Annotated in this window: 63 protein-coding genes and 1 tRNA gene (1 of these 64 running past the window's edge); 28 read left to right on the forward strand and 36 right to left on the reverse strand. The window is 36.7% G+C overall.

Features of this window, described 5'->3' with window-relative positions:
• Positions 1-81 precede the first annotated feature (81 nt).
• Both PHY84_RS00005 and PHY84_RS00010 read right to left on the reverse strand, forming a co-directional pair.
• Positions 82-1836 carry an AAA domain-containing protein gene (locus tag PHY84_RS00005; protein ID WP_299856392.1) on the reverse strand — a complete coding sequence of 585 codons (1755 nt, stop codon included), beginning with the start codon at positions 1834-1836 and terminating at the stop codon, positions 82-84.
• A 31-nt stretch (positions 1837-1867) separates the two neighbouring features.
• Entirely contained in the window at positions 1868-2293 is a 426-nt protein-coding gene (locus PHY84_RS00010; protein ID WP_299856394.1) for a helix-turn-helix transcriptional regulator, read from the reverse strand.
• Positions 2294-2610: 317 nt separating this feature from the next.
• Between PHY84_RS00010 and PHY84_RS00015 the strand changes: the two genes are divergently transcribed.
• The 3 genes from PHY84_RS00015 to PHY84_RS00025 all read left to right on the forward strand — a co-directional run bounded on the left by PHY84_RS00015 (position 2611) and on the right by PHY84_RS00025 (position 3812).
• Positions 2611-2787, forward strand: a complete 177-nt coding sequence (locus PHY84_RS00015; RefSeq protein WP_299856396.1) for a hypothetical protein — start codon at positions 2611-2613, stop codon at positions 2785-2787.
• A 168-nt stretch (positions 2788-2955) separates the two neighbouring features.
• A complete protein-coding gene (locus PHY84_RS00020) occupies positions 2956-3261 on the forward strand; it encodes a hypothetical protein (protein ID WP_299856398.1) in 306 nt (101 codons plus the stop codon).
• Positions 3258-3812, forward strand: coding sequence for a hypothetical protein (locus PHY84_RS00025; protein WP_299856400.1), 555 nt, complete (start codon positions 3258-3260; stop codon positions 3810-3812). Before PHY84_RS00020 ends, PHY84_RS00025 begins: the two co-directional genes overlap by 4 nt.
• Before the next feature lie 100 nt (positions 3813-3912).
• Here PHY84_RS00025 and PHY84_RS00030 read toward each other — a convergent pair whose 3' ends face one another.
• Entirely contained in the window at positions 3913-4155 is a 243-nt protein-coding gene (locus PHY84_RS00030; RefSeq protein WP_299856402.1) for a hypothetical protein, read from the reverse strand.
• Positions 4156-4178: 23 nt separating this feature from the next.
• Here PHY84_RS00030 and PHY84_RS00035 point away from each other — a divergent pair, with 23 nt between their 5' ends.
• From PHY84_RS00035 to PHY84_RS00045, 3 genes are read left to right on the forward strand one after another with little or no spacing between them, the layout of a single operon-like run.
• The gene (locus PHY84_RS00035) at positions 4179-5948 is read left to right on the forward strand and encodes a DnaB-like helicase N-terminal domain-containing protein (protein WP_299856404.1); all 1770 of its coding nucleotides are present in this window, start codon (positions 4179-4181) and stop codon (positions 5946-5948) included.
• A gap of 29 nt (positions 5949-5977) precedes the next feature.
• Complete coding sequence (locus tag PHY84_RS00040; RefSeq protein WP_299856406.1) at positions 5978-6205, forward strand: hypothetical protein; 228 nt, start codon at positions 5978-5980, stop codon at positions 6203-6205.
• Between the two features lie 9 nt (positions 6206-6214).
• Positions 6215-7369, forward strand: a complete 1155-nt coding sequence (locus PHY84_RS00045) for a site-specific integrase (protein WP_299856408.1) — start codon at positions 6215-6217, stop codon at positions 7367-7369.
• Positions 7370-7393: 24 nt separating this feature from the next.
• Here PHY84_RS00045 and PHY84_RS00050 read toward each other — a convergent pair.
• Positions 7394-7483 (reverse strand) — tRNA-Ser (locus tag PHY84_RS00050).
• Positions 7484-7689: 206 nt separating this feature from the next.
• Between PHY84_RS00050 and PHY84_RS00055 the strand changes: the two genes are divergently transcribed.
• Positions 7690-8253 (forward strand): transglutaminase-like cysteine peptidase, encoded by a 564-nt coding sequence (locus tag PHY84_RS00055; protein WP_299856410.1) that lies wholly within the window; start codon positions 7690-7692, stop codon positions 8251-8253.
• Here PHY84_RS00055 and pyrF read toward each other — a convergent pair.
• From pyrF to PHY84_RS00085, 6 genes are all read right to left on the reverse strand, one after another.
• Positions 8250-8933 (reverse strand): orotidine-5'-phosphate decarboxylase, encoded by a 684-nt coding sequence (gene pyrF, locus PHY84_RS00060; RefSeq protein WP_299856412.1) that lies wholly within the window; start codon positions 8931-8933, stop codon positions 8250-8252. The two genes, PHY84_RS00055 and pyrF, sit on opposite strands and share 4 nt — an antisense overlap.
• A gap of 52 nt (positions 8934-8985) precedes the next feature.
• On the reverse strand, positions 8986-9429 hold the full coding sequence (locus PHY84_RS00065) for a glycine zipper 2TM domain-containing protein (RefSeq protein ID WP_299856414.1): 444 nt from the start codon (positions 9427-9429) through the stop codon (positions 8986-8988).
• Between the two features lie 79 nt (positions 9430-9508).
• Entirely contained in the window at positions 9509-10519 is a 1011-nt protein-coding gene (locus PHY84_RS00070) for an endonuclease/exonuclease/phosphatase family protein (protein WP_299856416.1), read from the reverse strand.
• Positions 10516-12459: a M3 family metallopeptidase gene (locus PHY84_RS00075; protein WP_299856418.1), complete on the reverse strand. Its 1944-nt coding sequence runs from the start codon at positions 12457-12459 to the stop codon at positions 10516-10518. The genes PHY84_RS00070 and PHY84_RS00075 overlap by 4 nt, the downstream gene beginning before the upstream one ends.
• Entirely contained in the window at positions 12459-13550 is a 1092-nt protein-coding gene (locus tag PHY84_RS00080) for a trypsin-like peptidase domain-containing protein (protein ID WP_299856421.1), read from the reverse strand. Before PHY84_RS00080 ends, PHY84_RS00075 begins: the two co-directional genes overlap by 1 nt.
• Before the next feature lie 2 nt (positions 13551-13552).
• Positions 13553-14866, reverse strand: a complete 1314-nt coding sequence (locus PHY84_RS00085) for a hypothetical protein (RefSeq protein ID WP_299856423.1) — start codon at positions 14864-14866, stop codon at positions 13553-13555.
• A gap of 173 nt (positions 14867-15039) precedes the next feature.
• Here PHY84_RS00085 and PHY84_RS00090 point away from each other — a divergent pair, with 173 nt between their 5' ends.
• The 3 genes from PHY84_RS00090 to PHY84_RS00100 all read left to right on the forward strand — a co-directional run bounded on the left by PHY84_RS00090 (position 15040) and on the right by PHY84_RS00100 (position 19282).
• The gene (locus tag PHY84_RS00090) at positions 15040-16581 is read left to right on the forward strand and encodes a GGDEF domain-containing protein (protein ID WP_299856425.1); all 1542 of its coding nucleotides are present in this window, start codon (positions 15040-15042) and stop codon (positions 16579-16581) included.
• A gap of 159 nt (positions 16582-16740) precedes the next feature.
• Positions 16741-17553, forward strand: a complete 813-nt coding sequence (locus tag PHY84_RS00095) for a formate/nitrite transporter family protein (RefSeq protein WP_299856427.1) — start codon at positions 16741-16743, stop codon at positions 17551-17553.
• 7 nt (positions 17554-17560) lie between these two features.
• Positions 17561-19282 carry a bifunctional protein-serine/threonine kinase/phosphatase gene (locus PHY84_RS00100; RefSeq protein ID WP_299856429.1) on the forward strand — a complete coding sequence of 574 codons (1722 nt, stop codon included), beginning with the start codon at positions 17561-17563 and terminating at the stop codon, positions 19280-19282.
• Positions 19283-19333: 51 nt separating this feature from the next.
• On the opposite strand, the gene PHY84_RS00105 is transcribed toward PHY84_RS00100, so the two are convergent.
• Entirely contained in the window at positions 19334-19915 is a 582-nt protein-coding gene (locus PHY84_RS00105; protein ID WP_299856431.1) for a GGDEF domain-containing protein, read from the reverse strand.
• A gap of 233 nt (positions 19916-20148) precedes the next feature.
• On the opposite strand from PHY84_RS00105, the gene PHY84_RS00110 reads away from it, so the two are divergent.
• From PHY84_RS00110 to PHY84_RS00130, 5 genes are all read left to right on the forward strand, one after another.
• Positions 20149-20610 carry a helix-turn-helix domain-containing protein gene (locus PHY84_RS00110; RefSeq protein WP_299856433.1) on the forward strand — a complete coding sequence of 154 codons (462 nt, stop codon included), beginning with the start codon at positions 20149-20151 and terminating at the stop codon, positions 20608-20610.
• A 180-nt stretch (positions 20611-20790) separates the two neighbouring features.
• Entirely contained in the window at positions 20791-20988 is a 198-nt protein-coding gene (locus PHY84_RS00115; RefSeq protein WP_299856435.1) for a hypothetical protein, read from the forward strand.
• The gene (locus PHY84_RS00120; RefSeq protein WP_299856437.1) at positions 20985-21518 is read left to right on the forward strand and encodes a hypothetical protein; all 534 of its coding nucleotides are present in this window, start codon (positions 20985-20987) and stop codon (positions 21516-21518) included. Before PHY84_RS00115 ends, PHY84_RS00120 begins: the two co-directional genes overlap by 4 nt.
• Positions 21519-21663: 145 nt before the next feature.
• On the forward strand, positions 21664-22860 hold the full coding sequence (locus tag PHY84_RS00125) for an AAA family ATPase (RefSeq protein ID WP_299856439.1): 1197 nt from the start codon (positions 21664-21666) through the stop codon (positions 22858-22860).
• A 23-nt stretch (positions 22861-22883) separates the two neighbouring features.
• Positions 22884-23678 (forward strand): hypothetical protein, encoded by a 795-nt coding sequence (locus PHY84_RS00130; protein ID WP_299856441.1) that lies wholly within the window; start codon positions 22884-22886, stop codon positions 23676-23678.
• Positions 23679-23784: 106 nt separating this feature from the next.
• On the opposite strand, the gene PHY84_RS00135 is transcribed toward PHY84_RS00130, so the two are convergent.
• Positions 23785-24099 carry a hypothetical protein gene (locus PHY84_RS00135; protein WP_299856443.1) on the reverse strand — a complete coding sequence of 105 codons (315 nt, stop codon included), beginning with the start codon at positions 24097-24099 and terminating at the stop codon, positions 23785-23787.
• Complete coding sequence (locus tag PHY84_RS00140; RefSeq protein WP_299856445.1) at positions 24099-24305, reverse strand: hypothetical protein; 207 nt, start codon at positions 24303-24305, stop codon at positions 24099-24101. The genes PHY84_RS00135 and PHY84_RS00140 overlap by 1 nt, the downstream gene beginning before the upstream one ends.
• Before the next feature lie 256 nt (positions 24306-24561).
• On the opposite strand from PHY84_RS00140, the gene PHY84_RS00145 reads away from it, so the two are divergent.
• The 6 genes from PHY84_RS00145 to PHY84_RS00170 all read left to right on the forward strand — a co-directional run bounded on the left by PHY84_RS00145 (position 24562) and on the right by PHY84_RS00170 (position 30027).
• Positions 24562-24735: a hypothetical protein gene (locus PHY84_RS00145; RefSeq protein WP_299856447.1), complete on the forward strand. Its 174-nt coding sequence runs from the start codon at positions 24562-24564 to the stop codon at positions 24733-24735.
• Between the two features lie 9 nt (positions 24736-24744).
• On the forward strand, positions 24745-25011 hold the full coding sequence (locus PHY84_RS00150) for a hypothetical protein (protein WP_299856449.1): 267 nt from the start codon (positions 24745-24747) through the stop codon (positions 25009-25011).
• A 12-nt stretch (positions 25012-25023) separates the two neighbouring features.
• Entirely contained in the window at positions 25024-27174 is a 2151-nt protein-coding gene (locus PHY84_RS00155; protein ID WP_299856451.1) for a hypothetical protein, read from the forward strand.
• Positions 27175-27360: 186 nt separating this feature from the next.
• Positions 27361-27915 (forward strand): HD domain-containing protein, encoded by a 555-nt coding sequence (locus PHY84_RS00160; RefSeq protein WP_299856453.1) that lies wholly within the window; start codon positions 27361-27363, stop codon positions 27913-27915.
• A gap of 8 nt (positions 27916-27923) precedes the next feature.
• Positions 27924-28517: a hypothetical protein gene (locus tag PHY84_RS00165; RefSeq protein ID WP_299856455.1), complete on the forward strand. Its 594-nt coding sequence runs from the start codon at positions 27924-27926 to the stop codon at positions 28515-28517.
• The gene (locus PHY84_RS00170) at positions 28510-30027 is read left to right on the forward strand and encodes a WG repeat-containing protein (protein WP_299856457.1); all 1518 of its coding nucleotides are present in this window, start codon (positions 28510-28512) and stop codon (positions 30025-30027) included. Before PHY84_RS00165 ends, PHY84_RS00170 begins: the two co-directional genes overlap by 8 nt.
• A 319-nt stretch (positions 30028-30346) precedes the next feature.
• On the opposite strand, the gene PHY84_RS00175 is transcribed toward PHY84_RS00170, so the two are convergent.
• The 3 genes from PHY84_RS00175 to PHY84_RS00185 are packed head-to-tail and all read right to left on the reverse strand — an operon-like array spanning position 30347 to position 33183.
• A complete protein-coding gene (locus PHY84_RS00175) occupies positions 30347-30943 on the reverse strand; it encodes a hypothetical protein (protein ID WP_299856459.1) in 597 nt (198 codons plus the stop codon).
• Positions 30944-30955: 12 nt separating this feature from the next.
• Positions 30956-32593 carry a cbb3-type cytochrome c oxidase subunit I gene (locus tag PHY84_RS00180; RefSeq protein WP_299856461.1) on the reverse strand — a complete coding sequence of 546 codons (1638 nt, stop codon included), beginning with the start codon at positions 32591-32593 and terminating at the stop codon, positions 30956-30958.
• Positions 32590-33183, reverse strand: coding sequence for a cytochrome C oxidase subunit II (locus tag PHY84_RS00185; protein WP_299856463.1), 594 nt, complete (start codon positions 33181-33183; stop codon positions 32590-32592). The genes PHY84_RS00180 and PHY84_RS00185 overlap by 4 nt, the downstream gene beginning before the upstream one ends.
• 249 nt (positions 33184-33432) lie before the next feature.
• Between PHY84_RS00185 and PHY84_RS00190 the strand changes: the two genes are divergently transcribed.
• Positions 33433-33657 (forward strand): CopG family transcriptional regulator, encoded by a 225-nt coding sequence (locus PHY84_RS00190; protein ID WP_299856465.1) that lies wholly within the window; start codon positions 33433-33435, stop codon positions 33655-33657.
• A gap of 119 nt (positions 33658-33776) precedes the next feature.
• Here PHY84_RS00190 and PHY84_RS00195 read toward each other — a convergent pair whose 3' ends face one another.
• Positions 33777-34880 (reverse strand): DUF262 domain-containing protein, encoded by a 1104-nt coding sequence (locus PHY84_RS00195; RefSeq protein ID WP_299856467.1) that lies wholly within the window; start codon positions 34878-34880, stop codon positions 33777-33779.
• A complete protein-coding gene (locus PHY84_RS00200) occupies positions 34877-35899 on the reverse strand; it encodes an adenine-specific methyltransferase EcoRI family protein (protein ID WP_299856469.1) in 1023 nt (340 codons plus the stop codon). Before PHY84_RS00200 ends, PHY84_RS00195 begins: the two co-directional genes overlap by 4 nt.
• 158 nt (positions 35900-36057) lie before the next feature.
• Between PHY84_RS00200 and PHY84_RS00205 the strand changes: the two genes are divergently transcribed.
• The 6 genes from PHY84_RS00205 (at position 36058) to PHY84_RS00230 (ending at position 42750) form a co-directional block, all read left to right on the forward strand.
• The gene (locus tag PHY84_RS00205; RefSeq protein ID WP_299856470.1) at positions 36058-36255 is read left to right on the forward strand and encodes a hypothetical protein; all 198 of its coding nucleotides are present in this window, start codon (positions 36058-36060) and stop codon (positions 36253-36255) included.
• A gap of 191 nt (positions 36256-36446) precedes the next feature.
• Positions 36447-37652, forward strand: coding sequence for a TolC family protein (locus tag PHY84_RS00210; RefSeq protein ID WP_299856472.1), 1206 nt, complete (start codon positions 36447-36449; stop codon positions 37650-37652).
• Between the two features lie 3 nt (positions 37653-37655).
• Positions 37656-38834: an efflux RND transporter periplasmic adaptor subunit gene (locus PHY84_RS00215; protein WP_299856474.1), complete on the forward strand. Its 1179-nt coding sequence runs from the start codon at positions 37656-37658 to the stop codon at positions 38832-38834.
• A complete protein-coding gene (locus PHY84_RS00220; protein WP_299856477.1) occupies positions 38831-39532 on the forward strand; it encodes an ABC transporter ATP-binding protein in 702 nt (233 codons plus the stop codon). Before PHY84_RS00215 ends, PHY84_RS00220 begins: the two co-directional genes overlap by 4 nt.
• Positions 39529-40740, forward strand: a complete 1212-nt coding sequence (locus tag PHY84_RS00225) for an ABC transporter permease (protein WP_299856478.1) — start codon at positions 39529-39531, stop codon at positions 40738-40740. Before PHY84_RS00220 ends, PHY84_RS00225 begins: the two co-directional genes overlap by 4 nt.
• Before the next feature lie 102 nt (positions 40741-40842).
• Positions 40843-42750, forward strand: a complete 1908-nt coding sequence (locus PHY84_RS00230; RefSeq protein WP_299856481.1) for a ferredoxin--nitrite reductase — start codon at positions 40843-40845, stop codon at positions 42748-42750.
• 81 nt (positions 42751-42831) lie between these two features.
• Here PHY84_RS00230 and PHY84_RS00235 read toward each other — a convergent pair whose 3' ends face one another.
• From PHY84_RS00235 to modD, 18 genes are all read right to left on the reverse strand, one after another.
• Positions 42832-45894, reverse strand: a complete 3063-nt coding sequence (locus tag PHY84_RS00235) for a CusA/CzcA family heavy metal efflux RND transporter (protein WP_299856483.1) — start codon at positions 45892-45894, stop codon at positions 42832-42834.
• Entirely contained in the window at positions 45887-46963 is a 1077-nt protein-coding gene (locus PHY84_RS00240; RefSeq protein WP_299856485.1) for an efflux RND transporter periplasmic adaptor subunit, read from the reverse strand. The genes PHY84_RS00235 and PHY84_RS00240 overlap by 8 nt, the downstream gene beginning before the upstream one ends.
• A gap of 2 nt (positions 46964-46965) precedes the next feature.
• Positions 46966-48156, reverse strand: coding sequence for a TolC family protein (locus PHY84_RS00245; protein ID WP_299856487.1), 1191 nt, complete (start codon positions 48154-48156; stop codon positions 46966-46968).
• The gene (locus tag PHY84_RS00250) at positions 48153-48470 is read right to left on the reverse strand and encodes a hypothetical protein (protein ID WP_299856489.1); all 318 of its coding nucleotides are present in this window, start codon (positions 48468-48470) and stop codon (positions 48153-48155) included. The genes PHY84_RS00245 and PHY84_RS00250 overlap by 4 nt, the downstream gene beginning before the upstream one ends.
• Before the next feature lie 775 nt (positions 48471-49245).
• Positions 49246-49638: a TOBE domain-containing protein gene (locus tag PHY84_RS00255; RefSeq protein ID WP_299856491.1), complete on the reverse strand. Its 393-nt coding sequence runs from the start codon at positions 49636-49638 to the stop codon at positions 49246-49248.
• A 15-nt stretch (positions 49639-49653) separates the two neighbouring features.
• Positions 49654-50526, reverse strand: a complete 873-nt coding sequence (locus tag PHY84_RS00260; RefSeq protein WP_299856493.1) for an ATP-binding cassette domain-containing protein — start codon at positions 50524-50526, stop codon at positions 49654-49656.
• Positions 50527-50597: 71 nt separating this feature from the next.
• Positions 50598-50984: a gamma-glutamylcyclotransferase family protein gene (locus tag PHY84_RS00265; protein WP_299856495.1), complete on the reverse strand. Its 387-nt coding sequence runs from the start codon at positions 50982-50984 to the stop codon at positions 50598-50600.
• A 2-nt stretch (positions 50985-50986) separates the two neighbouring features.
• Complete coding sequence (locus PHY84_RS00270) at positions 50987-51592, reverse strand: hypothetical protein (RefSeq protein WP_299856497.1); 606 nt, start codon at positions 51590-51592, stop codon at positions 50987-50989.
• Positions 51589-52251: a hypothetical protein gene (locus tag PHY84_RS00275; protein ID WP_299856499.1), complete on the reverse strand. Its 663-nt coding sequence runs from the start codon at positions 52249-52251 to the stop codon at positions 51589-51591. The genes PHY84_RS00270 and PHY84_RS00275 overlap by 4 nt, the downstream gene beginning before the upstream one ends.
• Positions 52252-52794 (reverse strand): EscU/YscU/HrcU family type III secretion system export apparatus switch protein, encoded by a 543-nt coding sequence (locus PHY84_RS00280; protein ID WP_299856501.1) that lies wholly within the window; start codon positions 52792-52794, stop codon positions 52252-52254.
• 94 nt (positions 52795-52888) lie between these two features.
• Positions 52889-53125, reverse strand: coding sequence for a DUF2442 domain-containing protein (locus PHY84_RS00285; RefSeq protein WP_299856503.1), 237 nt, complete (start codon positions 53123-53125; stop codon positions 52889-52891).
• An 11-nt stretch (positions 53126-53136) separates the two neighbouring features.
• Positions 53137-53406, reverse strand: coding sequence for a DUF4160 domain-containing protein (locus tag PHY84_RS00290; RefSeq protein ID WP_299856505.1), 270 nt, complete (start codon positions 53404-53406; stop codon positions 53137-53139).
• A gap of 109 nt (positions 53407-53515) precedes the next feature.
• On the reverse strand, positions 53516-53926 hold the full coding sequence (locus PHY84_RS00295; RefSeq protein WP_299856507.1) for a PIN domain-containing protein: 411 nt from the start codon (positions 53924-53926) through the stop codon (positions 53516-53518).
• Positions 53907-54164, reverse strand: a complete 258-nt coding sequence (locus PHY84_RS00300) for a hypothetical protein (protein WP_299856509.1) — start codon at positions 54162-54164, stop codon at positions 53907-53909. Before PHY84_RS00300 ends, PHY84_RS00295 begins: the two co-directional genes overlap by 20 nt.
• Positions 54165-54215: 51 nt before the next feature.
• Positions 54216-54896, reverse strand: coding sequence for a molybdate ABC transporter permease subunit (gene modB, locus PHY84_RS00305; RefSeq protein ID WP_299856511.1), 681 nt, complete (start codon positions 54894-54896; stop codon positions 54216-54218).
• 24 nt (positions 54897-54920) lie between these two features.
• A complete protein-coding gene (gene modA / locus PHY84_RS00310) occupies positions 54921-55664 on the reverse strand; it encodes a molybdate ABC transporter substrate-binding protein (RefSeq protein WP_299856513.1) in 744 nt (247 codons plus the stop codon).
• A 13-nt stretch (positions 55665-55677) separates the two neighbouring features.
• A complete protein-coding gene (locus PHY84_RS00315; RefSeq protein WP_299856515.1) occupies positions 55678-57156 on the reverse strand; it encodes an OprD family outer membrane porin in 1479 nt (492 codons plus the stop codon).
• 504 nt (positions 57157-57660) lie between these two features.
• On the reverse strand, positions 57661-57671 hold the end of the coding sequence (gene modD, locus PHY84_RS00320; RefSeq protein WP_299856517.1) for a ModD protein. 805 nt of this gene lie beyond the right edge of the window; the window shows 11 of its 816 coding nt (coding positions 806-816); its start codon lies beyond the right edge, outside the window; its stop codon occupies positions 57661-57663.

The raw sequence follows: 57671 nt of genomic DNA on the forward strand, positions 1-57671 counted from the left end.
AATCCTTACCAACATAGCCAATATCCATAAAAATCTCAAGACTTCAAAGGAATTACAACATCTTGTCGCTGTTATCGGTGCTTACACCAAAAAAGAGCTGGGTTTTATGTGCGAAAGTTGAGTAATAGTATTTCTTCTACCAAATAGATTTTTTACAAATATTAAAAATGATGATTTATTTATCTCAAGTATAGTGTCGTTTATTTTTTTATATAAACTATCAAATAAATTTTTATTTTCTTGTATCTCCTCCATGTTAAATTCATTTGACAGTTTAATGATTTTAATTTTATTTAGTTTGTAAAATTCTACTCTTTCTGATATCTCAGAGTCTATAGATATATTTCTATAATCATTTATATCATTATCAAATTTTTCATAAAATATACTACTCTTATAATTTTCAATTTGTAATAGCTTTGCGTATTCATCCTTTGCAAATTGTTTAAACTTAGCTATTTGATTTATTTTGCCAGATATATCTTGTTCAAAAACTTTTATACCATCCTCTAGCTTTTCTATACTTTGTTTAGTATCTTCAATTTTTTGTTTTAAAAGATTATACGATTTTAATGAATTATCAATATCTTCACTAAGATTAGAAATTTCATTAACCAATTCGTTGATACGATTATTGTCATGAATACTGGTATCGGCTTTTATTTTTGATATAGTTTCTTGAAGTCTATTTAGTGATTGATTCTTTTTATTATCATTTCCCCAAATAAAATATAGCCAACTATATTCTTGAAACTCTTTTGCAAAAGCATCACACACATTATCTACAGCTTTATTGCTGGTACTTGTTATTAGCATTAGATTATCAAAATCTTTATTATCAATAATTGCCAATGCTCTTTTAACAATCCTATTTGCTATGATTGACAGAAGAAGTGTTGTTTTTCCTGTTCCCGGTGCTCCTTGAACTGCTACAAGATTCTCTTCTCTTTCAATCTTTTGCATAACTTTTGCTTGTCCAAGTGCAAGTGGATGTTCTCCAAAAGAGCCTTTGTAAAAATAGGCTATATCTTCATTTTCATAGATTAATGGTTTACCAAAAAGATACTCTTGAACTAGTGTATTTTGAGACAAAATCTCTGTAGCATTATCTTTTTTATGGTTTAAATCGTTATATATTCGCACGGTATAATCTTCAGCATCAAGTTTAGATAGTATAAAATCAGGCATATTTTCTGTTTTGTGAACAACCAAATCACTACCAATATCAGATAACTTTTTTTCAATCCACTCAGATACAAAAGAAATTGCTTCTAAAAATCCTTTTGTTCTTAAGTTCGTATTTGTTAATTTAGATAAAAACTCTATTATATTTTCACCGTCAACAATATCGTTTTCATCTATTAAAAGTTCATTTACCAAAAAGCTTTTAAAAATACTAAATGTAGCTATGTCAGAAATAGCATCAATTTTTAAATTTGTTCCACTCAATTTAAAATTTTTTAATGGTATTGATAAAATAGGATAGATGTATCTTGCATTTTTATTGTTTAAAAAATCATTACTATTTGAACCTATCAGTAAAGCAGAAAAATATATACTATCATCGATTTCATCTTTTTTTAAAAATTTTTCTTTTTCTTCCGCTGGTAAAGTTAAAAAATAAAAATATTTTGACAACTCTTTAAAAGTATCATATTGTTTATTTGTTAAGCTAATTGATAAAAAATTATTTGCATCATCAATTTGACTGTAATTTACAAACTGCTCATTTTTTAAAGCTTTTCCATTTTTTTTGTCAATTCTAAGTTTATTAGATTTTTCCAAATCCATAAAAGTTAGCCAATTTTTTAAAATTTTTCTTATTTTATTTTTCATTACACTTCTTACTTTCTAAATTCTACATAAATCAAACTGCTGATTTTGCATCTTCTGATAATATGCCGTTTGTTTCTTTAGCTTTTTTCTTAGCTTTAATAGCGGCTATTTTTAGTTCATGATAAAAGATTTCTTGCTCATCTTTATCAAGAGTTCTATAATCCTCCCATATCTCAATTTCTTTTTCTGAGATATGAGAATTTATTTTATTTGAAATAGAAATCTTATTTTTTTCTATATTATCTTGCAGCATCTCACCTCTGCCAGTAAGTAGCCAATCAAAAGATATATTAAACATTTGATTAATTTTTAAAACTATTGGTATCGGAATATCTCTTTTGTTTTTACTATAGTTTATATATCCCTGTGGTGTTATTTCAAGTATTTCAGCAAAAGACTTGCCTGTCATAGCGAGGCTTGTCCGAATTTTCTCTAATCTTTCACCAATTGATGACATATTTTCTCCAAATATACATTTGTTTAATATCCACACTTAAATACTTGACATTTATTAAACAATTGTTTTATAATGCTTTATTAGTTATGTATTTCTATAGATTTCTATAGAAACTAATCTTTTATTTTAGCGAAAAATAGGTTGATGTTTGCAAAAGCATATTTGACTGCGGTTTTTGTTTTAAAGTGTTCTTATGTCTTGCTCTTTCTACATAAGAATACTTTAGAGTAAAAACTCTAAATTTTCCCGCGGGAAAAAGTTATTTGAAAATTTATTGTTGAAGTATTGAGGATGAAAGTATAAAAAAAGGAGACTTGATGATATACAAAAGCTACGGTGAAGTAATAGCGGCAGCAAGGGAAGCTTTTCGCAATGAAAAAAGAAATAAAAAACAGTATGAAGAGTTCAAAACTAAAGTGCAGCCTAAAATGATTGGTTTTATTGACGGGATGAGAGCTTTAGGGAGCTTTAACAAAGTTAGGATTAGCGCATGAAGTATAAACAGTTTCAATTCCTCGTAAGTTTAGCGGCTGACCAAGGAATCAAAACAATGGGTGAATTTAAAAAATTCGTTAAAAATTATAGTGCAAATAATATTAATTGCAACTAAAAACTAAACATCTCAACTACTTCAACAATAAATTTTTAAAAGAGGATAAAAGATGAAAATACCAGCAACATTACACAAACTAAACATCACTTTGGATGCAGAGCTTTTAAAAGAGATAGAGACATCACAAAGTCAAGACGAGCTTATCGAAAAGCTCTTAACAATCGTTGCCAATCGTCCTAAACTTCACTCAAAAGAAGATGTTATGAGATTGACAAGCATACCAAAACAGCGGTTTGAACACCTCGTGCGTGAAAATAAAATTCCTCACATCTATATCAATAACAAAATTAGACTATTTGATATTGATGAAGTGTATGAGTATCTTAACAAAAATTGCAAAGTAGGTGTAGCATGAACTGGAACTGGCAAGAAGCTCTATCTATAAAATACAGCAGAGATGAGATCTTAAAAGATTTACTAAAAGATCAATCTCTCTTATTTGAATTGGCAAAAGAAGATGTCGCAAAAATATTGCAAAAAACAAACTATAACTATATAGTCAGAAAGCTACACTACAACGAGATCTATGCTCTTGGGCTTGAAGTAACAAAAAAGCAAGTTGAGAAGATTTTAGAACGAAAAAAGGGATTTTTGTTTTGTAAAGATGCAAATTGCACTTTTGAAAACTTAACGCTTGTAAGAAAGATAGTTCAACGCATAGCAAACAACATCAAAAACCTATTTGACGAGCGATATGAAACTTGTATCAAGGAGAACTTGAAAACAAAATACATAGAAAACAATGAAGAGGGGTCTTATGATGATTATCTAACAACAATGATACTAGAAGAAGAAGCTGAAGAAATCTCAAGCAAAAGAACTAAAGAACATAACAGCTATGTAGAGTATATGCAAGAAATCATAAAAGTTGATAGTAATGGACAAACATTACTATCATTTTGCTAAGGATTAAATAATGTCAGCTATTTTCCAGTGCTTTTTAACTGCTAAATACCCAATTACAGCAGCTAACATAAAGCCAATCGGCACTACTAAAACACCTATGTTATCCATTTTTCATGTCCTCCAAAGCCCTTATATAAGTATTCAATTTTACATAAGTCACAAATATTGCTATAGATACCAACATAAATACTATAGCAAATACATATCCATAATTACTGTTCTTCTGCAAAAAATTAATTGCATAAGCACCAAATCCACCACCTATTGCAGTCAATATAACAAGTTTCTTATACAAAGCATCTACAATCTTTGCAATAAGTTCACTCTTTTCTTTATTTTCCAAAATAACTTCCAAAAGGCATAATCATGAATGAACAAAATTATAACATAAACATAGAAAAAAGCATTTTATGCTCAATTTTTTTTGAGCCACAAACATTACAAGATATTTCCAAAGTACTACATGTAGAAGATTTTTATCTTCCGCCGCATCAGCTTATCTATGATGCAATGCTTAAACTAAACAAACAAGATCTGCCTATAGATGAAGAGTTCATCAAGCGCAAGTTTCCTAAAGTAGACGATGATGCCATGTTGCAGATTTTAGCGGCTAATGCTATCTCGCAAGCAAGTCTTTTCTCATATGTTAAAGAGCTTAAAAAAGACAGTATTGCAAGGCAAATACACCTTACTTCTCTTGAGCTGCAGCAAGGGTTTGATACTAAGCTGATAGACAAGCTTAACTTACTCAAAGAAGAGCTTGAGAGTGTTGATGGATTTACTAAGCTTAAAAAAGATAGCTTCAACAATATTTTTGATAAATTTGACATCGATTTTGAAAAAGTCGAAAATGTTAAGTTTGAATATTTGATGGATAACTTTTTAGTTAAAAATGAAATTACGATGATTTCAGCTCGTCCCGGAACAGGTAAGAGTTTGCTATCTGTTGCAGTGTCAAATATGCTGCTTATTTACAAAACGATAGAGCAGGTCTTTTATATAGACGGCGACAATAGTATTTCAACACTAAAAGATAGGAACATCCATCATCTAAAAAAACAACATGGTACAAAGTTTAGATACTTTGTAGGACTTGGCAAAAGTGAACTTTGGCAAATCATAAACACTCTTAAAAAGATGGATTTGTCGGATGCGTTGATAGTTTTTGACAGTATCAAAAACTTTATCAACGGTGATAGAGATAAAAACAAAGATGTATCACCGGTGATGGAGATACTAAGAACACTTAGAAATAACGGTGCTACCGTAGTATTTCTTCATCATCAAAACAAAGCTCAAAAAGATTTTACAAGTGATTACGCAGGCTCTAGTGCATTTGAAGAGGATACATCAAATGCATTTACTCTCAAGCGAAACGATGATAAAAATGCTTTGATACTAAAACCGTTTAAAGCTAGAGCTGGCGATTTACAAGAGATAGCATTTAGCTATAACGCTCACAATCATACTCTTACAAAACTAGATATATCTTATGCAAAACAGACTAAAGAGATGGACGAGATGATAGAAGAGACGATTGAGTTTCTAAAATCATCACGCAATAAACCAATGTGGAGTGAACTATCTAAAAATCTTACGGATCTTGGGTATGACAAAGAAAAAGCAGCAAAAGTTATAAAAAATAATGAAGACAAACTTTGGAAATTCGAGAGAGGCGACAGAAATAATCAAAAACTTTACTCTCTTATAGAAACTTCTACTACTACAAAATCAAAAGTAGTAGAAACAATTTATGAAGATATTGCAAATTCTGCTCCGATAAGTCCGACAACTCCGAGAACTCTATTTTTAGGCACTTCCGAGAATTTAGAAATGGATACAAACAGCTCCGATAACTCCGATAAGTCAAAAGATACACTGTATAGTGAGAATATTGCACCGATAACTCCGAGAACCTTTAAAATAGGGATTTATGAGGGGTTAGATATAGTTTCCGACAAGTCCGAGAACTCCGAGAACCGAAATATACCACCTGCTTCTCAAAATTTCCCGCGGGAAAATATAGATACAGTGACACAATCCATTTTGGCAAATAGTTCTAATAAATTCTTTCTTGATATGAATGACACTGTTCCGATGGGCGCTTTTGAAAAGATAGAAATGCCGACGCTGTAAAAATATGAATAATAAATAGGAAGGTTCAAATGAAAAAATACATACAAACTAAAAATTTACCAACTATATTTGATTTAAGCACTGATTACTTTTGCCAAAGAATGGGAAAAGAATTCATAGAGAAGGTTCACTATTTTATTCCGCCAAACTCATCAAAAACCAAAAAAGCGGTACTTTGGGATATTGAAGCTTTAGATAATTGGATCAGAGGTAATCAAATTGATGATGAGCTTAAGTCTTTGCTAGATAGAAAATAGGTTAAAATTATGTCGTTAATTACAAATGGCACAAAATCCTTTAAAAAAGGAGCAAGAGTGCAAAACATAAAAGCCTCTATAATCAATAGAGAAAATAGAAAATATTGGTATGTAATGTACCATGTGTATTTTGAAAACGGCACTGTTAAAAAAGTTGAAGAGAGTTCTAAAGTTTTAAAAACAGAAAAAACTCTTAAGTATATGCAAACGAAATATCTGCCTGCATGGATTTCTAAAAAACAGAATGAATTATCTTTGCAAAAATTTGAGAGCAAGAAGTTTTCATGTTTTTTTCAAAAATATCTGATTGAGCATGATACAGATAAAGGTTTTTTAAACAGATTACCAATTTATCGCAAAGTTGTTCAATATTTTGGAGATTTTGAAGTCTCTAAAATTAATCGGCAGATGGTAAAAGACTTTTTGTTCTCTCTTGGAGATATAAAAAATGATAGCAAAAAGAAATATCTCACTTGTATCAAAGGTGTTTTAGATATTGCACTAGATAGTGAACTGATTTCTAAAAATGTAGCAAAAGATATCATATTTGCAAAAGAAGCCAAAGAAGCTATAAATCCGTTTTCGACTGATGAAATATTGCTACTCTTAAAAAATGCAGATGATATGCTTAAGAATTACCTTGGTATTGCATTTTATACAGGCATGCGGAGCGGAGAGATATTGGGACTTATGCATGGTGATATTTTATCCAATAAGATATCAGTTAAGCGTTCTATCTCAAGAGGAAACATAACTTCACCTAAAACGATAGGGAGCATAAGAGATATCCCAATGTTTGAAAGCGTCAAACCGTTTCTGAGAGAACAGATAAAACAAAGTTCTAAGTCTTTATATCTATTCAACCAAAACGGTACAAATATAGATGATATTTCTTTTTTTAGATATCGCTGGAGAGAGTTGCTAAAAGCTTGCAATATACCTTATAGAACTATCTATAACACCAGGCACACTTTTATAACTGCAATGTTGAATAGTGGTAAGTTTAAGATTATGGATATCGCTGCGATCGTAGGACATACATCACCGCAAATGATTATGACTAGATATGCAGGGTTTATTAAAGAAAATCATCTGAAAATTGATACTCATTTAGAAATCTTTAGCGACACTTTTAGCGACAGTTTAAAATTTAAGATTGATTGACAAGGCTCCAAAAGTGCCTTCTGATGGTGGATAGGGAGGGATTTGAACCCTCGGTACGGTTACCCGTACGCATCCTTAGCAGGGATGTGGTATCGGCCACTCACCCACCTATCCGTTTGGAGAATGCAATTATAGTCATATATAAATAATATAAAGCTTAATAAAAAAATTTTGTAATCTGGACTTGCTTTTTATAAATAAAAATCATAAAATGCCGATAACATAGCTCTAAAACTTTTGTATTGACTGGGAGGTGGCTACTGAAAACTTTATTGTTTTTGCTATTACCTTTTTTTCTTTTTGCTTCAAGCTATCCGGAGGTGGAGACGTTTCAGCTTGAAAAACTAGAAAATGGGTCGGACGCAACATCCAAAAACAGGGTTGTTGACTACTTTAAAACATTGGATACTCTTAAGCCTCTTCCCTTGGCGGAACGTCTTGTGAGAGTAAACTTCTATCTAAATCAGCTTCGTTCACTTCCTGATATTGTTAACTACAAGCAAAATGATTATTGGAGTACTCCAAAGGAATTTTTGATTTGTGGGTACGGGGACTGTGAAGATTTCGCTATTATCAAGTATTTTACACTTTTAAAGCTCGGATTTGAAAAGGAGAAGCTCTTTCTTACCACCTCAAAGGAGAAGTTTACAGGGCAATCTCATATGGTGCTGAGTTATTTTGAGTCCAAAGAGAAGCCGCCGCTCATACTTGACAATCTAAGTTATAAAGTTTTAGATTTGTCTCAGAGGGTGGATTTGGAGCCAAAAATATTTACAAATGAAGAGGGGAGTTACAAACTTGATGAGCACAACAACCTAAGCCGTATAGGTGATGTGCCTCCTAAATTTAAAGAGCTTCTTCAAAGAGTGGCAAAAGAGGGTTAAAGCGTTTGTAGAATTTTTTCAACGACCAAAGCAGGGGTGTCCGATTTGTAAATCGGGCGACCGACTACGATAAAATCGACATCCGCACTCTTTGCGTAAGCAACGTCTGCAACTCTTTGCTGATCTCCCGCATCCTCTCCAAAAGGGCGGATTCCCGGCGTTAGCGTCATAAAACTTTTATCTGTAACACTCTTTATAGATGCGCTCTCATAAGCAGAGCAGACAACCCCGTCAAGTCCACTCTCATAAGCATCTCTTGCAAATTGGTCGGCTTTTTGTGCTATGGCGCTTCCATATACTTCATAAAACTCATCTTCATTAAAAGAGGTAAGAGCAGTAACAGCCAAAACGATAGGGCGGTTTTCATACTTTTGTAACCTACCCATAACCTCTTGCATGGCACGTTTTCCTGCACTTGCGTGGACGTTGAACATATCTATGCCAAGTCCCATGATAGACTCCGCCGCATCTGCCATTGTGTTTGGTATGTCATAAAGTTTTAAATCCAAAAATATCTTAAAATCCGGATTTATTTTTTTGATATCTTTTAAAAACTCTTCACCGTCACGGATGTAAGAACGAAGACCGACTTTTAGCCAGACAGGGTACTCTTTTATTTTATGGATTAAATCCAGATTTTCTTCTTTTGTAGGTAAATCAAGGGCGACACAAAGCTGCATTTTTGGCTCTTTTTATTGGTATTGTAACATTTTTATAACTTGCAAATCGGGCTTAAGGTCTTGGTTTTGCTGCTTCTACATTGTAAATACGACCATCACGCTTAACAATTTTAATCCTCTCTCCAACACCAAAAGTAGTTCCAATGGAGACGACAACCACCTCTTCTTTGTTGTCAAGCATTACGGTTAACTCTTGTGCGTTTGACTTTGAAAGCTCATTACCAGCATACATTCCGATAAGTCCGCCTGCAAGTGTTGTCAAAACAGATCCTCTGCCGCCACCCATAGTAGAACCAAGCACACCACCAGTAATACCACCCAGCAAGGCACCACCACCTTCACCTTTTACAACAACTGCGCGCGCATCCGTTATGACACCAGATTGGGTGGACATAACATACCTTGTTGCCGCCGCATCAACTTCTGGAGTTCCGCTTTGCACACAACCACCCAACATTACCATGCTTACAAATGCTACTGCAACCAATGTTTTCATACCACTCCTTTTTTCTTGCAATTTTACCACCAAATATCAACACTTATTTAAATCGTTGTCAAAATTCAATGAAGAGCTTCTATTTTGCAACTCTAAATTGTGCTATGACTGCTAGATGGTCTGAATAGCCATTTCCTTTATGCTTCTTTACTTTGCCTTGAGATATTTCCCATCTGTATGGTTTGTCTTTTTTGAAGAGGTACTCTTTTTCAAAAGGTGTTATGCTTTTGTGGGTGTAGGAGATGCCGCTTTCTTTTAAGAGGGTTGGAGAGACAAGGATGTTGTCTAAAACCTCTTTTTTTCCTTTAAATATATATGTGTATCTGTTTTCTTCCTCTGTGTCGTACCAAAGGTTGTAAAAGCTCTCTTTTGCAGCCGTTGTCTCTTTGGCTTCAAATCTTTGGTGGATTGTGCCTAGTATGTGGTTGATGCCTGTGATGCCATCGGTGTCGTTTAAATTTCTTTTTCGCTTAAATTTTTCAAACTCTTCATAGTCTGAGTTGAAGTCTCCCAGTACAATCATGTTTTTATCAAAACCTATCTCTTTTGCTCTTTTTATAAGCGCTTTTGCGGAGATGATGCGCTCGCTCTCTGCTCCTGATTTTGATTTCCAGTGGTTGATAAAGATGTAGAGTTCTTTGCCCTCTATCCTAAATTTGATCTCAAGAATGTTTCTGTGTTCCAGTGTTCTTGTGACAGCCAACTCTTGTGCGTAAACAAATGGGAGTTTGCTCAAAATAGCTACTTTGACAGTTGTGTTTTTTTTGTCTGCGATGGCGTAATGTTCATAGTAAAGTCCGCTCTGCTTGAGTGCAAAGCGCAAATCAAGGAGAGCTTGGAGCGACTCTACCTCTTGGAGTGCGATGATATCGGCGTTGATATCTTTGATGACTTGCGTGATATTTTTGAGTTTTATCTTGTAGGTTTGCTGATTCCACTCTGATGTGCCGTTTGGTACGTACTCATCATATTCATTACCGCTTTTTTCCAAATCAAAGAGATTTTCTACATTGTAGGTTGCTATTTTCAAGGTGGTTTCTCCAAAAAGTTGTGCCAAAAAAAGGAGTGTTAATAGTAAAAACTTTATCATAGGATTCCATTTAGTTGAAGTAGAGCGTCCGGATTTGGCTCTCTACCCATAAGCTCTTGAAAAAATGCATCCATGCTCTTTGCTCCGCCGCCCCTTAAAACCGTATCAAGGTATCTTTGGGCTGTCGTTGAGCCAAATATGCCCTCGTTTACCACACCAAAAAAAGCATCGGCACTTAGCACTTCCGCCCATTTGTAGCTGTAGTATCCCGCTGCATATCCGCCTGCAAAGATGTGTGAAAAGCCATGTTGAAACTTGTTGTACGCCGGTGGTTTTATAAGCGCACTCTCTTCTCTGATGGAGTTAAGAAGCGTTTGGATTTCGCTTGCCTGATGAAGTTTTGTATGAAGTTGAAAATCAAAGAGCGAAAATTCAAGCTGTCTTAGCATCGACATGGCAGAGAGAAAATTTTTGCTTCGTACGAGTTTTTCTATCATCTCTTGTGGCAGGATTTCGCCTGTTTTATAGTGTTTTGCAAAGAGTTGGAGTACTTTTGGCTCATAGGCAAAGTTTTCCAAAAACTGGGACGGAAACTCCACCGCATCCCACTCTACGCCATTTACACCGCTTACGCTGTTCTCATCGACATGGCTTAGCATGTGGTGCAGAGCGTGTCCCATCTCATGAAAGAGGGTTACCACATCATCATGGCGTAAAAGGGACGGGCTTTTGCCCTTGGATGGCGGGAAGTTGCACACTATGACGGCAGATGCCAACTGCTCTTTGCCTTTTTCGTCAAGGTGGTGCGACTGGAAGTTGTTCATCCATGCACCCCCTTGTTTGCCTTTTCTTGCTTCTAGGTCGAGGTAGAGTCTCGCCTTTAGAGCGTTATCGACAAAAACATCATAAGAGAGTGCTTTTTTATCCCATAACGCCTCCTCTTTTTTTTCAAATCTGATGCCAAAGAGCCTCTTTAAAAAGGTAAACATCCCCTCTAAAACACTTTTTTGTTCAAAGTATGGTCGGTACTCTTCCTCATCTATATCGTATTTTGCTTTTTTGAGTATCTCGCTGTAATAGGCGGTGTCAAAACTTTGCAGCTCTCTTTGTGCAATCTCTTGGAGTTCTTGAAGCTCTCTTTTTGCTTGGTTTTGGGAGTTTGTCATCAACTTTTCTAAGAAAGAGAGAACGCTTTGTTCATCTTTTGCCATTTTGCTCGCAATAGAGTATGCGGCATAGCTCTCAAATCCCAAAAGGCGGCTCATCTCGTCTCTTAAACTTAGTATCTCGTCTATGATAGCCTCATTTTGCGGCGCTCTGGTGACATAGGCACGGTAGAGTTCTTCTCGAATCTGCTCATTTTTGCCATAGGTCATGTATGCCAGGTATGAAGGCATTTGGAGTGTGAATTTGTACTTTGTGATTCCGTCTTCTTTGAACTTTGCGCTCTGTAAATCGCTTGGCGGTATGCCCTCTACATCTTTTTCGTCGGTGATGATGTATTTGTAGTCGTTGGTTGCGTTGAGCAGATTTTGGCTAAAGTCGTTGGAGAGACTGCTTTTTTTTATGTTAATCTCTTGAAGCCTCTCTTTTGTTTTTTCATCCAGATGTGCGCCGCTAAGCTCAAAGCCCAAGATACTCAGCTCCAAAACTCTTCTTTGCTCTTGGTTTAGATGCTCATGTGCCAAAATCTTCTTGTATGCCTTGTATATCTCTATGTTTTGTGAGAGTTTGGTAGAGTACTCGGTAATGATAGGAAGTGCTTTTGCATAGACTTTTTGCGTCTTTGCGCTGTTGTTGACAGAGTTGAGATGCGAAAGTTTGACAAAAAACTGCTCTAAATGTTCGTCCATCAGCTCTAGTGGTTTGACAAAGTTTGCAAAGGTTTTCTCTTTTGTTTTTAAAAGTTTGCTTACTTTTTTGTTGTTTTTCTCAATTCTCTCGTTTAGTTCCTCTATAAAGCTATCTAAATCAATACTTAAATCTAAAAATTTACTCATTATTCATCCTCTTTGTCTCGTTTTTGTTTTGTGGCATTGAATTTTTTTATCAAAATATCATCATAGCTGTCCGCATACTTAAAAAGCCTCTCAAGTGCAATTTTACCCTCTTTAAGTGTCAATGACGAATCCGGGATAAGGTAGGAGAGGTAGATAAAATTTTCATTGATGGAGAAGTGCAGATATGAGAACTTTTGGTTTTCGTCAAGCAGATAGTCATAGAGTTTTTCTATGTTCTCCTGCGGGATAACGCAAAGTTTGGAGTCCGCTATGATAATGCCGTTGTCATAGTAGTTTATCTCAATGCGTGCGGTGTTATAGTCCACTCTCCATGAAGCCTGCGAGCGTCTGGCAAGTGTGACGTTGACATCAAGCAAAGCCAAAATCTCTTCAAGCAGTTTCGTACTTCCCGTGGGTTTATACCCTTTTCTTCTGAGTTTTGCGACTTCAAGTTTTATGCCGCATCTTGGGCAGTAGTCCTCTTTTATCTCTATTTCATCGATAAGATTTTTGCATGAAGGACATTTGAGAACATTTTTGATGTTGAAATTTTTGTAGCTCTTAAGAGCCTCGTCCACGTAAAAGTATGGAAGCGCAAAACCTAAGTTGTTGGAGTCTTGGATGATAAATGTGTTCACGCCTACCACCTCACCGTCTATACTCAACAGAGGTCCGCCGCTGTTTCCGGGGTTGATGGCGGCGTCAAGCTGTACATACTCAAGCTCTCCGTAAATCCTTGAAGCTTTGGAGACGATGCCCTCGGTAGCACTGTAGTTTAGCCCGTATGGGTGTCCGATAGCGATAACGGTATCGCCGTTTTGAATCGTTTTTTGCGAGAGTTGCAGTGGATTTTGCGGTGTCTCAAACGAAGATGTTATAAATGCAAGGTCAAAATATGCATCGTCATAAACCACCTCCGCAATAGAGCGTTTTATAGTTTTTGAGCTGATAACAACCTCTTTGAGACCTGCGACGACATGGGAGTTTGTGACGATTAAATCACCCAAGATAAACCCTGTACCGCTTCCATACGGGGTCATGATTTGGATAATGTTTTCGATATAGCGTTCAAGTACGATTTGTGTATTCACGGCTAAATATCCTCGTAGTTGAGATTTTTGAGTTGGAGATAAAAGCTGTTGTTAAACTCGCTCAGTGAGGTGAAATTGAGTTTGTCTCCAAAGGGTTTGAGCATTTTAAAGCGGCTTTGATAAGGGGTGATAATGCTCTCAATCTTAGAGATGATAGCTTTTTTTGCAAAGGTTGCATTTTGTGCGTCATAGAGCGTAGTGTAGCCCAGAGCTTTAAAAAAAGCGGGATTTTGAACCTCTACAAGAGTGTGCAGCAGCTCCCTTGTAACGGGATGCAGTCCGTAGTTGTAGAGCAGATACATAGCGACATATTTGTACATGGTCGGGATGATTTGGTTGTAGCGGTTGCTTTTGTACCACCGCACTTTTGCAAGGGACTCTGTTATAAAAATATCTATCTCTTCATGAGAGGCTTTTTCTGTCGGGTTGAAGGTGTATTTGGCATTGTAAAAATTTGTCTTAAACTTATCAAAACTCATCTCTTGAAGTTCGGCGATGTACTCTCTTAGCTCGTCGTTTTTTGCCTCTACCGTTAGGTTCTCATCGCTAAAATAGTCTTGGATTTTTTTGGTTGATTTTTTAAAGATAGAAAATTTCGGCACCAAAAGATAATCAATTTTAAAAAGAAGATAGAGTAGCAAAAATGATTGCATCCCCGCATTGTCGTTTGATGGAAGCGATGAGATTTTGGCATTTACCTCATCTATCCACTCGTGCATAAAACGGTACTTCAAGGAGAGTTCCTCTTCATCCAAAGAAGAAATATGGGCGATATCCTCAAGAGCAATATCCGCAAACTCGCTTTTGACATACTCTTTGTCATAGTCGGCGTTGAGTGCAATCTCTCTAAGAGGAAAAAAGAGTTTTTGCGGACTCATGGTGATGTTGTCCATTGAGAGTTTAAGCTTGATATGCTCTTCATCGCTAAAGTAGTAGCAGTAGGTAAACTGGTAGTTCCTCTCCAAAATAAGGCGTTTAAGTGCGACATTTGCAGAGCTTTTTTTAACAAGAATCGCTTCTGCATGAAGATTTTCTTTGGTTATCGTACCTTTGATTTTCGCACTGCCTTGGTAGAGTTTAAAGTGGAGTTTTTCATCCTCTTTTTGAATGATGATGTTCTCATTTGCATACCCGTTTGAGTAGTTCTGAAGTGATTGTAGGAAGTACTCGTATGCAGCGAGGATTTTTTTGGACTCAAACGCCTCATACGATTTGTTGAAAAGCTCCTCTTCGTCTTCTGCAAGATTTGCATTTGTGCCTCGTCCAAAAGCGTGTTTTAACTCTGTTTTTATCTCAAAAAAATCTAACCAGCCCATGTTCCCTCTTATAAAAAATAGTATTATAACCGACCTTTGTTACAAAGGGTTTGGTACAAGACCTCTTTTTTGATAAGTTTGAAAATAGAATATTTTTTTAAGATTAGAAATTGTAATATTGAAACATTGTTGTTTTAGATGAATATTATTTTATCAAAGCGGAGGGTAGGTATATGCAAAGCTTGTATCAAGAAAAAAAAGCAAGAAGCTTCTACTTTTTTCTGCTTATTACTGCCGTGCCTATCATCGGTGTCATAATCATCTTCTCTTTTATGCATATCCATATCAGAAACAATATAGAGTTTGTATCGCATGAATTAAGAGGTCTTGAGATAGTATCTCAGATACAAAAAAGTGTTTTAGATATACAAAAAATGAGAGGTCTGGTCTGTATAGACTGTCCAAGCAAAGAGACGCTAGGGAAGATAGAGACGCTTCAAGACGTTATCGTAAAGGATATGGAAGCCTTGCAAGTTGCCACTATCGCATTAAATGGGGATACACCTCTAAAAAAAGAACTTTTGGCGTTTGTATATTTTGTAAATACAAGCAAGTTTGAGTATCTCAACTTTGAAGAATTTACTGATATAGTAGATAGTTTTATGTCATTTTCAAATTATATCTCCTATCACTGCAAGCTTATACTGGAGCCTGATTTGAACAGATATCTTTTAGTGGAAAATATTGTCTCTCTGTTTCCTTCGCTAATCGAGTATAACGGACAAATCAGAGCAGTTGCGTCAAGCACAAAAAAGGGCAGCATCGCTTCTGTACAAAAGCAGCATATATCTATACAGTTAAGCAAGATTCAAGATAAGATGCAAAAGATAGAGTTTAACCTCTACATACTGCAAAAAACACTCAACAGTCCCGAGTTGGAAACGACCTATAAAAATATGAAAAAGGCTCAGAAAAACATAGAGGAATTTGCAAAAAATGAGTTGCTGGCAGCCGATGGGGTATCTGTTGAACCAAACGGGATATATGTGCAGATGACTCAAAATGTGGATTTTATAGTAGCTTTGTACGATATGAACCGTAAGATTTTGAAAAGTGATTTGGATAAAGAACTAAAAGAAAACAGCCTATATCTTTTTTATATATCTTCATTCGGGCTTATTTGTGTTGTGTTTGTCATTTTTATAAATAGAAAATTTTATTTGAAAAATAAAAAATATATAGATAAAATAGAGGAGCTGACCGTAACAGACGCTATGACGGCGTTATACAACAGAAGGCATTTTGATGAGGTGTTTGAAAAGAGCTTAAAAATCCAACAGCGGACAGGGCAGACACTTATTTTTATCATTTTTGACATTGACTTTTTTAAACAGTACAATGACACTTACGGGCACCAAGCGGGCGATGTTGCTATAAAGGCAGTCGCACAAAGTGCAAAAGAATCCCTCAGACGAGCGGGCGATATGGCTTTTAGGCTTGGGGGAGAGGAGTTTGGCATCTTGTGTGTGGGCATGAGCGAATCAGAAGCACTCTTGTTTGCAAACAATATAAGAGAAAAGATAGAAAGCAAAAAAATTGAACACAAGAGTAGTTATGTTAGCCGCTACTTGACCGTCTCAATGGGTGTTATAGTTGTTGAATCCGGGATGGTGAGTAGCACAAGCGAGATATACAAACATGCTGATGATGCTCTTTATTTGGCAAAAGAGAGTGGACGTAACCAAGCTGTGTTTCATGATGCAAAAGCTTTTTAGAAATTGTCTAAAATCTGTCATTTTGTTCGTTTTGTAAAGAAGTTTTTCAATTTTTATGATACTGTATAAAATTTATACAGTATAGTTGACTAAATATTGTGCTTTAAATATACAATTTTGCCATCACAACAGTGAAATATTTTTTTTGAGGAGTGTACCATGTCTTACTTGGTTCCTACGGAGTTTGTTACAAAAATGGTGGATGCTGGCGAGTCAAAAGTCTATATGTCCACAAAAGATACGCTTATCAGAGCTTTTATGGCAGGAGCTATTTTGGCACTTGCGGCTGCTTTTGCCATCACAGTGACGATGAAGACGGGTTCGCCGCTTGTTGGTGCGATGCTTTTTCCTGTCGGTTTTATCATGCTCTATCTTATGGGCTTTGACCTTTTAACCGGTGTTTTCGTTTTGGTTCCTTTAGCGCTCATCGACAAACGCCCCGGGGTCACCGTGAAGCAGGTTCTTAGAAACTGGGGGCTTGTGTTTGTGGGTAACTTTGCGGGTGCATTACTTGTTGCGTTTATGATTTCGTTTATCCTTACTTACGGGTATCAGATAGAACCGGGGGAAGTCGGTAAAAAGATAGCGACTATCGGTGAATCAAGAACACTTGGATATCAAGAGCATGGTATTTGGGGCTGGATGACGGTTTTTATCCGTGGTATGCTTTGTAACTGGATGGTCTCTATGGGTGTTGTGGGGGCGATGATCTCAACTACGGTAAGCGGCAAGGCTATCGCTATGTGGATGCCTATCATGCTCTTTTTCTTTATGGGTTTTGAGCACTCTATCGTTAACATGTTTTTGTTTCCATTCTCTATGATTATGGGTGGCGGCTTTACAGTTTGGGATTATCTTTTGTGGAATGAGCTTCCGGTTGCTCTTGGAAACCTTGTGGGCGGACTTGCATTTACAGGTTTGACACTCTATGCAACCCATGTCAAAACCGGTGCAAAAAGAAAACTAAACTGATTTTTCTATGAAAAGCCGCTTAGAACTCTCTATCTCTCAGTACTCCACTGAGGGACGCAAAGAGATAAATCAAGACTTTCACGATATCTGTATTCCGCAGGAGCCTCAACTCACACACAAAGGTGTTGCTATCGCCATCGCTGATGGTATCGGCAGCAGCAGTGTGAGCCAAATCGCCTCCAAAACGGCCGTTACCTCTTTTTTGATGGATTACTTAAGCACGCCTGATGCGTGGTCTGTCAAAAAATCAGCTCTTAGAGTTTTGGGTGCCGCGAACTCTTGGCTACACTCCCAAACCATGCAGAGCAACTACTCACATGACAAAAACCGAGGCTATGTCTGCACTTTTAGCGCAATGGTGCTTCGCTCAAGCAGTGCGTACATTTTTCATGCGGGCGATACCAGAATTTATCGTTTGCGTGAGGGTGTGATGGAACAGCTTACGCAAGACCATCGTCTATGGGTCTCAAGGGAAGAGAGCTACTTAAGCCGTGCTTTGGGCATGGAGCCGCATGTGCGTATGGACTATAGCAGTTTTAGCGTGGAAGTGGGGGATATTTTTCTCTTTATGAGTGACGGTGTTTATGAGTTTGTGAGTGATGCAGTGATGGCACAGACGGTGCAAAGTCATCTCGGTTCTTTTGAAAATGCCGCTCAAACTATCGGCGAGACGGCGTTTGAGATAGGGAGTGATGACAACATCACCATCCAGCTTGTGCGTGTGGATGCGTTGCCAAAAAAAGAGGTAAAAGAGATTTACAAACAGCTTGAGGAGAAGCCTTTTGCACCTCTGCTTGAAGCACGGGAAGAGTTTGAGGGTTACACTATTGTTAGAGAACTCAGTGCAAGCAATAGAAGCCATGTTTATCTGGGTGTGGACAAAGAGAGCGGTGCATCGGTGGTACTTAAAATCCCATCCATAGATATGCGTGGCGACAAGGCGTATCTGGAGCGGTTTTTGATGGAGGAGTGGGTGGCTAGACGCATCAACAGTGCGAATGTTTTAAAAGCTTTTACTCCTAAGCGCAAGAAAAACTACCTCTATAACACTTTGGAGTATGTCGAAGGGCAGACGCTCTCTCAGTGGATTATAGACAATCCGCATCCATCACTTGAGACGGTGCGTCAGATGGCGGAGCAGATAGCAAAAGGGCTTTTGGCACTGCATCGTCAAGAGATGCTGCATCAAGACCTAAGACCGCAAAATATCATGATAGATGCTTCCGGAACGCTAAAAATCATAGACTTTGGCGCAACAAGAGTGGAGGGCATCATGGATATCAATATCCGGCTTGAGCAGGAAAATCTCTTGGGAACAGCACTCTACAGCGCACCGGAATACTTTTTAGGCAAAGATGGAACAACCCGCTCAGACCTATTTTCACTCGGCGTTATCGTTTATGAGATGCTTTGCGGTCACTTTCCTTATGGCGTTGAGGTTGCAAGAGTTAAAAATGAGGCAGCGCAAAAGAGACTCCGTTACACGCCGCTTTACCGCTACAACCAAGAGATTCCCGTGTGGGTCGATGAGGCTGTGAAAAAAGCTGTTGCCATCAAAGCAAATGAGCGTTACGAAGAACTAAGCGAGTTTTTGTATGACCTGCGCCACCCAAACGAGGAGTTTTTAAAGAAGAAAAAACCGCCGCTTGTAGAGAAAAACAGTGTCGTCTTTTGGCAGGGAGTTTCGTTTGTGTTAGCAGTGTTATTGGTTTTTTCTTTTGTTTGGTAAAATCGTTAGATTGATAGAAATATGAAAAAAAAGGCTGTGAAAATATTTGTGTTAAATCACCTTTTCACAAACCACATACCCGTTTTTGCCGCTCTCTTTTGCTTTGTATAGCGCCTTGTCGGCGTAAGCTAGAAGTTCTGCTTGCGTGACTTTTGCTGCTGCATCTTTAAATGCTATACCGATACTGATGGTAATGTATGGTATAGTTTTTGATTTTTCATGAGGGATTTGAAGCAATTTTATAGCCAAAATAAGCTGATTTGCCATAGTGGATGCCCCATCAAGAGAGATATCTTTTAAGAGAACGACAAACTCCTCTCCGCCGTAGCGTGCGATAAAGTCAGATGGGCGTTTGAGTGTTTTTTGTAGTGTTTTTGCGATTTGAATCAAAACTTCATCTCCCTTAACGTGACCATAAAAGTCATTGTATGCCTTAAAACAGTCAATGTCTATCATAAAAACAGCAAGGTTCGTGTTGTCTCTGATATGCTCTTTGTAGAGCTTAGTGTAGATGTCATCCAAAAATCTGCGGTTTGGAATTTGTGTGAGAGCATCAATCATTGCAAGATTTTCATAGTGTGCATTTTTTTCAAGAAGATTTTCATATTGTCCATTAAGTTTACGATACTCCATAAAGCACACTAGCGTAAAAAGTGCTGCAAGAGAAAGCGAGAAAAGACAAAGCATTTTTTTCCAATATCGGATTAATTTTACAAATATTTGTTTCGTATAATATAAAAAAATAGATTTTTTATGAAAAAATATTCTATTTTCTCATTATAGAAAAAATAAACATAAAACAAACTGATTGTTTTCTCATACTCGTAAAACTATAATCGTTAGCAAATAAAAATACGGATATCGTAATGCTTAGTATAAAAGAGATTTCTCAAAAGTTTAATATTTCAAAAAGTACGCTTTATGGCTGGGAAAAAGAGAGACCAGAGATTTTTGCCTATCTTCAAAGAGCCGATTATAAGTATGAGGAGTTGCGAAATCTTGTCATCGTGTTAGAAAAATATGCTAAAACAATTACCCCTGCATTTGAATTTAAAGAGATTGAATTTATTTTGGGACTTGGGTTTCATGCCACAAATATGAATAATATAGAGAATCTTCATATTATTTACAGTCAGGCGATTGTAAATCACATCAAACAAAAAGCCGCCTTCGTGATGCCAATATATACGAAATTGGAACGGCTAAACCTTATAGAGCGGTATATTTTTGTTAACAGTTGCAAGGAGATAGCAGCAAAGCTTCCAAAGATGAAAAAAGAGGAGCATAATGGGCTGATTATGCACTATTTTAGGACTTTTATTATTTAGAACGGTGACTAGGATATAAGTCGGCACTTTTGCGTTATCTTTTATATTTTTTACAAAATATTGTTATTATTCACAATAATAACATTTGCTTTAGATAAATTCTATAGGATCTTAAACTATTTTGATAAAATAGTGTGAATATTCTGATTAGATATAGTTCAAAAAAAAGAAAACCAAGTGATGAGTGATACAACTAAAAAAATTCTCTTTTTTATAGTGATTTTAATGATTGCACTCTATTTTAAGTTTGAAGACAGTGCTGCAAAACAAAAAGAGCAGCTTCTTCAAGAAGCGATAAATAAACCGCTGAGTGAGATAGAAAAAGAGCTAAACCTTGTATTTGTCGATATGATGAAAGATAAAAATATAACAAAATGAGAAACTTGCCTATTGTTAGTACAAAATGGTGGATTGTATGGGGGATAATTTCTCCTATGTTAGTTATACTGAGTTTTTTGAGCGGTTTTTTTATAAGCCCATATTTAATGATAGTTTTTGAACTTTTGCCTCCGGCTTTCTTTGGGTTGTGGGTGCAAGACAAAGAAAATTTTAAAATAAACTCTTATAAGTTTATATTTTTATTTTTGGTACTTGCACTTTTGATTATTACCTTTGGGAAGGCTTTTGTTTGGATAAGCATATTGATTATGCTTGGATTGCTTTGGGCAGTAAGATTTACAAAAGAGCAATTTTTATGGTCATTTGGAGCTATGATGTTATACGGTATTTTGGGACTTATACCTGTTTTTGCACTGATATTTGGTACAAATATTGAAATAGACGGAATTAAAGAAGTTTTAGGTCGTTTATCATTGTTATATGTGGTTGCTATTTTATTTGTATATTTTATAAAAGGGGCTATTTTCGGTTTGATTATGCAAAGGTTTAAGATAAATGTTTTTAAATAGTGTAAAAGTAAATAGGATAGGCTATTGTTGCAAGTTTTTATAAGCCCCACTATGTTTATATGTGTACTTTAAGTAAATTGCATAAAATATTAAACTACATTTTAAACTATTTTGATAAAATGGTGTAAATATTTAAAGGTGTTTAATGATTAGATATATTCAAAACAAACAAATTAGAAATATTAAAGCAGTTGATTTAAAGTTTTCACGAGAGCTTTATCTCTCAAAACTTACTTCAAGCAATCGGCTAGTGGGACTAGTCGGTCAAAGAGGTGTTGGAAAGACGACCCTTTTGCTTCAGTATCTAAAGCTAAATTTTAAACCGTCTGACTATCTATATTTTAGTGCAGATGATGTCTATATTATCAATAGTTCTATTTATGATATAGCTGATGAGTTTGTCAGACTTGGCGGAAAAGTGATTGTCATCGATGAGATTCACAAATACCAAAACTGGGCAAATGAGATAAAATCCATCTACGACAGTTTTCCTGATCTTCTTATACGATTTAGCGGTTCATCAATGCTCAATATTTTGAGTGAAAAATTTGATTTAAGTCGTAGATGTGTGATAAGTTATGTTATGCCGCTGAGCTTTAGAGAGTTTATGAAACTCTCGCTTGATATTGATTTGCCACTACTTAGTTTTGAAGAGATTTTAAAAAAACATAACGAGTTAAGCTCAAATCTGGCGCTAGAACATCCAACTTTATATAAAAACTTCTTACGCTACCTTCAAATCGGTTACTACCCATTTTTTGTAGAAGATGAGATTGAGTATAAAAACAAGCTCTTTAATGCCTGCGAGAAGATAATCAATGAAGACATCCCATCACTAAACAAGATAGATTACACGCACTTAAATATTTTTAAAAAATTTATCGCAAAACTTATCTATGCAAAAGTGCCGTTTAAAGTCAATATCGCCGAGCTATGTCGAGAGCTTGAAGTATCTCATCCGACACTTGCCACCTATCTTGAAATCTTGCATAGATCAAAACTTATTCGCCCCATCAAAAAATACTCAAACAATATCTCCAAAAAACCTGAAAAACTCCTCTTTGGCAATACCAATCTTTTATATACTTTTGCAGATGAGTTTGGGGTAGAGGTAGATGTTGGCACAGCCAGAGAGACATTTTTTGCAAGTCAGTTTGAAACTATTTACTATAGCGATATCGGTGATTTTGTAGCAAACGAGACTGTTTTTGAGATAGGCGGCAAAAATAAAAAATTCACTCAAATCAAAGACAACCCAAATAGTTATCTTGTTGTAGATACAGACTATACCATGGAAAAAAACAAGATTGCGCTATGGCTTTTTGGATTGATGCAGAGATGATGCAGTGCAAAGGTTTAAGATAAATGTTTTTAAATAGCGACACAATCAAAAAAAGAGCTATCAGATTTGATGAAGCAAATGATTATTTTGAAGATGATGGTCGCACTATACGATTTGAAGATATACTCTCCTTTTATCATCAAGAAATAATGCAGGTGACAAACAGTGTTTATGAGGGTACAAAGCTTGTTTTTACGCTTTATCTAAAAAATGATACAAAGCCGTATATCGTAGAAATAGATAGCAACAAAGAAGATAAGTACAAAACCATCTACACCATATCAAACGCCATAGCACGGTATAGAGCTAAAAAGATTTTAGCAAACTTGCAAAATGGACAAGGAGAAGTGTTTGAAACTCTAAGAGATTTTAATCTCTCTTTTGAAAATGGTGTTTTAGAGTTATGCTATACAAAAAACCGCTTTGCAGTGCAAAAAGTAAAACTGCAAAAAAATCTTTTGGTGTTAGAGTGTGAAGATGGCAGCAAAGAGACACTTTATGCAAACAGCATTTCTGACATTGGTATCTTTTTGCAGATTGTTTCAACGAAAGATTTTTTTAGTGATGAAACCGATACTATAAAAAAACGAGATGATAAAGCCTATTTTGTGCTTATGGCTCTTATGGCTTTTTTTGGTATCAATGGATTTTTTGATATATGTTGTATGCAAAATGATGTCTTGGAGGGAGTTTCACGACTTTCGCAGGTTATGCTTGGGGTTTTCATCATGACCGCTCCTGTGTTTTGGCTCTCTAGTAAGAGCAACTATAAAAAGATGAAAAAAGAGATGGATAGTTTGATGCAAAAAGAGAACTAAGCTAAAGGTATCTCTAAAGCAAAATAGTTTTATATTGATAGCTATTATAGTAAAAGGTATAATACGACCATTACTGAAGCACATATTGTGGTTAAGTAATCAAAAATTAGTCTATTTCTGCAATGATGCTATCAAGCACTACCTCATCAATACTCTCTGTCTCTGATTTGTCGTAAATAATCAAAAAGGTAACTGACTCGTCGGTGATCGTGTAGTAGTAGGTGCGATAGCCACCGCGTTTACCTTTGGCTTTATCACTGTTTTTGATACGGGCTTTGAAAATGTTTTTTTGGATTGTAGTGGCGTGTGAATGCTCGTTGGTAAAGCTTTCTAAAAAACGGTCAAAATCCTCTTCGATATGACGATATTTTTTGGCAAGATGTTTAAAATTTTTGATGAATTGTTTAGAAAACCTAAACATTATTTTAAACTTGCCTTGAACTCATCATAGCTAAGCGTTTCACCGCGTTTCATCTGCTGGTAGGATTCGTCAAATTCTTTGGCTATTTTTTCTTCTGTCGAAGGTTTTGATTTGACAATCTTGACCTCTTTTTTTGGAAGCTGACGCAAAAAATACATGACATGTTCAGCAACGGAATCGGACATTTGCAAGGTTACGGTTTGCATGATTTCCTCTATTGAATCTAAATGTAAAATTATAGCGTATTCTTGAACAACCCATAAACGCGCAAACTCTGCACTATACCAAAAAGGTATGTAATGATTAATTTTTATCAATCGCGTTCAAATCATTTCATTCACACCCTCTATAGATACTATGTTGATAGAGGAAAAAAACAGTGCTTCTGTGGTGAGAAATAGAGAAAATAACGCAAAATATAACCATATAAGGTTATAATTGTCTAAAAAATAAGGCATGAGAATGGTTTGTATAGAATTTACGGCGGATGGAATAAGTGCATTTGCAGATATGGGCATGCTTGCTATAACTATAATATTGGCTTTTATTGCACAAAAAGCATTAGGGCAAATTGAAGAGATGAAAAAACAAAATAAAAACGAAGCTATCAATCAGCTTTATACCAGAATGTTTTAAATACAAAGCTTGTTAATTTCACAAGGTAAGTATGAAGATTTTTTCAAAAATGAAGAGTCTGAAAATAAAGAAAATCAATCTAAGGATTTTGAAATTTATACTCAAATGTATGCTGACTTTCTAGACCAGATTATGATACAAAAAGACCAATTAGCCAATCCTTCAAATTGGGAAAATTATGTTAATGATGTTCTCAAAAAAAGTTCCCGTGTAGAAAATTACATAAAAAAGCATAAAGAATTGTACTGCAATGAGTTATTCAAAATGTGTAGATAAAAAGGAATTACTATGAAAGCAAACTCACTATTGTTTTATTTAACATTCGCATGTAGCTCTTTTGCATTACCCTGCGATATTCCAGCACCTTATCAGAGTTTATGTAACTATAAACCTATCAATATAGCAGCTCCTAACGACACATTTGGATTTGCGACAGAAAGAATTGATGCATATTTGGATGGAACTACTAGGTTTCCTGCACAAGAGCTTTTAGGATTTGCTTTGGCTGGAAATACTGACGCTATGAAGAGATTAGCAGATGCTTTTGAAAATAAAGATTGGAGTGATTATTGGTGGAAAAAAATATATGAAACTAGAGGCATTAATAAGCCTATTCCACCTTTACAATTAAAAAAAATGCCCTTGTCTGATCAAGAGATATACAAAAATAAGCAATCTGTTGCAATAAAAGAGATGCTAAAGAAAGCGGATAATCAATACATCAAAGATAAATTAAATTGCTGGCTTGCTCAATATGACAAAAGCATATCAATGGAAGAGCTTGCCATAGGTGGTTCAGAGTGTGCAATAATGTCATTATCGCGAAAAGATATACTTCGAGCAAATGAATTAAAACAACAGGGACAGCCTTATCAAATTAATTATAGCCTTGAAAAAATTTTGAGTTTAAGCGATTCAGTTTATGCTTATGAGAGAGCTATAGATTGTTATTCTTGGAGAAATCAAGAACCATCTGGTATCCCAACTGTTTGTGAAAATACCAAGCCAGACAGAGTTAAAGTTCTCCAATATACTGATTTGTATGTGCAGGCTTATGCTAGTCAGCTTGCATCGAAATCAACAAAAAATATAAATTACACGTTAAATGCAAACAATACAAAGTTTAATAAGTTGCGAGATAGGGCAAGGGATATTTTATGGATTGGCTATAAGAAAAATAATCAAGATATGATTGAAGATGCTATCTTTTACTATAAAGAAGCTTTAAAAGTACCCATAAAGTCAACTATGTCAAAAGATATACTTTTACATGAACTTGCCATTGTCTTAGATCCTGCATCAAAAATCTACTCAAAAGCAAGTATGAAAAAAGTGATAGAACTTTTTTATCCAGATGTAAATCTTCCGCTAAATAATAGGAAAAGATGTATAGCATACGGTGGCTACAGTGATAATAGCTGTGGTAAACTTTTTAGATATTTAACTCAAATAAAACCATTTTTGTTTGACTCTAAACAAAGTTATAGTTTTGATTTTAGCAGTAATGACATGTATAAAAATTTTCCTTCCACGTTTAAAGAGGAATATATCCGTCACATTAAAAATATGAGCGGTAGAGAAAAAGAGTTGAACAAACTTGGATTATATACTTACACTGATATAAAAGAAAAAGACTGGTCGGAGCTTGGGGATAAACAAGCAATAGAAGAAAAATCCGCAAGAATTGAAAAAATGGATTTTGAAGGCGCCATAGTTGCTATAAGAGATTCGTACTATCGTAGTGGTGATGAAATACTTGAACGGTTCCAAAAATCTAAACAAATCAATGATCAGTATTTAAAACTTGATGTATCAAAGCTTGATCCTGCGAAATACCATTTTGACAAACTATATCTAAAATATATAGCTAATGGTATTGAGCCACTATCGTTGATTTTAAAAAATAATAAAAATTCTATAAAACTATCCGACTTTAGAGATAATCGTATAGATGATTATAAAATTGAGATGGATTTTACTCCATCGTTGAAGCAAAAATTTCAGAATTTGAGACCTTTTGAAGAAAATTGCTATGGAGCTAAAGATGATGAGATGTTTGCAGAATGTAATGTGCATTTTATTTTTGATAAAACAAAAATAGTTCAAATGGATGAGTATAAAAAAGCAAAAGAAAATGGCTCTATTTATGCCTTGATAGCGGATGGAACTCTGAAGCCTAAAACAATAATAAGAGATAATGAAAAAAATGAATTTATGGGGCTAGAACGGTACTGGATATATAGCCCAAATATTCTTGGGCATTTCAATGGTGGATATTTCATAACTTCCAATACTGATTATAAAAGTAAATTTAATTTTTTATGGCTTATAGAAGCGTTGGATAAATATCAAATCAAGCACAATATAGAACTCTTTTATGGTAATGAACGTCCGTCATCTATTTATATAAAAAATTTTCCCAAAGAATTGGAACACTAAAATACAAATGAATAAAAAGAGTAAAGCTAAGATGGGATTTCTTTGATTTGTAGAACTGAAATACTTAGGCTTTGTGTGAAAATTGAATGGTGTGTTATATACCTCATTACACAATAAATTGAAAAGGCTATGATCTAGGATAAAAAAAGAGATGGAAAATTTAATTAACCAAAAGGAAAACAAAAAATGACACAAACATCCCAAGAACTTTTTAGCGTAGAGAGTTTCAAAAAGCATTTAGCTATTGCACTCAAGGCACATGGTGAGCAAAAAACACCTCACGGACTTCCGTATAGTTTTCATATCATCAGCGTAGCTACTGAAGTTGTAAACTCTTTGCCGGCTGAAAATATTTCATCTTTTGAAGCCGATATCGCTATTGCTTGTGCATTGCTTCACGATGTGCTTGAAGATACCACTTACCCGCTTTTGGATGAAAATCTTGACCCGATAATAGTAGAGGGCGTAAAAGCTCTTACAAAAAACAGCACACTCTCAAAAGAGGAACAAATGGGTGATAGTATCGCTAGACTTCAAAAACTCCCACGATATATCCAGATGGTTAAACTTGCCGATCGCATTACAAATCTAGGAGTACCGCCAAGTCATTGGAGTAAAGAGAAGATGCAAAAATATCAAGAAGAAGCGAGGGTGATTCATCGTGAACTGCAAAGCCCAAACGGTGTTTTAAGATATAAACTAGAGAAGATTATAAGTGGGTATAACCAATATTATAGATGATGCAAACCATGAAAATCAAAACTCCACACGATTTAGGCAAAATCAGATACCAAGAAAAGCTTATCCCAAAAGATGAGATAAAAAAAGAATTTTTTTCAAATATTTTTGTACTCTCATTTAGTTTGTTTGGGAGTTTGATTTCTATGGGTATGTTTATATATGCTTACCAAAAAACAGATTTGTGGAGCCTAATTTTTGGAGTGATTTTTCTCCCGTTTTTTGTCTATTTGTACAATAGCGTAAAATCATTTTTTAGAGTTAAGCTTTACACAGTTTGCGATAATGGCTTAGCCGTCTATGAGTATGGCTTTGATAATAAGCTCAAAAATCAAGAATTTTTCTATTTTAAACCACATTTTACATACACTGTCGAAGAAGTTAAAAATCACCATATAGCGGGGAGATACAAATACACTTACGATATATTTTGTAATTTTTTGGATAATGAAAAAGTTGTTTATACTCTGTCGTGTAGTTGTGTCTCAGATGAAAATATCTTAACAAAACGGCAAAAGAGGTTTTTTGATGAAGCGCTAGAGGCTTTTATGAAGTATAAATTTAAGTATAGAGACAGTTACGTAAAGGAACAGTTAAATGTTTAATTTCTTCAAATCAAAAACAAATGAAGCAAGAGAAGAACTCGCAAATGTTATCACATTTAAAGAGGTGTACGATAATGATTCTCTCGGTGGAGTAGATAGCTCTTTGCCTCTTTATTATCTCAAACTTCGCAATGATGAGATGGAAATATATAATTCTACGATTTGCCTATGCAAAAGTGAATTTGTTGCTCTTAAAACTATCTATCAAGTCAAATACAGCTACTCCACAAAAAAAGTCTATAGTCTTGAGTCAGAACCAAGCAGGATAACTATTTTAGATGAGGTGCAAACGACACTGCAAGAAGTATTTTCAAATGAAAAACTAAAGTCAAATTTTCGGTATAGACTAGATGAGGGTGTCACTCCTTATACCAAAAAAGATTTAAAAAATATAGATGCAAAATGCGAATTGATTTGGGATATGTACTCAAGGAAGCCTATGTGCATAGTCAAAAGAGGAGATGGATTTGTTTTGCCAAAAGACGCTCTAAGCAGTAAGTCAAATATGCCGTTTGGTCTAAGTGGCGGAAGTAGAGAGATGATAGATAAAAACGGCAAATATGGGATAATAAACAGCGGTGATAGTCTTAAAAATGACCTAAAGTATAAACTCCTTTATCCGTTTGAGTATCACTACATAAGACTTGACGGTTTTGGAAATGCGGAACTTTTAAAAGATGAAATTGTTCACGGCGGGGATTATAAAAAGCTAGTTTGCACCATGGTAAATCTTTGGGATGAAAAAAGCGAACCAAAACAAGTGCTTCTTAACTCCACTACAAGGGATGAATACATCACTATAGATGATAGCAGACTCTTGACGCAACACACTAAAAATGGCTTTTCAAAACCATATCAGACGATAATGCAAAGATTTTTAAGTATAAAACCGGTCCAAGATATAAATGGACTTTGGGGATATATAGATAAAGATGCAAATGAGATAATAGCTTGTAAATTTAAAGATTGGAATTTTTTTAATAATGGCTATGCCGTGTTGGAAGAAAATAATAAATCTTTTATTATTGATGCAATCGGTAATATTATTATCGATTCTCTGGATTTTGTAGAGCACTATAAAGATGATATGTACTTTGTAAATCGTGGTAAACTTTGGGGAGTATTTAAAAAAGGTGAGCTATATATAGATTTTTGCGATAAAAAACCAATTGAACTGGTAGAACAGATGCAAAATAAAAAAAGAGAGCTTCATGCTAAGATGTATGAACTACCACTAAAAGAGTATATGACACTCTTTGATACTCCACAAAAGCAAAATGATCTCATAGAGATGGGGCTTTGGGATAAAAAAGTGAGTGTAAAAGAGTGTGAGATAATCACTCGATACAAAGAGATTTTAAAAGACCCGTCATTTGGAGTTATAGGATATTACCATCAGATAGGAGCAGGCGTCTATGCTATGGATATAGAACTGCCTGTTATATTTGAAAAACAAGATGGAAGCGCTATAGCCCTAGGGATTGGATTTGAGAATCTAGCAATACAATAAAAAATCTATTTGATAAAATCTAAATAATTTTTCTTAAGGGCACCTCTAAAAACTCTAGCCGTCTTCAGAGGGAATCAAAAAAGATGAGATGATGCAAAATCTTTTTTGAGCCTTAGCCGAAGCTAAGGCGATAAAAAGTTTTGCGGCATATCGCTTTTTTGAACCCTCCCGTAGGGCGATAGAGCCAAGCCCACACTCTGCGTTGCCTCTTTTTGCCTTAGCCTTAGCTAGGGCTGCAAAGAGCCGCCTTGATTGTGAACTTGGCTCTATCGCTGAAGATGGCTAGAGTTTTTAGAGGTGCCCTTAAAGTTATAGCAAACTATTTTGCATAAATCTCTTGATATGTAAAATCCACATTTTGAAGTCCCTCTTCAATCATAGTTTTGGTTTTTGTGTATGTTGCGGCGAAAACTTTGTGCTGCGCGTCGTGGTTGTTTTTTACTTTGATGTAACCAAAGTAAGTGAGCCATAAAACGATGCAAAACGAGATATAAACGGCGCTCTCGTGCGTTGTGTATAGGTCACTAAAGAGTGCGATGATGTTGTGTGCCATAAAGACAACCATTACGCCTATGCTTCCTATCCAGATGGGGTAGGCACTGTTCTTGGAGTCGCCCTCGAAGTTTTCCAGGTTTTTTAGTATCTGAACATTCTCGTTTATCTCTCTTTTTCTTTGTGCTGCTTGTGGAGTGTCACCCGCTTTGACTACAAGCTCTTTTATCTGAATGCTTGAGAGTTCGCTTTGGCGGTTTATCTCTTTGTATTCGCTCAAGAGTGAAGGCTCTTTTTTTAAGATATCTTCTATCATTAAGGGCGTTATCTCATGAGCAAAGAGCTTCTCTTTTATCTCAAAGAGAAGCGTGTTGTAAAGCGAGTCGTTTAGAATTTGGTTTGATACTTTTTGTATGTTTACCATTAAAAAAACCTTTTAAACCTCAGGCACTAAGGCGGTTGTTTGGAGTTTTGATTTGCTAAAGATGCCAAGAAGCCCTTTTAGTCCTACGCTCATGATGAGGTTTAACAAAAGTGCAATCCATGCTCCAAGTAGTAAAAGTCCGCAAATACCCGCCAGTATCATGTATGTTTGGTACTCGCCATCCATGTAGAGCGTACGTCTTAGCATCCCGTCCATTGCTGCCATACCCATAAATGCACCCATGCCGATGCCGCCGACTAGCTGCCCCCAGAAGTGGAAGTTTGCCAGTTTTTGACTGTATAGTTTTACGCCGTTTGTAAGGGTTGGCCATAAGATATAGACCGCACTGTAAAGCGTCATTGTAAGTCCGACAAGCAAAGCGACATGGAAGTGCGGACCTGCAACCCACTGTGTGTTGTGTAGGATACGGTTAAGCCCCATATCTGCTTGAATGATACCAGCCGGAACTGCAAGCATAAAGCCCAGAATCCCAGCTAGAAGAAACTTCAGTTCATTTGTCATCTTGAGCGGTCTCGCACTCCAAAGTGTTACAAGCGTAATAAAAATCGCAATCCCCTGAGTGACAAGTTCAAATGCCGTTACCATCTCACCGCTGACAAGCTTCATCATGTTGTTCTGCCCCTGATCCGCCAAAAGGTGGTGCGACCAAACCGCCCATGAAACGATTAGCTCTAAAAGAAGTGCCGCTCTTGCAATATTTTGCATAAAGAGCTTTTTGCCTGTAATGAGCATTGCCAGAAGATACCAAGAACCTGCTATATAAATAAGCACTAATCCGTCTGCAATTAAGTCAAGTCCCCACCAAAAGAAGTTTTTGTAAAGAAGTGCATTTACAGAGGTGTAGTCCATGGTTGCACCCGACAAATCACCGATGATGTAAACAAGTATCAAGATACCGCATGTAAGGATGACAAGCGCATCAAGAAAAGTATCTATTGTTCCGCGAAAGATTGCCACTACCGGAAGCGAGACCGCCGGCTCTTTTGAGTATGGCTCACGACCTTTCATTTTGTACCAGATGTTAAGCATTCCGTCAATCCCCAAAGCAGAGATAAGAAGCGGTTTCATCGGTCGCTTTTCATGCCCCTCTTCTGTGTAAAAAACAGTTGCAAAGATATTGTAGATAAAGCCCAAAGTTCCTATCATGATAAGCGCAACACCCGTAATAAAGACAAGTCCGCCCACTGCATCAAACTGTGAAAAGTCCACAGGCAGCGGCCAGTAGAGCGTGTAGAGCGGTGCGTAGTGAAACAAAAATCCGCCAAGCCATGCGAGTAAAACCCCAAAGGCGATAAGCATCCATGTTGCGTTTGCGAGTTTGATGCTGTAGAGCGGTTTTTTCATAAGGTACGGCACTAAAAATGTGAATGCGCCAAAGACCACAAGGTATGTAGAGCCAAAAATACCCACAATCGGGTGAACCGTCATAACAGAGAAGTAGTGCGAATCGTTTAGCATAGGCAGCGGAGTAACGGCGTGTGCACGCATCATCATCCCCTCAAATGCCGATAAACCGTAGTAAAGTATCCCTATGATTACGGCTCTTAGTGTCACTTTTTGCGTAGGTGTCAAACCGTCTGCTTTAAGTCCGCCCTCGTTACCGTTGATGAAAGTGTTTAAAAAACTCATAAATTTCCCCCTTTTTGCGAGTATTTGTCATCCTCGTCGCATCCTTTGACTTCAAAAACATCTTTTATATACATTTTAGCTCCCTTAGGACCTGAATACTCCGTAGAGCGCAAATGGTAAACGCCGTTTTTGCCAAACTTCCACATAAGGTCGTTTTTGCTTCCGGGAACCACCTGCATCTGCGTAACCATCGAGTTGTTTTGTCGAAAAATCCCAAAACCGTAAGTAATATCTTTTGAAACGACATCAAAAAGAACATACTCGTTGCACTTAAGCTCTATTTTTGGGCTAGGAAGCTTGAACTCATGCTTCTCTATGGTTATATTTACCACTTGAGTGCTTTTTAGAGAGTCTCTTTTGAAGTCAATCTCAACCCACGGTATCTTGTTAAATGTGACGATATGTATCGCTATACCTATTGTTACTAAGCCTCCTACATACATATAAAATGTTGATGGTTTTACTATACGAGGTTTGCCGTTTTCATTAACAACCCCCATAGCAAACCAAGCCATTAATGATATAACTGCTAGTGTATATATGGTATATACCAGTTTTAGCATACCAAGCACATCTACTGAATCTGCCACCTTTTCTCCTTAAAAATAAAAATTAATAGTAAAACTTTAATATATTTTTTTAAATTGACAACCAATTAATTGTATAAATATTAATCAATAAAATGGATTTATATAAATCAATTTGTTGTAGTTTTGCTTTTTTTATTTTTTTTCTTCATTTTTATAATTTTGGTATGACTTTTGAATATGATGAAAATAAGAGTAAATCGAATAAACTCAAGTATGGTGTAGATTTTGAAGAAGCAAAAGAGCTGTGGGATGATCGATAAAATATTTGATGAAAATCAAGAAGAGATACTTGACTACTTTGACACATCTAAAGTTAAGATGATAAATGAAGAGATAAAGAGAGTAAATATAGATTTTCCTGCATGGATGGTGCAATCTCTTGACAAGGAAGCAGGGCATTTAGGCGTAAGCCGTCAAGCGGTTATCAAGATGTGGCTTGCAGATAAGCTAAGAGATTTAAACTTAAAATCTTAGTGTAGCGACGCTATAGCTATCTAGTCGATATAAACTTCACCATACTTTAATAATGACTCAATTACGGCTATGCCATAGCGTGTCATATCCAGCAAAAGGGTGGTGTGGTCTTGAACCTATTACTTCCCAGACTTCATCCTATTATGCAACTTGCAAAGCATTTGACAATTGTTTGGTTCTGTTTTACCGCCCTCATGCCATGGAGTAATGTGGTCTGCTTCCATTTCGTCTAGTTTATAGTGATTGTTTGGCTCTACGCATTTTGGGCAGATTCCGTTTTGCCGCTCATACGCTTCTCTTTTTTGCTTGTCCGTAAATGTTCGGATATTTAAGTGTTTTTCTTTACCTGTTAGTAAATACTCATATATCCCTTTTTTGCTTGTAACATCTTCATCTTGCATAAGCTCAGATATTTTAACTTCTAATGTTTTTGGGTCTAAACTTTTATCATTTTTAAACTCATTGTATAAAATTCCCCACTCCAAACCTTTCATCTCTTTACGATATTTTGGAAATATAGCACTTACCCAGTCTATAACACTTTTAAAATAGAGCCATAATTCGGTAGCATTAGGCTCTCGTTGATGAGTTGCCATGTAGTTTTCTATAGTCGTTTTATCTCTTTGTGCAATCCATGAAATAGCCGTCTCTAAATAATCTTGACGATTTACCGCACCACTCATATATGTATGTGCCATACTATATGCCACACAACCGTTTTTGCTAAAATACTTTTTTGCTTCACTTACCCAAGAACCGCTATACACGGCATTTCTCAACTCTTGCTCAGTTAATTCTTCACCTGCTATATTGATAGTTTTAAACCACTCTAGTTTTTCACTATCGCTTCCGCTACAAAAATAGACCATCAGTTTATAATCCAAAATCTGTTCTTGTTCATCTTTTTGCAAGTTGTGGAAATATCGCATCATGTAGGCAAAATCGCCGTTGATATATTGAGAAATGGATATAGTTCTTTGTTGCCCGTCTATGACCTCATAACTGCCGTCTTCTTTCATCGCCCAGTACATCACATTAAGCGGAAAACCCTTTGTCGCGGTATCTATAACGGCTTCTCGTTGTTTATCTTTATATACAAACTCTCGCTGATAAGGCGGTCTTATGTCAAGCTTGCCTCCGTATCCGACAACGCCGTTTTCTTCGTTGTCAATATAACCGTTTGTGAGTTCTCGTATGGTTATCTCTTTTAGTTCTATGTTCATAGTTTTTTGTTCCTTATAAAAATTCTTTTATATACTCGCTTTTTATTTATCAAAGGTTGGGAAATTTTACTTTTTTCATTCCAAAGCCCATTGGAAAAGCCTTTTCCTTCACTTTCAGTTGCTCCCAAAATTTCAAACTGTTCAGGACTGTATTTATCCATAAAAGTTATCGGAACTCCCATAACTCCCTCATAATCGATGGGTATATCTTTTGTTTTATCAATATTAATTGCATCATAATTATCATATATTGGATATTCACTTTCATGACCATAATAGGATCGATACAAAGGCAAATCTTCGTGCCGTTTTTTTATTTCCATATTGGTAAACCATACCACACCAGAAACCCGTATCATTCCCTCTTTTCTGTCCGTTGCCGTTGCATAGTCTTCATAGTGTTGATTTATAAAATGACTCGCACCGCCTTTAAAGCCATAGCCCAACCAAAGCTTATTTTCTTTAATAAGTGGAAAAATTTCTTTGTAAGTAATGGCGTTTTGGTGACCAACTATGATAAACTTTTTATCATACTCAATGAGTTGTGCGACATAATCTCGAAATAGAGAAAAAGGCGGGTTTGTCACGACTATGTCGGCTTGTTTTAAAAGTTCTATACTCTCTTTTGAACGAAAATCCCCATCGCCTTTGAGTTCGTGGATACCTATCTCTTCGGGATTTGGCACTTTGTCGCCGTTTTTATCGCCGTTATACTCCAGCCATATCGCTTGTTCTGAAGTATTATCGCTAAAGAGGTCTTTATTTTGATTTTTGTAACATGTTGTAATGAGTTTTTTAAGCCCTAATTTTTCAAAATTGTAAGAAAAATAGTGAAAAAAGTTGCTAATTCTTGGGTCATCACAGTTACAGTAAATAACTTTGTTTTTGAAATGCTCTTTGTAGTGCTTAAGCTCTCGTTCTATATCTTCTAGTTGTGTATAAAACTCATCATTTTTACCTTTTTTTGCACTATGTAAATTTTTGTTTAATGCTTTTTTTTGCTGATTCTCTTTTGGCATATTTCAACACTTTTAATAATTTTTGTCTATTTGTTCAACATTGTATTTTAGAAATGTTTAATATATCTACATAAATTTAATAAATAGTTGTTTATTTCAACAGTTGTTTTTTTATGAGTTGATTTGTAACCTTTAGCAATAAAAAAGGGCGAAAATTGATGAATAAAAGAGATATTGCTGGTTATTTAGGGATAGATAGAACAACTTTATATAATTGGGAAAAATTTAAACCAAACCTCTATAAAACAGTTATGAAAGGCTTGGCGTTTGATGAGATGATAGAGAAGTCTGAACAAAATCTAAATGAGCTTAAAGAGTTAAAAAAGAAGTTTGAGGTAAAAAAGCAAAAATCTTAAATTTACTCAACATAAACATCATTTTGTTTTAGAGGTGCCCTTTAGTGAGTAACTATCTTCGCTAAGAGGTTTTCCATTATAATGGTGGTAATATTTTTTGTGTTTAGCCTATTTTACATCTTATTAAATTGGTGTGTTACTTTATTTGTTTTACTATTTCGTATGAGTAACTGATATATAAAGGCAGAGCGATGAAAAACGCCAAAATACTCTCTTTTTTACACTTTTTGCTTTTTGTTTTGCCGCTGAGTGCGCAAGAGGCGGGATTTCTCTCTTCACAAAAGCAAGAACTGCTGCTTCAGGAGCAAAACAGGTACGAATCAGAAAATGAAAAGTTGCGCTACAATTGGGTAGCCCCGCTCAATCTTGGTGTTTCATGGGGGTTTGAGAAGAGTTATCTGGGGGATTACGGTTTTAGTAAAAATACATCCGCCTCCATAACGCAGGATATCTTCCGTTCAGGAGGCATAGAGTACCAAATAGAGTACGCAGACGCCAAAAAAAGAGCGGATGCGATGGCTCTAAACTACCAAAGGGCGGCGTTAAATGAGGAAGTTTTCACCTATGTTTTGAACTACAAAAAAACTCTTTATCAAAAAGAGCAGGGCGAGTTGACGCTTAAAAACCAAGAGATTGCTATTTTTATAAAACAGCAGTTATACGATGCGGGAAAAGCCGATATCACGGAGCTAAACAATGCGCTTGTAGAGCAGAGCAGCCAGTTAAAAAACCTCGTTACTTATGACTACACACTTGCAAAACTCAAAGAGGATATAGCAAAGATAAGCGACATAAACCCGTCTGAGGTTATACTTCCAACCCTCTCTTTAGTGCAAAAGGAGACCTTTTTGCAAGAAAATATCTCGCTTAGTTATGAGAAGCTTCATTTAGAGAGCCTCAAAGGGCTTCACGGCGTGACAAAAAGCGGCTATCTTCCATCACTCAGCGTAAATGCGGATGTCGGGTACAGAGAGTACGAGTCCAAAAAATACGCTTCCAGAGATGACGGCGCATACTATGGAGTGGGAGTTGCGCTTAACATTCCTTTGGCGTATAATGCTCAAGCGACCATCCAAGAAGCACAGGCAACGCAGATGAAGCAGTCTGCACAAGTTGCTGACAAGCAAAGAGCGCTTAGTGCTTCATACGAGCAGTCTATTGCGCTGATAGAGAGTTATCGCAGATACAACGAGGTAAGCACAAAAAACCTTTCTTTGTATGATGGGCTGATTGATGCCATCAAAGCGGGGGTGGACGCAGGGACAAAAACAGGGTACGATTTGCAAATCATCAAAAACACAAGGGCCATAGAAGAGCTCAACATAAAAATAAGCGAGATAGATATGCAGCTAGAGTTGGCAAAACTCCATTTTTCACAAATTTCAAACAAAGAGTAGCAGATGGCAGTTGAGAATATAGAGCAGACACTCGGTGTGGGTGCGCATAAAAAGAGAAGTTTTAAGATATATTTTATATTTTTGTCTCTTGCCGTACTTGCGGCAGGAGCTTTTTTTTGGTACAAAACAAGCAAAAACAAAAATGAGATAGAGTATCTAAGCGCACCGCTTGAGAGAAAAACCATCACCGTAATGGTGGATGCAAGCGGAAACATGGAACCTACAAACAGCGTTGACGTCGGTATAGAGGTCTCAGGAACGATAAGCGAGGTTTTGGTTGACTATAACCAGCATGTCAAAAAAGGGGAGGTGATGGCTCGTTTGGATACCGTCAAACTCTCCTCAAAAGTGACAAGCTACCAAGCCGCACTTGCAAAATATGAGGCAAATGTGGCAGAGGCAACTGCTACGCTTACAAAATCCAAAAACGAATGGCTTCGTGTAGATAAGATGATAAAAGCGACCAACGGAGGCTACCCATCAAGACAGGAGGTTGACAGTGCGTACGCCGCATACCAACTCTCGCTTGCCTCTTTGGAGGTTGCAAAAGCAGGGCGAAATCAGGCAAATGCGGAGCTAAAAGCGGCTCAGGACGACCTTAAAAAAGCTGTTGTCGTCTCGCCTATCGACGGTGTAGTTTTGGCAAAAAAGGTAGAAGCAGGACAGAGCGTGGTTGCGGCGATGACTATTCCAGTTCTCTTTAGCTTGGCGGAGGATTTGACAAAGATGAAGGTGATTGTCAGTGTCGATGAAGCCGATATTGCTTATGTAAAAGAGGGACAAAATGTCGAGTTTAGCGTAGATGCGTACCCGCAAAAAACCTTTAAGGGTGTTGTAGCGCAGCTGCGCTTGAACTCACAGATAGTGAGCGGCGTTGTCACCTATGATGCGGTTGTCGATGTGCAAAATCCGGAGCTGCTTCTTCGCCCTGGGATGACTGTTTTTGCACATATCGTTACCGATGTCATAAAAGATGCTCTTGTTGTACCAAATACGGCACTTCGTTTTACGCCGCCGATGCAAAAAAGAGATGCTTTGGGTAAACATGTATGGGTTTTGCGAGAGAACAAACCATCTAAAGTTGGGCTCAAAGTCGGGAAAAGCGATGGAAGTTTTAGTGTTGTCGAGAGTGTGGAACTAAGCGAGAGAGATTCTGTTTTGGTGGGAATCAAAGAGCGATGAGAGAGCAAAAGTATGTTATAGAGCTTCAAAACGCCACAAAATCATACGGAGAGGCAGAGGCAAAAACATTTGCCATGCAGGGTGTCAATCTTCAAGTAAAACATGGAGAGTTTTTAGCCATCATGGGTCCAAGCGGTTCGGGAAAATCAACCACCATGAACATCATCGGCTGTTTGGACACACTCAGTGGCGGAGCGTACTTTTTTGAGGGGGTCAATGTCGGTTTGCTTTCGCAAGACCAACGGGCACTTTTGCGCAGAAACTACATAGGGTTTATCTTTCAGGGGTTCAATCTGCTAGGAAAAACAACCGCCGTTGAAAATGTCGAACTCCCGCTTCTTTACCGTGGCTATGATATGCATGAAAGAAGAAAGATGGCGATGGAGGCACTTAAAAATGTAGGGCTTGAACATGTCGCACACCACACGCCCGGCGAACTCTCAGGCGGACAGCAACAAAGAGTGGCGATTGCAAGGGCTATCGTTACAAATCCGCTTATTTTGCTTGCGGATGAACCGACAGGCAACTTGGATACCGCAAAAAGCATCGAGATTATGGAACTTTTGCGCTCTTTTAACAAAGAAAAAGGGATTACCGTTTTGATGGTAACGCATGAGATGGATATGGCAAAGTACGCTTCAAGAAGAGTATATTTTAGAGACGGAAGTATAGAGAAGAGTGAAGAGGAGAGCCAATGATTTGGAACGCTTTTTTACTTGCTCTTCGTGAAATTCGCAGAAGTGCTTTGCGCTCGGCACTCACCACGCTTGGTATAGTCATAGGCATAGCCTCTGTTATTGCTATGGTTATGTTAGGTGATGCCACAACAGCCTATATCACGCAAAGTATCTCAAAACTTGGGACAAATATGCTTATCCTTGTCCCGGGGCAAAAACAGAAAGGTCCGCCCTCAACAGACTCAACGGCAAGAAGATTTACGCACAGTGATGTGGAAGCCCTTAAAAAAGAGCTTGCAAATATCCGAGGTGTTGCACCCATTGGCTCAAGCCAAATGCATGCCGTTTATGGAAACAAAAACTATGCAACAACTGTTGAGGGAAGCGACAATGACTACTTTGTCGTCAAAGATTGGGTTTTTGCGTCGGGAAGAGAGTTCTCACCCATAGAGCTTCAAAACGGAAAAGCGGTGTGCGTCATAGGCGAGACCATACGCAAAGAGCTTTTTGGAGCGTTAAATCCAGTCGGAGAGTCCATCCGTCTTGAGAGTTTTTCATGTGAGGTTGTCGGTTTGCTTGAAGCAAAAGGCGCGGCAATGTTTGGGATGGATCAAGATGCTATCATCGTCACCCCTATCCGCATGTTTCAAAGACGCATCGGCGGAAACAAAGAAGTTGCAAGAATGATTATTTCGGCAAACTCCTCATCGCAAATCGAGAGTGTCAAAGAAGCCGCCACCTTTCTTATGCAGGAACGCCGCAAGATAAGAGCAGGGCAGGAAGATGATTTTAACCTCCATGATATGCGTGAAATGGTACAAACCCTCTCTTCCACAACACAGATGTTGACCGTTTTGCTTGGAGCAGTTGCGGCGATTAGTCTGCTTGTAGGCGGCATAGGCATCATGAATATCATGCTAGTCTCCGTCACGGAGCGAACCCGTGAGATAGGCATACGGCTTGCCATCGGTGCGCTTGAGAGAGAAGTTTTGCTTCAGTTTTTAGTAGAAGCGATAGTTCTCTCCTCTCTTGGGGGTGTTTTGGGGATTATCATAGGTGTGGGTGCAGGAGTGGGTATATCGTTCTTTTTTGATTTGCCTCTTATCTTTAACACTTTTATCGTTATCGTTGCATTTTTGTTCTCAACGATGGTTGGTGTCATTTTTGGCTACTTTCCAGCCAGAAAAGCCGCACGCCTAAACCCTATCGAGGCGCTCAGGCATGAGTAATAGGATATTTCATCACTGATTAAAAAGTAATCAATAGATTGCCTATTTGCACTTTTGTAACTGCTAAAATTGTGACTATATTCGATAGAGATCGGAGTTACAATGCAATCTTTACAAAAAGCGTATGACGCAAGAGCAAAAAAACTAAACAAAGTCGAAGAGACAAAAGCACTCAAATCCCCAAAAGAGGCGTTTGAGATGTTAGAGCAGTATGCAAAAAAGGGTTACGAATCCATTCCTGATGAAGATAAAAACTACTTTTTAAAGTGCTTTGGCATCTATGACAAAAACGACCAGACACCGCAAAAGTTTATGATAAGAGTTCGTATCAGCGGCGGTTATCTAAACGCTTTACAAGCGAGAGTTTTGGGTGAAATCGCACAAGAGTTTGGAGAGGACTATATCGACATCACAACCCGTGCACAGATAGAGCTTCGCTACATCGACATCAAAGATATACCGACTATCTTTGAACGTATGAGTGCAGTGGGGATAAGCTCGTATCAAACGGGTGTGGACAACTTTAGAAACATCGTTACAGACCCGCTTGATACACGTGGGTTTGATAATGTCTTGCCATCGTATGAACTACTTAAAAAACTAGAGAGTACATTTTTGCATAACTATGAGTGGATAAGCGCACTTCCCAGAAAGTTTAACACATCCATCACAGGCTCAATCTCCAACCGATGCAACGCATTTGGACATGACTGCTGTTTTGTTTTGGCGCAAAAAGAGGGGATGTACGGCTACAATATGTACCTTGGCGGAAAAGTAGGCAAAGTGGCAAAAAGTGCAGACATCTTTTTACTACCGCATGAGGTTCCTCTTGCGTATAACTCTATCATCGACATCTTTAAGCGGTTTGGATTTCGTGACAACAGAAACAAAAACCGCCTCTCTTTTTTAGTCGAAGCTGTGGGCATGGAGGAGATACGCTCTGCTATCTGCCAAAATGCCGGTGTAGAGTTTGCAACCGCAGGCGAGACGATGACAAAGCTAGACTTCAATGACCCAGACCACGGCAAAGTAAGCTTAAGAGACGGAACTTTTGGTGTGCATCTGGTTGTGCCGGCGGGTATCTTTAGTGGAAGTGATTTGGTGCGTGTGGCGGATGCGAGTGAGCGATGGGGAGACGGAGAGATTCGTTTTGACATCGGGCAGAGCATCTACATACTTGGTGTAAAAGAGATGGACGCACTAAAAGGCGAGGCAGTTTTTCAAAAATACAAAAGCGTTGATTCGCCCTACAAAAACCACCTAATTGCATGTGCAGGTTCACAGCACTGCCCCTTTGGTGTCATCGAGAACAAAAGTGATGCCATCAAAATGGCGGAATATCTGGAGAAAAAAGTACCGCTTGCAGAGGGAAGGGTACGCATGTACTGGTCTGGGTGCATCAAAGGATGCGGTCTGCATGGGCTTGGAGATATCGGTTTTGAGGGATGTAAAGTCAAAGTAGATGGCGAAATGGAGGGCGGTGTAAACATCTCCCTTGGCGGAAAAATCACAAGCGAGGGACTGGAGGGTTATACCATCATCAAATCGGCTCCGCTACGATACGCACACCTTTATGTCGAGACCCTGATGCTGGAGTATAGAAGATTAAAAAAACCATTTGAGAGTTTTGAGATGTTTCATGAACGCATCCTAAAGCTTTACACCCCCGCTTGCATCGGCTTTATGATGAAACTGGGAGCGTATTTGAGAGAGAAAAATATTGAGATTGAGATAGGTTTTGGCGAAAAAGTAAACACAGGAAAAAATGAGGAGTTTGAGCTTTTTGAACTGGGACGCAAACTCTACATGAAACTCTCAGGGCGAGAAGCATACAGTGCATACGATAGATTTACAAATGTGCTAAAGAGCGAAAAACTCCAAAGCATCCGCTCTCTCGCACCAAGCACAGATGAAAACCTCTCTCTTTTGTGTGAGAAGATTTTAGAGACAAAAGAGCAAAACAGAGCGGTAGTTTTTTCAGAGGTGGAGCATTTTATAAGTAGAGGGTAAAGTCTTGTATGCCACACACTCCACCCACTCCTAAAGCCTCCCGCAAATGCGGGAGAGAAATAAGTTTTACGCACTTTTAAATCATATATTTTTATTATCTTTTGTAAATTTTAGATATAGCAGAGGCAAGACTATAAGAGTTAATAGCGTTGAGCTGATTAAACCGTTGATAACCACTATAGCAAGAGGTTTTTGTATCTCAGAACCCGGACCTGTCGCAAAAAGCAGAGGTACTAAACCAAGAGCTGCTATGGTTGCAGTCATCAGTACGGGGCGAAACCTCTTTAGTGTACCCTCTTTTACAGCATCTAAAACACTGTGTCCTTTGTCTATGAGGTAGTTAAAGTAGTTTACAAGCACTACGCCGTTTAATACTGCTATACCAAGCAGTGCTATAAAACCTACCGATGCAGGAACGGATATATATTCGCCGCTAAAATATAGCCCCGCAAAACCTCCGATAAGTGCCAAAGGTACATTGATGAGAACCAATATAGCTTGAATTATAGAGTTAAACGAGACAAACAGCAGTATAAAAATCAAAAAAAGTGCAATAGGTACTATAAAAAGTAGTTTTGAAGCGGCTCTTTGTTGATTTTCAAATTGACCGCCGTAAGTTATATAGTAGCCTGATGGAAGTTTAACTTGTTGTTCTATCTGATATTTAACATCTTCTACAAATCCGACAAGATCTCTTCCTTCTACATTGCTTTGTACGACTGTTTTACGATATCCGTTTTCATGTTCAATCATAACCGCTCCGGTAGTTTTTGTAAATGTTACAAGGTTGCCAAGAGGGATACTTTTACCGTTATTTAGAGTATAGTAGAGTGTTTGTATAGCATTTAGCGAGTTATCTACACTGCCTTTTACCATAAGTTTGATGCGACGCATACCCTCTTGAACTACTCCTACTTGAGTACCGCTTAGCATTGTTTTCATAAATAGGGCTACATCTTGTTCATTTAGTCCATAAAGGCTTAATGCTTCTTTGTTAAATGTGAGTTCTAAATACTCTACACCCTCATTGCTTTTTTTATAAACATCACTGCTTCCGTGTGTTTTTACTAAGATAGCTTTTATCTGCTGGGCTATGCGTTCTAGTTCATCATGATTTTCGCCGAATATATTGATGGCCAAATCTCCCCTAACTCCCGTTAGCATCTCTGAAACACGCATCTCGATAGGTTGTGTAAAGACATATTCGACACCGCTCATACTATCAAGAGACTCTCTTATGCGTTCTTTTACCCACTCTTTTGATTGTTCGCGCCACTCTTCTATAGGTTTTAGAATAAAAAAAGTATCCGTATCATTAAGGCTCATTGGATCTAATCCGATTTCATCGGTACCTGTTCTAGCTATTATGGATTTGATCTCGGGAACATCTGCCATAAGTTTTGCTTGTAGCTTGTTGTTAAGCTCTATACTCTCTTCAAGACTGATAGAAGGGAGTGACTCAACCATAGCTATAAGTGTTCCCTCATCCATCGTAGGCATAAAAGTTTTACCTGTTTTTGAAGCAAGATAGAGAGAAGATGCAAATAAAATAGCAACAGAGATAAAGACTATTTTAGTATGTTTGATAGCAAAATCAAGAGTAGGCTCAAAAATTTTAAGAAGTGTTCTAATCGCCCATGACTCTTTATCGGGACGGATTTTTAGTATAAATGAACTTAGTACCGGTATAAGCGTAAGAGATAAAATCAAAGAGCTAAAGAGTGCAAAAACAATACTAAGAGCAACAGGTTTAAATAATTTTCCCTCAAGCCCTTCAAGTGTTAAAAGCGGCATAAATACTATGATGATGATAAGTACGCCGGTTAGAATTGAAGGAGCCATTTCAATTGCGGCTTTATAGATAATTTGGAGTTTATTTATATTTTTGTGTCTTGTATCTCCAAGCTCTGCGGTGATATGTTCAACCATAACTATTGCCGAATCGACAAGCATACCTATAGCAATGGCAAGTCCGCCTAAGCTCATAAGATTTGCACTTAATCCGAAATAGTCCATAGCTATAAAACTCATAAGCAGTGCAAAAGGCAGTATTAGTGCAACACTAAGAGCGGAAGCAAAGTTCCCAAGCAGAACTAAAAGTATAATGACAATAAGCACGGTAGCTTCAAATAGCGAATTTTTTACGGTTGAAGTTGCCAAATCTACCAAATTTGAGCGATCGTAGAAGATGTTTATCTTTGTCTGTTCAGGTAGCATAGGCTCTATTTGAGATAGTTTTTCCTTTACCTCTTTTAGTACTGCTTGTGTGTTTGTACCTTTTAATCCTAAAACCACTCCTTGAACTGCTTCGCCTTGTGCATCTTTAGTCGAAAAACCGGCTCTTGTTAAATGACCTATGCCTATATCTGCAACATCTTTTACATAGATTGGTTTATTTGCAATAGTTGCAACAGTTAAACTCTCAATGTCGCTTATATCTTTTATGCTTCCCACACTTCTTACTAAAACGCTGTTTACTCCCTGCGTAACTCTTCCTGCTCCGTCATTTAGATTATTTTTCTCAAGCGTAGATATAATCTGCTCCAGTGTAATACTGTATGTTTGCATTGCATCAAGCTTTGGAGATACTTCATAAGTTTTTACTTTACCTCCCAAAGCATTAACTTCGGCAACTCCGCTTATGGAACGAAGCTGTGGCGAAATAACCCAGTCTAGCAAAGAGCGTTTTTGTGTTAAGTCAAGTGTTTGCGATTCAATCGTAAACATAAGTATCTCACTCAAAGGTGTGCTAATGGGTGCAAGTCCGCCTTCAATGTTTGAGGGCAGCTCATCCATTATACCGCTTAGTCTCTCATTAACTTGTTGTCTTGCCCAGTAGATATCGGTTCCTTCTTTAAAATCGACGGATATATCGCAAATACCGTATTTAGCAGCTGAACGCATCATCACTTCATTGGGTATGCCAAGCATTGCAGTTTCAATCGGTATAACAATACGAGATTCCATCTCATCCGGAGTCATACCGCTTGATTTTAAAATGACTCTTACCTGAATAGGTGAAATGTCCGGAAAGGCATCTACGGTAAGATTCTTATAAGAATAGACACCAAATCCAAGTATTACAAGAGCAAATAAAGAGGTAAAAAGCCTTTGCGAAAGTGCAAAAGAGATTATTTTATTCATGTTGGCTCTCTTGCATCTTGTTTAGTAATACGCTTATTTGACTTGTAGCGATATCACCTCTTAGCTCATCGCTATACTCTAAATAACATAAATTTTTATCTTCTGCAAGAACGCTCACCTTTATAGGTTTATAAGCTTGTTCTTTTTTTACAAAGACTATATTTTGCGTATCGCTTTGGCTAAGTGCTTTTTTGGTTATTACTAAAGCTTTTTTTATTATATTAAGCTCTGCTTTTGCTATAAATCCATCTATGAGTTTCGCATCTTTTGGTAGAAATATGCGAATATATCTGCTTTGATTTTGAGGGTTTATTGTCGGAGATATAAGTAGTATTTTTGATTTTATCTCTTTGTTGTCTATTTTTACAATAATCTCTTGTGCCGGTTTAAGAGTATTTGCGATAGTATGAGTTATCTCACCCTCTAGCCAATCTTCTCCTGCGGTTTTAATCATAAAAAGAGTATCCGAGGCAGATATATTTTTACCTAATTCCATATTTGTTTGTACAATAACACCGTTTGCAGGAGAGTATAATTCTATATTTGGAACAATAGTCGAATCTCTTGTGAGCTTTTGTATAGCCTCATCGGTTGCACCGTAAGATTTTAGCAAGTTTTTAGCACTTGATAGTTTGACCTTTACCCTCTGCAACTCTGCATCGGCTGCTATGCACTCTTTCTCGGCAATAATCTGCTCTTGACATAGCTTTGATTTGCGATTTGCTTCGTTTTGGTTATGAGAAAACTCTATATAAGCATCGATAGCATCTTTTTGTGCTTCTATCCATTTAGATGAACTCAGTACTGCTAAGAGTTCACCTTTTGTTACACTCTCAAAATTTGCTTTGCTTAGCCTTATAACTTTTGCCTCATAAGGCAGAGATATAGTTTGTAAAAGCTTCGGCGGAGTAGTTACTCTCATCATAGAAGTAGCAACAGGTACAAAAGAGGTCTCTTTGGCTTTTGAGAGTTCTATTTGCCAGTTTTTCTCTTGCTCTTGAGTGAGGATAATATCTGCTAGTAGCATATTTGTACATAGCACGAAAAGTATAAATAGTCTCTTTTTCATAGTCATTCCTTTATTTGTGCAACACTCAAAAGTTCAAAGAGTGTTTGGTAATATTTTTTATGTTTTGTCGTAAGTTCGGCTTTTAGTTTTAGGTACTCTCTTTGATGCAATAAAAACTCTATAGCGGAGTTTTCACCTAACAAATAAGCAGTTTTTGCAAGAGGCAGCAATTCATCTTCATATTTTTTTACAATGCCCTTTTGTGCTTCTATGCTTTCAAAATCAAAACTAAGCTCTTTTTGAAGCAACTCTATGTCAGCTTTTTTTTCTAACATATATGCCTCTTTGTCGTAGGAAGCCGCACTTTGATTGTGTAGGGCTTCTGAACGGCTTTGCTCATATACGGAAGCAGTAAAATTCAGAGGTATAGAGAGTGATACGGTAGCTTTGTTTAGATCTATCTCTTTTGCGTATGATAAACCAAGCGTAAAACTATCAAAAGAGTTATTGTATCGTCTGGCATCGCTTTGATATGATTTGATTTTTTTATCAAATGATTGCTCTATGAGAGTTTGGTTTTGGTTGTCAACTTCAAGCTCTTTAACAAAGGGATTTAAATCATTACAAGAGAGCTCTTTATCCGTAAAATACTCAAGAAGCACCTTGCTTTGCAGACGAGAGCGAGAAGATAGCAGAACATTTTTATACTGCTTATGTTCATTTCTTAGCCTCTCTAACTCTAAGCTTAGCTCTAAAAGCTCTTTTTTTGAGATCTCTTTATATTCATAAGCTTTTGCTTTTTTTGTATAAAGCTCTTCAAAAGATTTTAGCTCTTGGCTAAAGTTTGATAAGTTTGTTTTATCAAGACAACTGTTATGATAAAGAAGTGCTATATCATTCTGCAAAAGTGCAAAGTTATATTTTAGCTCCAGCATCTGAGCTTCATTTTTGTAGCTATTCGCTTGAGCTATGTTTTTTTTCACACTTGGAAGAGTTATGTTCTGTGTAACTCCGATATCGTATTCATGTTCTGCTTTATTAAACTTTGGGTTTGCATAACTGTTTTGAATATTTAGCTGCGCTGCTTCTCTTGAAGAGATAGCTTGATTTTGGTTTTTATGTGCATAGTCTATCTCTTGAAGAGATTTTGCCATAGGATGCTCTTTTTGTACCGCCGTTAAAATCTCATCTAAATTAATGGTTGAAGCATTTAACAAAAGATGTACAAAAAATAAAAATAACAAAATTCTCATCGATCCTCCTTCTTTATGACGGTACCGTCAAGTGCATTTATAAGTAATGTGTAGTGTTGCGTGGATGCTTTATAAACAAGATAATTGCCCTGGGTTGTTAAAACAAGAGACTCAGTATCTTCTTGTGTTAATGTTTTTACAATCTCTTTTGCATTTTTTATCCTACTCAATCTATACATTCTCTCTTTATAGTGAGGTTTGCTTATAAATGGTTGTTTTTTTGCCTTATCAAAGTAAAGAGCATCCATAACACTCATTCTCTCCCCAAAAGCAAATATAGTTATAGGTATAATAAATAATAAAACTATTTTCATAGATAATCCTTTTTTATATAATAAGTATTAATAGAATTCTCTGAGTAATTATGACTACGCTTCGTCACAAGTTTATAGCAATGACCGTCGTCTAGCAAGGCTTTGAAAAAACCGCAGCAGTCTGTTTAATCAGAGGTTTAAATAAAAAAAAGGATTATAAAATAGGGGGCTTTAGAAAGGTAAAAATGTGTAATGAAAAAAGATTGTTTGTATAAACAAAAATACTTTTAACTTTTTGTCGGCTTAAGAATGATACGGGACTCATCAAAAACAAGTATATTGAATGATAGTCGTGATGTATTTCACACATTGTGTCCGTATGTCTATCTGCATTATGTAAACAAGCATCTGCCACATAAGAGCTGTTTGCAGGGTGTTTTGTATCTAAAATGTTAAATGTATAGTCATGCACTACCGAGAAGCAAATAGCAAACACTAGAACCAATAACCATATTTTTTTTAGACGCATAGTGCAATTTTAGCAAATTATTGGTTAATTTTAAACTACTGACTCTAGGACACCTCTAAATATTGACTCAAATATGGTTTGGTTACTTTTTGACGCTATCTAAAAGTAGCCTGTCCACATTTCTCTTTTCCAAAGAGGAGCATTTTATAAGATTAGCTTATGGGTAAGAACCCCTAGTCGCTACTTGCCTTTTAGTTGTACGGATTGTTTAGATAGAGCATGTTTTTATCAAGTTCAAGCAATCTTTCAAACTGCTCTTAAAATTGTTGAATAGGTATTGCCTCTTGTGGAGATACAAACGAAAAATTATTTGTTCTGTAAAGTAACCTCGTTTGCCTTCACAACCCACAAAAACTCATCGCCGATTTTGCATTTTAGCCCATGCAACGCTCCTTTGGTGATGATGGCGTTGATGTTGTTGCCTAAAAAATCAAGCGTGATATTTGCAAGAAGTTTGCCGTTTTCTATGTGGGTGATTTTTGAGCAAAATGCGTTTCTCTCACTTACGACGGATGATGTCGTTGCAAGCGTGACTTCTGTCTCTTTAAAGAGCAGATGCACATCCATAGAGACTTCAAGACGGTTTTCATCGCTTGCAATAACAAGAGAGCTAAAAAGATGTCCCTCGACATCTATAAAAATAAGCTGTAAATTATCACTCTGTTTTATGGATACAATCGTTCCTTTTAAGGTATTCAATGTTGCCCCTTTTTTTTAAATTTTCGTCACTATCGGATTGAAAGCTTTGCTTGAGAGCAATACTTTATCGCCGATGTTTAGATTTTTTATATCTTTTTGTGTTGCCGTAATTTTTATAATTTCATTGTGAGACAAAACTTTTACAATATACAAAATATCATTTTTTTCTATACTAAGAATCTCGCCTACTATCTTAAACTTGCCGCTTAGGTTCTGATTTGCAAATACTTTTGCAGGAGAGCCGTCGTCTGTAATACTACCAGATGAGATTTTAAAAACACGGTTTGAGAGTTTAAAAACTTCACTTATATCGTGAGATACCAAGATGGAAGTGATACCGAATTTTTTATGGACAGATGCCAGCTCCTCTTGAAGTTTGAGCCGCATGGAGCTATCAAGTGCCGAGAGCGGTTCGTCAAGAAGAAGTATTTTAGGGCCATTCATCAAAGACCGCGCCACCGCGATTCTCTGCTTTTGCCCTCCGCTTAGATGATCTGGTTTCATAGAAGAGAGATTTTGTATCTCCATGATTTCAAGTATCTCATCCACTTTTTTTGTCTCTTTCTTATCTTTGAGGGCAAACTCCAAGTTCTGCCTCACGCTCATATTTGGAAAAAGCGCATAGTCTTGAAATACAAACCCGACATTTCGCTTTTGCGGCGGCAGGTTTATATTTTTTGCACTGTCAAACCAAACAACCCCGTCCACAACAATCGTTCCGCTCTGCGGAGTCTCAAGCCCGGCGATAATGCGCAAAAGCGTAGTTTTCCCGCTCCCGCTCTTTCCAAAAAGCGTCAAAAAATCCCCGTCATGTATCTCTTTGTTTACCTCTAAAACTATCTCCCCGTCCGCAGTGTTTAGTGTTTTTTTGATGTTTATAGCTATCATTAATTATCCTCTTTATTATCAACTCTTTTTTGAAGCCATACTATCAAATTTGATAGCTTCTATTTTGAACACTATTCAAAATCCATATAATAAAACTCATCTTTTACAAACTCTTCAAGCAGTTCAAGATTTTTAAAATCTATCTTTTGATTTACAAAATATGTCATAGCTTGGAGTTCTTTATCTTCTAGCATAAGTGTTATCTCATCTCTATCATAATGCTCTGGATACCCCTCAAGCATATCAAGATGACTAAGTATCTTTTCATCGATTTGATAAGCTTCCCCCTTGATGATTTTGCCTTGACCTTTTTGATTTATAAGGTATGGATAGGCTTTTACAACATTTACCATAGGATATTTTTCTTTTGTGGTTGCATTGCCTATAAACTTTGCACCATCTAAAAAGTGATGGTTTTCAAAGCTTTTTTTGAGGGTTCCATAAACAAAGAGGGTCATAATTAATGCCTAATTGAAAATACAACTGAAGCATAAACATCTTTGTCATTTTCACTATATCTTTCGTAGTATGGTTCAACACATAAACCTTTTTTAGAAACTATATTTTTAGTTTGTTGGAAAAAATTATTTATTTGTTTATCTATCTTATTTACTGCATCATTTTTATAAACACTATTCATATAAAACGCTATCAGTCCACAGCGGATTGATGATTCAGATGATTTTCTATTAAGAGTTTCACAAATTCTATTTACATCCTCTTCAATATTTGCGAATTTATACACACGATGCTTTACTTCAATGATTGCTCTAGGATCTCCTTTTGCCCACCATACAACTATGTCAAATCTTCCATTTGCTCTTATTTTTGAAGGAACTCTACCTGTGCCTTTAGCATTAGAACTATGTAATGTTTTTTCTACATTATCTTCAAGTGTTACAAATTTATTTTTATCAATATTGGCAATTTTTTCAGCTATTTTTACAGTTAATAAATATTCTGGTGCATTCCATAACCATTCGTTTCCACTCCATTCTAAGTATGTTTCATGGGTATCTATAATAGCATCTAATGTGGTATTTATGAGTTCGTCTTTAGTTATCATTTCACTACACTTTCAATAGCTTCAAACTGCTTTCTTTCAATACTTCTGCTTTGCATACTATTAAAAATATCCTCTCCCAATATTTCAACGGCTTGTTGTTTTGAAATTTGTTTACTTTTTTTGTAAAAGTTGTCAATAACTTTTATATTTACATAAAAATCTCCATATTCATCTTCAAAAGTTACAAAATTTTCATCATCTTTGACTATTTCAAAAATTCCATAAATACCTGATTCCACTAAAGGCACAATATTTTCATTTTCATCAGTTCTTTGTTGAATTGTTCTTTTATCTTCACTTACTTTAATGATACCTCTTTCTCCCTCTTTCATTTGTAAAGAAATATCAGTATTCTTATTAATTGACCATTGAATAATCTCTTCATCATTTAGATTTAAAATGGTTTCATTAAAGGCATATTCTGGAATATCATCTCCCCATTTTTGTGGATTAGAAATCAACATCCAAAATCTTTTATTTTTTTCTTTAATTAATTTTCTTCGTTCAATATGCTCTATTATCTCATCTTTGATATTATCAAAAACATCTGCACCATGTTTTGAAACAACAAACATCTCTATTTGCTCGAATGTTTCATCATCCTTGTCAATTTTACTTTTTGCTATTTGAACTAACAATTTTAAATCTTCATTTTTCATCTATTCCTCCCAACTTTTTTCACTCAAAGCCTTTTGAACAAACTCTATACTTACAAGGTTGTCACTAACCTTTGCCAACTCTATAGCCTCATACAAACTTATATCCCTATCAGTCTCTCCTAAGATATGTATTATATGATTTTCTATTGGCTCATAAAGCTCGGCAGTTGCATAAATATCTCTTGCTACCTCTTTAAATTCTACCACTTTTACTTTTGATGCTAAGGCTTGTTGCATTATCATTAAAGCACTTTTGTCAAGCCCTTTTGCTAAACAGATAGTTTGATTATCTTGTGTAAAATGCAAAGCCACTGCAAAATGTGTAGGATTTGTTACCACTAGATGAACTGGGTTTTTAGCTTCTTTTACTAAAATTTCACCAATTCTAAAAAAAGATTTTACAGCATGTGAGTGCTTTAGTTTTTTTAGCTCTTCCTTTTGCTCATCACTTAAAGATTCTTCCATCTCCAAAGATTCTATTTTTGCTTCAATCTCTTCTATTACCTTATCTATCATAGGAATTGCTGGATTTTTTATCAACATTTTGCACCTCTTTGTTTTATAGCATTTTCTACCAAATTATATACTCATACATAGACACCTTTATGTCCACTTCAAAAACTTCTCTAAGGTTTTTTTAAACTGCCACACTTTCCAAATACAAAGTATCAGGGCATAAATCTTGACCGTTTTTCCATTGAATCGAGTCCATAAACGGTTTAACGGTTTTGAAGTAGGTTTTATCTTGAAGTTGTTTGAAAAAGCCTTTGTCAATATATGGCTTCATATCAAATATTTTATTTTCACCATTTTCAAAAGTAAGTAGTATGGTATAGTCGTCTTGTGCTATTACTGCTTTTACTCGTGGGTTCATTTGATTTTCTCCTATTTTAAAGGGTCGATTTTAAATATCTCTTCACCGTTGATTGCAAGTTCCCAATCAGCCATAAGCTCATCTTGATGAATCTCTATCCAAGCAACTACAAGTTTTCTTTTGCTTGATTTCATAGTGCCTTCGAGAATCTCACCGTTGGGGATAGAAAACACCGCCTCTTCATCTTGATACTTCACATGAATATGAGGAATTTTGTGTTGTTTGTTATCAAAATAGTACATGGAGATAATAATCCCATAAAACATAGATATGATTGCCATTGTGTTTTTCCTTAGTTTAAGTTAAATTTTAGCTAAATATTTTTTAGAAGCTTTTGAAATATTCAAAGCTCATTCCAAAGTTTTTCTATTGGTTGCACTCTGGCGTTTTTTATCTCAAAAGATTATGTAAACTCTGCTTTTTCAAAGTCCTATAAACATCAAAGTCGCTATCGATACTTACGATATTTTTTATCCCCTCTTTATTTGCTATGTACATTAAAGTTGCATCCGCCAAATCCATAGGGATATCAAGATATTTCTCCATCATCACTCGTATGTTTGTTATCTCATTTTGAGGAATCTCATAAACATTTACCCCACCAAGCTCCACCCATTTTAAAAAATCAATCTGTACTTGTAGGTTAAAATCCAGCATATGAGAAACTTCGGTGAGAACTGCCCAAGAGGTGATGAGTTTGCCTTTGAAAGTTTTTAGAAACTCTAAAGATTTTTGATGAAACTTATCGCTTCTATCAAAAAGGGCTATGATAACTCCGCTGTCAATGAGTGTTTTTGTCATGAAGTTTTGCTTTTAGTTTTTGTTTATAAGTAGTAGAGAGTGAGCCGTCATGACTTTCAAACTTTCCAAAAAGCTCCTTGCCGAGTTCGTAGGATGTTTTTTCTTTTGCCTCAGATTTGAGCATATCAAAATAGTAAACCAAAGCCTCTTTTATTATCTGGCTTTTTTGTTTTGAAAGTTGAGCAGATACAAGATTTAGCTGATTTTCAAGCATATTATCTAGTCTTACCGAAACCATAATTGTCTCCTGTTTTTGTATGACAGATTGTATCACACAAGAGTTAAAATTTTATCTAAACTCACTTTTCAGCATACTTTTATTGATAGCGTAAACAAAAAGCAAGATGGCAAAGGTGATGACAAAAAGGGTAAAAGCGTATTGGTTGGCAACTGCGTAGTTGAGTGATTCTACTTCATCGTAGATCGCTATGCTTGCTACTTTTGTCTCTCCCGCTATGTTTCCGCCGATCATTAAAACCACTCCGAACTCTCCTACCGTGTGGGCGAATGTGATGACTGATGCTGTGAGCAAAGAGGGTTTGATATTTGGAAGCAGAACAAACCAGAGAGTCTCGATGGGGCTTTTTCCAAGAGTAAATGAAGCCTCTTTTAGAGATTTTGAAAGAGCGGAAAAGCCGCTTTGGATGGGGTGAACCATAAAAGGGAGGCTAAAAATAACGGATGCTACGATAAGTCCCTCAAAGCTAAAGACGAGTTTTATATCAAAAGTTTTATCAAGCCATGCGCCAAAACTGTTTTTTGGGCTAAAGGCAAGTAACATGTAAAAACCCAAAACAGAGGGAGGCAGTACTAAGGGCATTGATACCAATGCCTCGATGATAGGTTTAAATCTTGATTTTGTTTGTGATAGGTGGTACCCAAGCGGGATTCCTATACATAACAGTATGAGAGTAGTAATTGCCGCTAACTCAAATGTAAGCTTCATGGTTTGGATAAAATTTGCGTCCACGATTGCACCTTTAAAATGAAAAACCTATTTTACACCAAATCCATACTCTTTAAATATCTCTTTTGCTCTTTGTGAAACTATAAAGTCGCCAAATTTTGCAGCCAGCGGTTTGTCTTTAGCATATTTTGTAAGTACAAACGACTGCTCCATCGGAGTGTACTTTGTAGTGTCTATAAGTTTGTATTCGCTCTCTTTTTTTGCTTTTTTGATAAGAGAAAATGCTACAAGCCCGACTTCCGCCGCATGAGTGTCCACAAACTGTACGCTCTGAGCGATGTTATCTCCAAGAACGAGTCTGTTTTTTACGCTCTCTTCAAGGTTATAGTTTTTTAGTATCTCCATTGCTGCCTCCCCATAAGGTGCGACTTTTGGATTTGCTATTGAGATATGTTTTACGCTCGCATCTTTTATGCTGTCTATCCCTTTTGCCGCTAAATTTTCGTCGTATGAATATAGAGCAAGAATACCTAGAGCATATATTTTTGCTTCACCCATAGCGAGAGAATCTTGAATGATCTTTTGCGGATATTTGCTGTCTGCCGCCATAAATACATCGTATTCAAGCCCGTTTGCAAGCTGTGCATACGCTTTTCCAGTTGCACTGTAAGTAACTTCCAGCTTATCGTTTGGATTTTTGGATTCAAACTCTTTGACTATCTCTTGCATTGCGCTTTTCGTACTTGAAGCGGCAAATACTTTTATGCTGTCTGCCCATAAAACGCCGTTAAAGCTTAAAGCTAAAAAGAGGAGCGCTGTTAATTTTTTCATTTTTTTCCTTGTATTAAAAGAGATAGTTTAGCTCAAAACGAGCATCTAGTGAGTCTGCGTTAACCTGTTTTGTATCTGCATAGCCAAGTCTAAGACGCCATTGCAAATCTATAAACGAAGGTATATTTTGAACAAATCCTGCATAATAGTAGTTTTCGTCAAAATAACCTTTTGCTTCATCTGCATCCGTATGAAGAACGGAAAACTGCATCAACAAATCTCTATAAACACCTGTTTTGTTTTGGTTTATATTAAGCTCTGCGCGGTAACTTTTAGTATTTGCCATCCAGTTGTATCTTGCCATAGAACGGGTATATCCTGCTGTTGGAAATCCTCTCCAAGGGGTGATGAGATCTGCTTCGTCAAGAACTTGTGAATAGCCTAAATTTAGATTATAGTTTTTGTATGCACCGACTAAACGAGCCGCAACCATCTGCGAATCAAGAGAAGAGGCATCTTTATATCCGCCGGATGCACCGACTTTGCCTGCAAGTTTGCCGCTGTAGCTAGCACCCCCGATTTCGCCTGCACCGTTGTCAAACTGTTTTATGTACCTTACTCCGGGCGAGAGTGAAAAACCATCAAGATTTATTTTATAGTTCGCTTCAGCCATAACTTCTGATACTAAATCCGGAACCGTGTAGAAAGAGGTATCAAGTGTCAGATTTTTTATAGATTTGTTCCTTAAATCACCGGTTATTAACGGGGCATCCGTATCGACCCCTGCATTTCTCAGATTTGTATAGGTAAGTCCTTTGTGCATGGCACTATCGTCGTTTGAATCCCATATCGGTTTTAATCCTGAAGAAGAACTTGAGTCCCCGTATGCCAAGACTGAGTGATTGTCGGTATGTCCTCTAAGTTTTTCTTCCGTTAAATAGGCAAGTTTTGCAGTAGTATCGGGAAGGGCTTTTGTCTGGAGTGTTACTCCGTCAAAAGTGTTTGGTATCATCTTTGTGTCGTTTGAAGCGACATAAAAAGTATCTACAAGTTGACGACCTAAATTGATTTCTGTTTTTGGCAATCCTTTGTAAGTTATGTAAGCTTGACCCAAAACAGTCATAGATTTACCGTTACCATTGATAAAATCATAACGGCTCAATAGGTCATAACCTGGCTTTAGCTTATCAACGGGATCATTGTCTTCATTGAAAAAAGCCTTTGAATAGTAAAGAGCGGCAGTAAAATCAAAATCTTTAAATGTCGCACTTTTATAAGCAAGCGAACCTCCGATAGCACTTATAACATGAGAGTCTTGAGTAGATGTCTCTTTTTCCCACTCATATAAGAATGTATTTGAACGAAGCCTCCCGTAAAACATACCATCTTGAAACATCTCCGAGATATTGTCAACAGATTTTGGCAGCTTATTGTATGTTACTTGATAATTTGCTTTTAGTGATTGCTTTGGCAAAACTTCATCCGCACTTATTGCTGATGTCGCTAAAAGTGCAATAACCGTGGAAATACTTAGTGTACTTCTTTTATTCATAATCTTTCCTTTAATGTAATTTTACTTTGTTATAATTTTAGGGCACCTCTAAAAACTCTAGCCGTCTTCAGAGGGATTTAAAAAAGATGAGATGATGCAAAATCTTTTTTGAGCCTTAGCCAACGCTAAGGCGATAAAAAGTTTTGCGGCATATCGCTTTTTTGAACCCTCCCGTAGGGCGATAGAGCCAAGCCCACACTCTGCGTTGCCTCTTTTTGCCTTAGCCTTAGCTAGGGCTGCAAAGAGCCGCCTTGATTGTGAACTTGGCTCTATCGCTGAAGATGGCTAGAGTTTTTAGAGGTGCCCTTTATTGCTTCTTCCAAAGCACTTGTCTTGCAGTTACCGCTGCAAGGCTTTTTTTATCTTTTTTTAATGTTTCCTCCTCATTTGCAAATAAACAAGATGTTGTAAAAAATTAAAATATAGTTGTAAATACTTTGAGACTTTCCGCAGCAGAGTTGCTCATAAGTGCAATGATTATCGCAGCTGTTTTGATAAATTTTTTCATTTTTGCT

This window comes from Sulfurimonas sp. (genome assembly GCF_028694605.1).
Classification (GTDB): domain Bacteria; phylum Campylobacterota; class Campylobacteria; order Campylobacterales; family Sulfurimonadaceae; genus Sulfurimonas.

Coding starts and splice junctions, on each gene's coding strand:
- PHY84_RS00005 (WP_299856392.1), bottom strand. CDS start 1,836: ATGAAAAATAAAATAAGAAAAATTTTAAAAAATTGGCTAACTTTTATG.
- PHY84_RS00010 (WP_299856394.1), bottom strand. CDS start 2,293: ATGTCATCAATTGGTGAAAGATTAGAGAAAATTCGGACAAGCCTCGCT.
- PHY84_RS00015 (WP_299856396.1), top strand. CDS start 2,611: ATGATATACAAAAGCTACGGTGAAGTAATAGCGGCAGCAAGGGAAGCT.
- PHY84_RS00020 (WP_299856398.1), top strand. CDS start 2,956: ATGAAAATACCAGCAACATTACACAAACTAAACATCACTTTGGATGCA.
- PHY84_RS00025 (WP_299856400.1), top strand. CDS start 3,258: ATGAACTGGAACTGGCAAGAAGCTCTATCTATAAAATACAGCAGAGAT.
- PHY84_RS00035 (WP_299856404.1), top strand. CDS start 4,179: ATGAATGAACAAAATTATAACATAAACATAGAAAAAAGCATTTTATGC.
- PHY84_RS00040 (WP_299856406.1), top strand. CDS start 5,978: ATGAAAAAATACATACAAACTAAAAATTTACCAACTATATTTGATTTA.
- PHY84_RS00045 (WP_299856408.1), top strand. CDS start 6,215: ATGTCGTTAATTACAAATGGCACAAAATCCTTTAAAAAAGGAGCAAGA.
- pyrF (WP_299856412.1), bottom strand. CDS start 8,933: ATGCAGCTTTGTGTCGCCCTTGATTTACCTACAAAAGAAGAAAATCTG.
- PHY84_RS00065 (WP_299856414.1), bottom strand. CDS start 9,429: ATGAAAACATTGGTTGCAGTAGCATTTGTAAGCATGGTAATGTTGGGT.
- PHY84_RS00070 (WP_299856416.1), bottom strand. CDS start 10,519: ATGATAAAGTTTTTACTATTAACACTCCTTTTTTTGGCACAACTTTTT.
- PHY84_RS00075 (WP_299856418.1), bottom strand. CDS start 12,459: ATGAGTAAATTTTTAGATTTAAGTATTGATTTAGATAGCTTTATAGAG.
- PHY84_RS00085 (WP_299856423.1), bottom strand. CDS start 14,866: ATGGGCTGGTTAGATTTTTTTGAGATAAAAACAGAGTTAAAACACGCT.
- PHY84_RS00090 (WP_299856425.1), top strand. CDS start 15,040: ATGCAAAGCTTGTATCAAGAAAAAAAAGCAAGAAGCTTCTACTTTTTT.
- PHY84_RS00095 (WP_299856427.1), top strand. CDS start 16,741: ATGTCTTACTTGGTTCCTACGGAGTTTGTTACAAAAATGGTGGATGCT.
- PHY84_RS00100 (WP_299856429.1), top strand. CDS start 17,561: ATGAAAAGCCGCTTAGAACTCTCTATCTCTCAGTACTCCACTGAGGGA.
- PHY84_RS00105 (WP_299856431.1), bottom strand. CDS start 19,915: ATGGAGTATCGTAAACTTAATGGACAATATGAAAATCTTCTTGAAAAA.
- PHY84_RS00110 (WP_299856433.1), top strand. CDS start 20,149: ATGCTTAGTATAAAAGAGATTTCTCAAAAGTTTAATATTTCAAAAAGT.
- PHY84_RS00115 (WP_299856435.1), top strand. CDS start 20,791: ATGAGTGATACAACTAAAAAAATTCTCTTTTTTATAGTGATTTTAATG.
- PHY84_RS00120 (WP_299856437.1), top strand. CDS start 20,985: ATGAGAAACTTGCCTATTGTTAGTACAAAATGGTGGATTGTATGGGGG.
- PHY84_RS00125 (WP_299856439.1), top strand. CDS start 21,664: ATGATTAGATATATTCAAAACAAACAAATTAGAAATATTAAAGCAGTT.
- PHY84_RS00130 (WP_299856441.1), top strand. CDS start 22,884: ATGTTTTTAAATAGCGACACAATCAAAAAAAGAGCTATCAGATTTGAT.
- PHY84_RS00135 (WP_299856443.1), bottom strand. CDS start 24,099: ATGTTTAGGTTTTCTAAACAATTCATCAAAAATTTTAAACATCTTGCC.
- PHY84_RS00140 (WP_299856445.1), bottom strand. CDS start 24,305: ATGCAAACCGTAACCTTGCAAATGTCCGATTCCGTTGCTGAACATGTC.
- PHY84_RS00145 (WP_299856447.1), top strand. CDS start 24,562: ATGGTTTGTATAGAATTTACGGCGGATGGAATAAGTGCATTTGCAGAT.
- PHY84_RS00155 (WP_299856451.1), top strand. CDS start 25,024: ATGAAAGCAAACTCACTATTGTTTTATTTAACATTCGCATGTAGCTCT.
- PHY84_RS00160 (WP_299856453.1), top strand. CDS start 27,361: ATGACACAAACATCCCAAGAACTTTTTAGCGTAGAGAGTTTCAAAAAG.
- PHY84_RS00165 (WP_299856455.1), top strand. CDS start 27,924: ATGAAAATCAAAACTCCACACGATTTAGGCAAAATCAGATACCAAGAA.
- PHY84_RS00170 (WP_299856457.1), top strand. CDS start 28,510: ATGTTTAATTTCTTCAAATCAAAAACAAATGAAGCAAGAGAAGAACTC.
- PHY84_RS00175 (WP_299856459.1), bottom strand. CDS start 30,943: ATGGTAAACATACAAAAAGTATCAAACCAAATTCTAAACGACTCGCTT.
- PHY84_RS00180 (WP_299856461.1), bottom strand. CDS start 32,593: ATGAGTTTTTTAAACACTTTCATCAACGGTAACGAGGGCGGACTTAAA.
- PHY84_RS00190 (WP_299856465.1), top strand. CDS start 33,433: ATGATCGATAAAATATTTGATGAAAATCAAGAAGAGATACTTGACTAC.
- PHY84_RS00195 (WP_299856467.1), bottom strand. CDS start 34,880: ATGAACATAGAACTAAAAGAGATAACCATACGAGAACTCACAAACGGT.
- PHY84_RS00200 (WP_299856469.1), bottom strand. CDS start 35,899: ATGCCAAAAGAGAATCAGCAAAAAAAAGCATTAAACAAAAATTTACAT.
- PHY84_RS00205 (WP_299856470.1), top strand. CDS start 36,058: ATGAATAAAAGAGATATTGCTGGTTATTTAGGGATAGATAGAACAACT.
- PHY84_RS00210 (WP_299856472.1), top strand. CDS start 36,447: ATGAAAAACGCCAAAATACTCTCTTTTTTACACTTTTTGCTTTTTGTT.
- PHY84_RS00215 (WP_299856474.1), top strand. CDS start 37,656: ATGGCAGTTGAGAATATAGAGCAGACACTCGGTGTGGGTGCGCATAAA.
- PHY84_RS00220 (WP_299856477.1), top strand. CDS start 38,831: ATGAGAGAGCAAAAGTATGTTATAGAGCTTCAAAACGCCACAAAATCA.
- PHY84_RS00225 (WP_299856478.1), top strand. CDS start 39,529: ATGATTTGGAACGCTTTTTTACTTGCTCTTCGTGAAATTCGCAGAAGT.
- PHY84_RS00230 (WP_299856481.1), top strand. CDS start 40,843: ATGCAATCTTTACAAAAAGCGTATGACGCAAGAGCAAAAAAACTAAAC.
- PHY84_RS00235 (WP_299856483.1), bottom strand. CDS start 45,894: ATGAATAAAATAATCTCTTTTGCACTTTCGCAAAGGCTTTTTACCTCT.
- PHY84_RS00240 (WP_299856485.1), bottom strand. CDS start 46,963: ATGAAAAAGAGACTATTTATACTTTTCGTGCTATGTACAAATATGCTA.
- PHY84_RS00245 (WP_299856487.1), bottom strand. CDS start 48,156: ATGAGAATTTTGTTATTTTTATTTTTTGTACATCTTTTGTTAAATGCT.
- PHY84_RS00250 (WP_299856489.1), bottom strand. CDS start 48,470: ATGAAAATAGTTTTATTATTTATTATACCTATAACTATATTTGCTTTT.
- PHY84_RS00260 (WP_299856493.1), bottom strand. CDS start 50,526: ATGATAGCTATAAACATCAAAAAAACACTAAACACTGCGGACGGGGAG.
- PHY84_RS00265 (WP_299856495.1), bottom strand. CDS start 50,984: ATGACCCTCTTTGTTTATGGAACCCTCAAAAAAAGCTTTGAAAACCAT.
- PHY84_RS00270 (WP_299856497.1), bottom strand. CDS start 51,592: ATGATAACTAAAGACGAACTCATAAATACCACATTAGATGCTATTATA.
- PHY84_RS00275 (WP_299856499.1), bottom strand. CDS start 52,251: ATGAAAAATGAAGATTTAAAATTGTTAGTTCAAATAGCAAAAAGTAAA.
- PHY84_RS00280 (WP_299856501.1), bottom strand. CDS start 52,794: ATGTTGATAAAAAATCCAGCAATTCCTATGATAGATAAGGTAATAGAA.
- PHY84_RS00285 (WP_299856503.1), bottom strand. CDS start 53,125: ATGAACCCACGAGTAAAAGCAGTAATAGCACAAGACGACTATACCATA.
- PHY84_RS00290 (WP_299856505.1), bottom strand. CDS start 53,406: ATGGCAATCATATCTATGTTTTATGGGATTATTATCTCCATGTACTAT.
- PHY84_RS00295 (WP_299856507.1), bottom strand. CDS start 53,926: ATGACAAAAACACTCATTGACAGCGGAGTTATCATAGCCCTTTTTGAT.
- PHY84_RS00300 (WP_299856509.1), bottom strand. CDS start 54,164: ATGGTTTCGGTAAGACTAGATAATATGCTTGAAAATCAGCTAAATCTT.
- modA (WP_299856513.1), bottom strand. CDS start 55,664: ATGAAAAAATTAACAGCGCTCCTCTTTTTAGCTTTAAGCTTTAACGGC.
- PHY84_RS00315 (WP_299856515.1), bottom strand. CDS start 57,156: ATGAATAAAAGAAGTACACTAAGTATTTCCACGGTTATTGCACTTTTA.